Origin of the sequence: uncultured Psychrobacter sp. (assembly GCF_947500265.1) — a bacterium.
Taxonomy (GTDB): Bacteria; Pseudomonadota; Gammaproteobacteria; order Pseudomonadales; family Moraxellaceae; genus Psychrobacter.
Window position 1 is genome coordinate 115,343 of sequence record NZ_CANMRN010000007.1, and the last position, 43,284, is coordinate 158,626.

General features: G+C 43.7%; 34 protein-coding genes. 17 read left to right on the top strand and 17 right to left on the bottom strand.

The annotated features are described in order from the left end of the window. Positions 1-29: 29 nt before the first annotated feature. Complete coding sequence (locus tag Q0788_RS10990) at positions 30-392, bottom strand: hypothetical protein (protein WP_298810520.1); 363 nt, start codon at positions 390-392, stop codon at positions 30-32. A gap of 35 nt (positions 393-427) precedes the next feature. Here Q0788_RS10990 and Q0788_RS10995 point away from each other — a divergent pair, with 35 nt between their 5' ends. Continuing rightward, positions 428-1,228: an NAD-dependent deacylase gene (locus Q0788_RS10995; protein WP_298810522.1), complete on the top strand. Its 801-nt coding sequence runs from the start codon at positions 428-430 to the stop codon at positions 1,226-1,228. A gap of 102 nt (positions 1,229-1,330) precedes the next feature. On the opposite strand, the gene Q0788_RS11000 is transcribed toward Q0788_RS10995, so the two are convergent. The 4 genes from Q0788_RS11000 to Q0788_RS11015 all read right to left on the bottom strand — a co-directional run bounded on the left by Q0788_RS11000 (position 1,331) and on the right by Q0788_RS11015 (position 5,070). After that, entirely contained in the window at positions 1,331-2,329 is a 999-nt protein-coding gene (locus tag Q0788_RS11000) for an adenosine deaminase (protein WP_298810524.1), read from the bottom strand. Between the two features lie 204 nt (positions 2,330-2,533). Beyond that, complete coding sequence (locus Q0788_RS11005) at positions 2,534-3,058, bottom strand: TPM domain-containing protein (RefSeq protein WP_101204947.1); 525 nt, start codon at positions 3,056-3,058, stop codon at positions 2,534-2,536. Positions 3,059-3,129: 71 nt separating this feature from the next. Continuing rightward, positions 3,130-4,314, bottom strand: a complete 1,185-nt coding sequence (locus Q0788_RS11010; RefSeq protein WP_298810526.1) for a TPM domain-containing protein — start codon at positions 4,312-4,314, stop codon at positions 3,130-3,132. 123 nt (positions 4,315-4,437) lie between these two features. Further along, the gene (locus Q0788_RS11015; protein WP_101204949.1) at positions 4,438-5,070 is read right to left on the bottom strand and encodes a LemA family protein; all 633 of its coding nucleotides are present in this window, start codon (positions 5,068-5,070) and stop codon (positions 4,438-4,440) included. Positions 5,071-6,026: 956 nt separating this feature from the next. On the opposite strand from Q0788_RS11015, the gene Q0788_RS11020 reads away from it, so the two are divergent. Beyond that, on the top strand, positions 6,027-7,574 hold the full coding sequence (locus Q0788_RS11020; protein ID WP_201569401.1) for a sodium:alanine symporter family protein: 1,548 nt from the start codon (positions 6,027-6,029) through the stop codon (positions 7,572-7,574). 409 nt (positions 7,575-7,983) lie between these two features. Here Q0788_RS11020 and Q0788_RS11025 read toward each other — a convergent pair whose 3' ends face one another. Both Q0788_RS11025 and Q0788_RS11030 read right to left on the bottom strand, forming a co-directional pair. After that, positions 7,984-8,589: a fasciclin domain-containing protein gene (locus Q0788_RS11025; RefSeq protein WP_201580417.1), complete on the bottom strand. Its 606-nt coding sequence runs from the start codon at positions 8,587-8,589 to the stop codon at positions 7,984-7,986. A gap of 422 nt (positions 8,590-9,011) precedes the next feature. After that, positions 9,012-9,566: a fasciclin domain-containing protein gene (locus Q0788_RS11030; protein ID WP_298810534.1), complete on the bottom strand. Its 555-nt coding sequence runs from the start codon at positions 9,564-9,566 to the stop codon at positions 9,012-9,014. Positions 9,567-10,138: 572 nt separating this feature from the next. On the opposite strand from Q0788_RS11030, the gene metH reads away from it, so the two are divergent. Beyond that, entirely contained in the window at positions 10,139-13,942 is a 3,804-nt protein-coding gene (metH, locus tag Q0788_RS11035; protein ID WP_298810537.1) for a methionine synthase, read from the top strand. A 208-nt stretch (positions 13,943-14,150) separates the two neighbouring features. Next, the gene (locus Q0788_RS11040) at positions 14,151-15,080 is read left to right on the top strand and encodes a bile acid:sodium symporter family protein (protein WP_298810539.1); all 930 of its coding nucleotides are present in this window, start codon (positions 14,151-14,153) and stop codon (positions 15,078-15,080) included. Between the two features lie 117 nt (positions 15,081-15,197). Here the strand turns inward: Q0788_RS11040 and Q0788_RS11045 are convergent, their stop codons facing one another. The 6 genes from Q0788_RS11045 to Q0788_RS11070 form a co-directional block, all read right to left on the bottom strand. After that, a complete protein-coding gene (locus Q0788_RS11045) occupies positions 15,198-15,353 on the bottom strand; it encodes a DUF2256 domain-containing protein (protein ID WP_298810542.1) in 156 nt (51 codons plus the stop codon). 45 nt (positions 15,354-15,398) lie between these two features. Then, positions 15,399-15,560: a DUF2256 domain-containing protein gene (locus Q0788_RS11050; protein ID WP_082624551.1), complete on the bottom strand. Its 162-nt coding sequence runs from the start codon at positions 15,558-15,560 to the stop codon at positions 15,399-15,401. 68 nt (positions 15,561-15,628) lie between these two features. Next, positions 15,629-16,600, bottom strand: coding sequence for a Xaa-Pro aminopeptidase (locus Q0788_RS11055; RefSeq protein ID WP_298810545.1), 972 nt, complete (start codon positions 16,598-16,600; stop codon positions 15,629-15,631). A gap of 318 nt (positions 16,601-16,918) precedes the next feature. Further along, positions 16,919-17,404: an META domain-containing protein gene (locus Q0788_RS11060; protein ID WP_298810548.1), complete on the bottom strand. Its 486-nt coding sequence runs from the start codon at positions 17,402-17,404 to the stop codon at positions 16,919-16,921. Between the two features lie 370 nt (positions 17,405-17,774). Beyond that, positions 17,775-18,881 (bottom strand): lipase secretion chaperone, encoded by a 1,107-nt coding sequence (locus tag Q0788_RS11065; RefSeq protein WP_298810551.1) that lies wholly within the window; start codon positions 18,879-18,881, stop codon positions 17,775-17,777. A gap of 46 nt (positions 18,882-18,927) precedes the next feature. Next, positions 18,928-20,004: a triacylglycerol lipase gene (locus Q0788_RS11070; RefSeq protein ID WP_298810554.1), complete on the bottom strand. Its 1,077-nt coding sequence runs from the start codon at positions 20,002-20,004 to the stop codon at positions 18,928-18,930. A gap of 295 nt (positions 20,005-20,299) precedes the next feature. Here Q0788_RS11070 and map point away from each other — a divergent pair, with 295 nt between their 5' ends. Together map and glnD are read left to right on the top strand one after the other, a co-directional pair. Continuing rightward, positions 20,300-21,094 carry a type I methionyl aminopeptidase gene (gene map / locus Q0788_RS11075; RefSeq protein ID WP_101204961.1) on the top strand — a complete coding sequence of 265 codons (795 nt, stop codon included), beginning with the start codon at positions 20,300-20,302 and terminating at the stop codon, positions 21,092-21,094. Positions 21,095-21,333: 239 nt separating this feature from the next. Beyond that, positions 21,334-24,090, top strand: a complete 2,757-nt coding sequence (gene glnD / locus Q0788_RS11080; RefSeq protein ID WP_298810557.1) for a [protein-PII] uridylyltransferase — start codon at positions 21,334-21,336, stop codon at positions 24,088-24,090. 81 nt (positions 24,091-24,171) lie between these two features. Here the strand turns inward: glnD and Q0788_RS11085 are convergent, their stop codons facing one another. Beyond that, positions 24,172-24,843, bottom strand: coding sequence for a hypothetical protein (locus tag Q0788_RS11085; RefSeq protein WP_298810560.1), 672 nt, complete (start codon positions 24,841-24,843; stop codon positions 24,172-24,174). 261 nt (positions 24,844-25,104) lie between these two features. Here Q0788_RS11085 and dapC point away from each other — a divergent pair, with 261 nt between their 5' ends. The 8 genes from dapC to Q0788_RS11125 all read left to right on the top strand — a co-directional run bounded on the left by dapC (position 25,105) and on the right by Q0788_RS11125 (position 34,422). Next, positions 25,105-26,334 carry a succinyldiaminopimelate transaminase gene (gene dapC / locus Q0788_RS11090; RefSeq protein WP_298810563.1) on the top strand — a complete coding sequence of 410 codons (1,230 nt, stop codon included), beginning with the start codon at positions 25,105-25,107 and terminating at the stop codon, positions 26,332-26,334. A 153-nt stretch (positions 26,335-26,487) separates the two neighbouring features. Continuing rightward, positions 26,488-28,479 carry a DUF294 nucleotidyltransferase-like domain-containing protein gene (locus Q0788_RS11095; RefSeq protein WP_298810566.1) on the top strand — a complete coding sequence of 664 codons (1,992 nt, stop codon included), beginning with the start codon at positions 26,488-26,490 and terminating at the stop codon, positions 28,477-28,479. Between the two features lie 82 nt (positions 28,480-28,561). Continuing rightward, on the top strand, positions 28,562-29,167 hold the full coding sequence (locus Q0788_RS11100; protein WP_298810569.1) for a 3'-5' exonuclease: 606 nt from the start codon (positions 28,562-28,564) through the stop codon (positions 29,165-29,167). A 322-nt stretch (positions 29,168-29,489) separates the two neighbouring features. Further along, on the top strand, positions 29,490-31,589 hold the full coding sequence (locus Q0788_RS11105; protein ID WP_298810572.1) for a D-alanyl-D-alanine carboxypeptidase: 2,100 nt from the start codon (positions 29,490-29,492) through the stop codon (positions 31,587-31,589). Between the two features lie 64 nt (positions 31,590-31,653). Next, on the top strand, positions 31,654-32,139 hold the full coding sequence (locus Q0788_RS11110; RefSeq protein ID WP_057758504.1) for an ABZJ_00895 family protein: 486 nt from the start codon (positions 31,654-31,656) through the stop codon (positions 32,137-32,139). 185 nt (positions 32,140-32,324) lie between these two features. Next, positions 32,325-32,873 carry a DUF421 domain-containing protein gene (locus tag Q0788_RS11115; RefSeq protein WP_298810576.1) on the top strand — a complete coding sequence of 183 codons (549 nt, stop codon included), beginning with the start codon at positions 32,325-32,327 and terminating at the stop codon, positions 32,871-32,873. A gap of 84 nt (positions 32,874-32,957) precedes the next feature. Further along, positions 32,958-33,446, top strand: a complete 489-nt coding sequence (gene rlmH, locus Q0788_RS11120; RefSeq protein ID WP_298810579.1) for a 23S rRNA (pseudouridine(1915)-N(3))-methyltransferase RlmH — start codon at positions 32,958-32,960, stop codon at positions 33,444-33,446. Between the two features lie 85 nt (positions 33,447-33,531). Continuing rightward, on the top strand, positions 33,532-34,422 hold the full coding sequence (locus tag Q0788_RS11125) for a class III extradiol ring-cleavage dioxygenase (RefSeq protein WP_298810582.1): 891 nt from the start codon (positions 33,532-33,534) through the stop codon (positions 34,420-34,422). A 29-nt stretch (positions 34,423-34,451) separates the two neighbouring features. Here Q0788_RS11125 and Q0788_RS11130 read toward each other — a convergent pair whose 3' ends face one another. Further along, on the bottom strand, positions 34,452-35,945 hold the full coding sequence (locus tag Q0788_RS11130) for an amidase (RefSeq protein ID WP_298810585.1): 1,494 nt from the start codon (positions 35,943-35,945) through the stop codon (positions 34,452-34,454). A gap of 324 nt (positions 35,946-36,269) precedes the next feature. Further along, positions 36,270-39,641, bottom strand: coding sequence for a DNA translocase FtsK (locus tag Q0788_RS11135; protein ID WP_298810588.1), 3,372 nt, complete (start codon positions 39,639-39,641; stop codon positions 36,270-36,272). 548 nt (positions 39,642-40,189) lie between these two features. Here Q0788_RS11135 and trxB point away from each other — a divergent pair. From trxB to Q0788_RS11150, 3 genes are read left to right on the top strand one after another with little or no spacing between them, the layout of a single operon-like run. Further along, positions 40,190-41,212, top strand: coding sequence for a thioredoxin-disulfide reductase (trxB, locus tag Q0788_RS11140; RefSeq protein ID WP_057758497.1), 1,023 nt, complete (start codon positions 40,190-40,192; stop codon positions 41,210-41,212). Then, on the top strand, positions 41,213-42,019 hold the full coding sequence (aat, locus tag Q0788_RS11145; RefSeq protein ID WP_298810593.1) for a leucyl/phenylalanyl-tRNA--protein transferase: 807 nt from the start codon (positions 41,213-41,215) through the stop codon (positions 42,017-42,019). A gap of 29 nt (positions 42,020-42,048) precedes the next feature. Beyond that, positions 42,049-42,483 (top strand): MerR family transcriptional regulator, encoded by a 435-nt coding sequence (locus Q0788_RS11150; RefSeq protein WP_057758493.1) that lies wholly within the window; start codon positions 42,049-42,051, stop codon positions 42,481-42,483. Positions 42,484-42,591: 108 nt separating this feature from the next. Here the strand turns inward: Q0788_RS11150 and rimI are convergent, their stop codons facing one another. After that, positions 42,592-43,086 carry a ribosomal protein S18-alanine N-acetyltransferase gene (gene rimI, locus Q0788_RS11155; RefSeq protein ID WP_298810596.1) on the bottom strand — a complete coding sequence of 165 codons (495 nt, stop codon included), beginning with the start codon at positions 43,084-43,086 and terminating at the stop codon, positions 42,592-42,594. Positions 43,087-43,284: the final 198 nt, after the last annotated feature.

The window sequence follows — 43,284 nt, forward strand, 5'->3', positions numbered from 1 at the left end:
ATTTATAGAGGGCTGACTATATAGCAAAATTACTCTGCGTCCTGTAGATTGGCAGTCAATTGAGCACGGCTAGGTATACGGTGATAATTAATCACTGGCACATCACCCAAACGGCGCTGACCCTCAGCAATCTTTTTATCAATCGTAATCATCGCAATTTTTTTATCTTGTTTGCTAACGAGCAAATGATTTGCCTTACGTGTGACTCGATAATCAGCAAAATGCTGTTCTAATATCGCTGATGTTTTTTGCAGCGCATCATTCGGTGTTGCATTTTTTGATTTTGCGCCATTATGCTTTTCGCCTACTTTTGCACCTCGTGATTTTGCCACGAACCATAAAACTGCGATGACAGCGAACAGTATGACAAGCCACCAAATTCCGTCTATCATAAGTAAAAATATCCATTATTAGCAAGGGTTGGCTCATGTTAGCAGAATTATCACCAGCGTTAATAGCAGAAGTAAAACTTGCAGCACAACTGCTGGCGTCGAAACAGCGTATTTGCATTTTGACTGGGGCTGGCATTTCAGCAGAAAGCGGCATCCCAACGTTTCGGGATAAGCAAACAGGACTGTGGGAAAACTACGGTGTCGAAGACTTGGCCACCCCTGAAGCATTCACTCGTGATCCAAGGCTAGTATGGTCATGGTATCAGTGGCGTCGGCAAATGGTCGCAGACAAAGCGCCAAACCCTGCCCATCATGCGTTGGCTCAGTGGCAGTATCATGCGCAAACCTCCGATCAGCAGGTGACACTCATCACCCAAAATGTCGATGATTTGCACGAGCAAGCTGGTAGCGCAGTGACTCACCTGCATGGTCATCTGTGGCGCAACCGCTGTGGTCAGTGTGAGATACCTTATCAAGATCAATCGAGAGCATCATACGATAATCAAGGCACCATGAGTTTGGATGAATCACTGCTTAGCTGTCCGCATTGCGATGGTTACATCAGACCAGATATTGTTTGGTTTGGCGAAGCCCTACCTGTACAGGCATGGCAGACTGCCGAAGAAGCTGCGGCTAATTGCGAGGTATTTATCAGTATCGGTACGTCAAGCTTGGTCTATCCTGCTGCTGGATTGGCACAATTAGCCAAACAGAATGGCGCGCAAGTTATTGAGATAAACCCTGACCCAACACCAAATACCGTTGTCGATATCACACTAGCAGAAAAAGCAGGAATCGTTTTGCCACTGCTTATAGCAGAGATTACTACTTTATAATTGCTACTACTTATAAACATTGCTGCATGACAGACAATAAAAAAGGCTTAACGATTTATATAAATCATTAAGCCTTTGCTACTAAAAACAAGCTCGTTAAAATTATTTCAATGCAAGATCAACTCTCGCCAAGTAAGCTTCTTTTAACTCATCACTGATAAATGCTGATTTAAAAGAGTTCTTTACTAATGTAATAACATCGTCTTCCGTAATCGGCAGATTCTCATATAGATTGATAAAGTTTTGATTCACGTAGCCTTTGAAATACGCAGGGTCGTCCGAGTTAACGCTAATATTCAGACCATAGTCTAAAAGCTCTTTAATATTGTGCTCTTTATAAGTCTCAAAGACTTTTAGCTCGATATTTGAGTTCGGGCAAACGGTCAATGGCATTTGCTCATCTTTGAGTCTTTGCATCAACTCTGGGCTTTTTATAGACTGCACACCATGATCGATTCTATTAATATTCAGTAAGTCTAGCGCTTCGTAGATGTACGAGAAGTCTGCTTCCTCGCCTGCATGAGCGACCAACTTAAAGCCTTCTTCTTTGGCCTTTTGGAAGACTTCTTGAAATTTCGACGGCGGGTTACCCAACTCTGATGAATCCAGACCAACACCGATGATGTCGTCTTTATACTCTAGTGCTTGCTCTAATGTTTCAAACGCTTCTTCTTGCGATAAATGACGCAAGAAACACATGATGATACATGACGTGATACCGTATTTTGCTTTGGCATCTGCAAGTGCTTCTTTGATACCTGTGATGACCGCTTCAAAAGGCACGCCGCGTTCGGTATGCGTCTGCGGATCAAAGAATATCTCTGTGTGAATAACATTATCTTCGACACATTTAAGAATATATTCCCACGTCAAATCATAAAAATCATCTTTGGTGAGCAGGACATTTGCACCCGCATAGTAGATATCTAAAAAAGTCTGTAGATTGGTGAAGTTATAAGCACTGCGTACATCTTCGATATCTTTATAAGGTATCTCTACGTTGTTCTTTTTGGCCAGTCTAAACATCAGCTCAGGCTCTAGCGAACCTTCAATATGTAGATGAAGTTCAGCTTTCGGTAGTTTCTTTATTAATTCAATCATAGTATTCCAATAATGGTGTTATCGAGACGAGCCCTAGTAGATATTGCACAGTAGGATAATTAAACCATGCATATATGAGGCGTTATTTGTCTCAGAAAAATTATTTTAACACTAAAAGCATATCGCCTAAAACAAAACCCTTTGACCGTATAGATAAGCTACTTATAAAAGTAGCCTTCTTAATAAGACCATACAAGGCGCAAACTACTTTAAAAATACCACTGTATCAGACAGCTCATTACCTTCTGGATCGTGCTCTAAATGATAGTATTGACGTAATACCTGCCCCACTTCGTCTAGCAGTTCAGCCAAGCTCTCTTCTGTCTTTTGAGTAGCAATACCAGATACCGCCTTTTCACACATTGCATTCCATACCGTTGGACTAACGTGAGCGCTGATACCTCGGTCTGCGACAATCTCTAGTTTGCGCTCGCATACATTGACATAGATCAAGACGCCCGTATTTTCTTCAGTATCCCAGACGCGATATTCGCTAAACAAATCAATCGCACGCTCACGGCAGTTCATGCGATAGGCTTCTTGGATAGGCAGATGGTTTTCTACAATTAAGAACACCTCACCACGATGCCCACGCTCGGCTCGTGTCACAGCATCTGTTAAACGCGCCTTAGATTCTGTTGTTAGCCACTTACTATGTAATAAAGGGACGAACAAAACTTGACGCCACCAGCGGGCAAAACTGGGGTTTGAAGCGTTGTCTTCTACCATTATATTATTTCCTCAAGTACGTCGTTTTCGATGGTTATGTAGAGTTTATTTTGTTTGCGTATGTGGAATACTTACCACGAGCCACCTGCACCGCCGCCGCCGAAACCACCGCCGCCACCGCCAAAGCCGCCGCCTCCGAAACCACCACCGCCAAAGCCGCCTCCACTACCGCCGCCCATACCGGGTAAGAAAATCATGCCGCCTCTGCGCCCACCTTTACCGCCGCCGCCTTTTCCACCGCCACCGCCGCGTGAGATCAAAAACATCCAGATAAATATCGCCATAATCAGCGTCATGAAGAAGCCGCCACCTAATGCCATTGAACCTGCAAAAAAGCCGCCAGCGGTAATAATAGAACCAAATACTCGGCCCAATATATTAGTAATAAAGCTACCAAAAATCATCGCCATGATAAATAAGAAAATAGGTGACGGCAACTCGTCTGAGCTTTGCTGGGCAGTACGTTCTGCGGCTTGCGCATCAGCACGAGCTAAGACTTCAGGGTCAGCAGTCAATCGTGTTTTGAGCGATTCAACGCCAGCGATTATCCCTGCACCATAGTTATTTTGCTTAAATAACGGCGTGATATCTTCTCGAATGACACGGTTAACCGCTGCATCTGGTAATACGCCTTCTAGTCCATAACCAGTTAGGATGTACATATCACGGTCATTGACAGCGACCACAATTAGCAGACCGTCATCGATAGCTTCATCACCCAACTCCCACTTCTCAGCAACTTGCAATGCATAATCAAATATTGGTACGCCATTGGTAGTTGATACGATGACCACTGCTGCTTGTGCTAGACCCTGCTGATAAATACTTCGAAGCTGAGCCTCTAGACGTAGCTTCTCTTGGGGATTTAAAATATTGGCCTGATCAACGACTGGTTCATTGAGTATCAACTTGTCAGCGTCAACACTCTCGGCACTGGAACGTACAGGTGGCTGAGCGGTTGTTTGAGCATTGGTTGTATCATTTGCTGTACTTTGTTTATCTGCATTTTGATTGATAGCGTCGTTGCCGAGCACCGCTTCATTGATAGCATCGTTATTTAATACAGCATCATTGATTGCTTCGTTAGACTCGCCTGCTTTAGCAACGGCTACCAACTCTTCGACACTACGGTTTTGCAGATTCGAGGTGTTATCTGTCGCCACCGCTGTATCATTGGGTGCAGCATGCAATGCAGGCACGCTGACGACACCTAACGTAAACAGTAATGCTGATAAGATTGCTTTTGAATTATTCATCTAATCTATACCACCTCAGATAACATCTTTACCAATTGATAGACTCTAACTAATCATTGTCGAACCATTAGCTAAATGAACAGAGCTGCCTATGCTGCTCTGTCGTCACGTTCATTTTAAATTTTATTCAGCAGACTTTTCTGCAGAGTCGCCGAAATCAACACTTGGTGCGGTTGAAATCGCTTCTTCATTGGCCACACTAAAGTTGGGCTTAGTATCCATACCAAATACTTTTGCAGTGATGTTGGTTGGGAACTGACGTACCGTTGTGTTGTATCCCTGCACTTCTTGGATATAGCGGTTACGAGCCACAGCAATACGGTTCTCAGTACCTTCTAACTGCGCTTGCAGGTCCTGAAACAGTGCATCTGACTTTAGATCTGGATAACGCTCAGATACTGCCATCAAACGTGACAATGCACCTGTCATCTGCTCTTGCGCTGCTGCATAACGCTCCATTGCTTCTGGGTCATTAAGCACTTCTGGCGTTACCGTGATACCGCCCGCACGTGAGCGAGCTTCTGCCACTTGGGTGAAGACCTCTTGCTCTTGCTCAGCATATTGCTGTACGACTTTGACTAAGTTTGGCACCAAATCAGAACGACGCTGATACTGGTTAACCACTTCTGACCATGAAGCAGTGACCTGCTCATCTTGTGCTTGCAGGTTGTTATAGCCACAGCCACTTAGACCAACCGTAGAAGTTGTCAATAAAGCGGCTAGCAACATCGGCTTCATAATAGATTTACGCGTCATTGTTGATTCTCCTAATAATGATAAATAACAAATATCCAGTACCACATTTTTAATATTTTTAAGTTTTCTTGGTATTCATACGGCAGTCATACGCTCTATATATTGTATATCTGCGCATCACTCTATCAGCATGATATCAAAAGAAGTTGTCCTAATGATGGCGTTATATACGGCTTTTTACAATTGACCGTTACCAAAACACAACCGCATAGTGTCAACGATAACGCGTTTTTATCATGATAGATATAGAGCAAAAATCTAGCAGTCTAACGCAATCAGACTAAATGTTATGAAAGTACAAACAATTATTTATATATTATCCAAATCTTGCTAATGTATCTGCTAAATAAAATACGAATATATCTACCGTCTACAAAGAAATTTCTAGTAATTAGTACAAAAATATGGCAAATTGCAGTTACGTAGCCGTACGGTTTGAATACATTTGGTAGTGGACTTATAGTTTGATTAGTATTAGCGAGTTGTTAATTTCTTAATAAAAACATCAATTAACTGTCAAATTATCGCTAAATACTGTCAATTCGCCATACCAGTCATGCATTCATTCAAGACAGCTCATAGTAAGTTGAATGCCATCATGGTGATGGATATTTAATTATATAACCGCCTGTTTTATCCGCCGGTCAACTTATGACTCATCTGATGTATAACATGATGATAGAAGACCGCAGTAGTTGAGGTTGTAGAATAATAGTAAACGCAGCTGATATTTATATTGTCAGTGATAAGCGCTATGCAAATAGTCCGTATTACTGACGAGATACGCGGGTAAATACAGACAACTACAGTCCATTCTTGGTGGCCAAGCACATGAGACTTAGACAACAAATAAGTCGATGCAGAGACTTTAACTGCTTAACTTAAATAAGTAAGTTAACCAGTTAGTTTACTCCTAGCAAACAGTGCCACCTTGAGACAGTACTAGGAACATAAATATGGAAGGTTTAGTTAACTTAGTAAATGGAATTATCTGGAGCCCAGCGCTGATTTATCTCTGCTTGGGTGCCGGTCTGTTCTATTCCATTATGACGCGCTTTGTACAAGTACGTCTATTCGGTGAGATGATCAAACTCCTATTCACTGGTAAATCTAGTGCACAGGGTATCTCATCATTTCAGGCACTTGCCGTCTCACTCGCCGGTCGTGTGGGTATGGGTAACATCGCTGGGGTAGCTGCTGCTATCGGCTTCGGTGGCCCAGGTGCCGTTTTCTGGATGTGGATCGTAGCCTTCCTAGGCGCATCTACAGCCTATGTCGAATCTACTCTTGCTCAGATTTACAAAGAAAAAGATGTGGTAACTGGCGAGTATCGCGGGGGCCCAGCTTATTACTTTGAACGTGCCCTTGGTCAAAAGTGGTACGGTATCCTCTTCGCAATCGCTTCTATTTTATCATGTGGTATGTTCTTACCTGGTGTACAGGCGAACGGTGTTATCAGTGCATTTGCACAGGTAATGGGCGAAGGTACGATCATGAACGTTGCAGGCCTAGAAGTTGGCTCTATGCGCTTGGTCGGCTTGGCTATCATCTTAGTCGTGCTAGGTATCATCATCTTCGGTGGTATTAAGCGTATTGCAACCTTTACTGAGTTTGCAGTACCTTTCATGGCATTAGGTTATATTGCCCTAGCGCTAATCATCATGTTCAGCAACTTCAGCTTGATTCCAGATGTATTTGGTATGATCGTTGGTGATGCATTCACTGCACAAGCAGGTTTTGGTGCTGCTATCGGTTGGGGTGTGAAACGTGGTATCTACTCTAACGAAGCCGGTCAGGGTACAGGTCCTCACGCTGCTGCTGCTGCTGAAGTTGAGCATCCATCACAGCAGGGTCTAGTTCAGGCATTCTCAGTATATGTTGATACATTACTAGTATGTTCTGCTACTGCATTCATGATCTTGTCTACTGGTATGTACAACATTCAAGGTACGCTACCAGATGGTCAGTTCATCGTACAGAACGTTGCTGCTACTACTGAAATCAATGCTCCTGCGTTCACGCAAATGGCAATGGAATCTGTATACGGTACGTTTGGTAATGCGTTTATCGCAATCGCTGTATTCTTCTTTGCCTTTACAACAATTCTGGCTTACTACTACATCGCTGAAGTAAACGTCGCTTACTTAACACGTTTCCTTGGTCGTAGTGCGAACAGAACTGGTCTATTCCTAGTGAAAGTTCTTATCATGGCGATGGTTGCTTATGGTGGTCTAAACTCAGCTGGTTATATCTGGGCAATTGGTGATATCGGTGTTGGTCTTATGGCTTGGCTTAACATTGTTGGTATTCTTGTCATCTTCATCGTGGCTCGTCCAACTCTTACTATGCTTAAAGACTATGAAGCTCAGCGCAAAGCTGGCGTCACTCGCTATAGCTTTGACCCTGCTAAATTCGGTATTAAAAACGCACCGTATTGGGAAGAGCGTCATCTAGCACAGCAAAAAAGCATGAACGCTGATCCATTACGTAAAGATAAAGTATAAGTCGATTTAATAGGATTGCTATTTAATCTTATTGAATAAAAAAAAGCCCGAGACCATGTTCTCGGGCTTTTTTGTTTGGATGTTTTTCTACACCGCTACAGAATAGCTTACCGAAAAAACATCAAAACCTACGTTCATACGAGCTGATTTAATGCTTTAAAACTGCCCTTTTATTCTCAAAATTAATCTGTATTCGAAATAACATATAACTGGCATTTTATATTTTGCTTATCTTCTTTATAGAGCTCGCTTTAGCACTAGACTACTTTATATTAATTAAGTCGTCGTACCAGTATAGGTAAGCCACAGTTCCCCTATTTTTAATTCATAGACGTAAAAAAACCTAGCGCGATGGCTAGGCTTCCTTTAACTAACTTGTAGATTCAAAACCTACAAACTAAGAAATAGCTTATTCAGGCATTAACACTGCATCGATAGTATGAACCACACCATTGGTTGCCATAATATCTGTACCAGTGATGTTTGCTGTGTTACCAGTAGCATCAGTAATCACATTGTCTTCACTGATAGTAATGGTTTTACCGTTCGCTGTTTCGATCTCAGTACCGTATGGGATATCAGCCGCTTTAACTTCCATTGCTAGTACATGGTAAGGAAGGACAGTTTTTAGCAAATCTGTATTGGCCAACAACTCTTCTTTAGTCACGCCTAGTTTTTCTAGTACTGGAGCAAACGCATCATCAGTTGGGGCAAATACAGTATGCTTGGTTTCTTCCATTAACATAGTATCAAGACCAGCAGCCTGTAGCGCAGCGGTTAAAATAGTTAGATTTTCGTTCTCTGCTGCGATTTCAGCGATAGTTTGAGTCGCTTCCATGTCCATTTCGGCCATTGGCTCTGCTTCAACAGCTTCTGTCTCAGCAACTGGCTCAACTGCCATTTCTTCGGTCGCTTCTGGTTCAGTTGGCTCTGTAACAGTTTCAGTGTCGTTACACGCTGCTAGTGACATGGCTGCGGTTACAACTGCGATAGATAACAAATTCTTCTTTAACATAGGTAATTCCTTTTTGGATAAATAATTGATTAAGGGATTTATTTAAATTAATAACTTTCGATAAATATAATGGCGACCAATGATTAATAAATGTATCAATTACTTAGTCATACTATTTGGTCCGTTATATTGATAGTTCTCAGTCTAACTGTTTAATTTTTAAATGGTATTTACTTAAGTAGCAACACTGTATCAATCACGTATATAGCATTGTTTGCTTGTATATCAGTTATTGCGATATTTGAGACGAAATGATGGTGATTAACTATTTCCGGATTTTTACTTTAAAAATCTAACCTAAATAGAAACTTATATAGATAAAGCTCTACAGTCTAAAACAGCCATTGTCTGATAATGAAATCATCACAAACAATGGCTGCTTAGTCTTGCAATAAATACAGTTGGTATGCCTCAGTTAATACTTATTTAGGCAACAATACTCTGTCGATTACATGGACGACACCATTGTTGGCAGCGATGTCAGTCTTCACAATGTTCGTTGTGCGACCATTTTCATCCATCAATTTGCCTTCTCTAGTTACCATCAACGTGTCTTTGCTAGCAGTCATTACGTTACCAGGCTTCACGTCTTTGGCATACTTAGCCATATCGCCAGCGACTACGTGATAACCCAATACTTTGGTTAATAATGGCTTGTTGGCAAATAACTGTGCTTTAGTCATACCTGTTTCTTGCAATGCTTGCATAAAGGCGGCATTGGTCGGTGCAAATACCGTATAGTGAGCATTAGGATCAGACAACATATCGACTAAGCCTGCTGCTTGTACCGCTTCTACCAATACTGAAAAATCAGGATTGCTTTGCGCAATTTGTACGACATTCATCTTAGCCATACTCTGACTGTGCATTGGTGCTTTCATATCGCCTGTCTTCGCTGGCATCATATTATTACAAGCACTTAAACCTGCGATTGAGATAGCCAATGTACCGATGGTGGCAATTTTAGTAAGTTTCATAACATTTTCCTTAATGATTTGAATTTCTTTGACGTTGGTATTGTTTCAACTATGATATTACTGTCTTACAGATCATCCTGCCTGCTAATGCCATTTGCTCACCATACTATACTGCTAACATTGATACTCTTAATACCAGTTATTGTTAATAAATGAGCCTATATTTATAAGTAGGACTTACTAAGACCTTGTATTTCTGAAATTAAATTAACATGTAAGCAATCTTTATCAACCTGCCTTTGCGCAATTTTTTGTGGTATGGGTGTAAATTCTGTCTGACTTCTGAGCGTTCCCGTTGGCTTTCATTTGCAAAAGAAAAGCTTTATGTAAGCCCTTAGCGAAATGATATTCATTTGTGCGTATCTGCTTTATGAAATAGACTCTATCATCTTACTCTGTTACTTAGCTCTCCTCTTATTTATCTATTGCCAAAGAGGAATATGCAGTATCCATATGTAGCAAACTTTTCATGCTAAAATAATGCAAATTTGCGGTCCTCTTCGTGAGACTCTGCACGCTACTGGTTTGTTATTCCTTCTTTTTTTAATAATTACGATATAAGCAGCACACCTATGATTCCAACGACGACCTCACCAACCGATTCTCATACCGATACCGCCTCTAGTTCCTCATCCACTAATGACTTTATATTAACGCCACCTGCTGTATTTCCGTTTAAAGAGCAGCAGCTAACCGCCCGTGCCCGTATCACTGAGCAGATGGCATCACGCATTTTGATGTTAGACGGTGCCATGGGTACGCAGATTCAGACCTATAAGCTAGAAGAAGCGGATTATCGTGGTGAGCGTTTTGCTGATATTGACCAAGATGTACGCGGCAACAACGACCTACTGGTACTGACTCAGCCGCACATGATCAAAGACATTCATCACGATCATCTGCTGGCGGGCGCTGATATCATCGAGACCAATACCTTTAACGGTACGCGTCTGTCGATGGCTGACTATGACATGCAGTACCTAGTGCCAGAACTAAATAGGACAGCGGCCAAGATTGCTAGAGCAGCGGCGGATGAATTTACCGCAAAAACGCCTGAGAAACCGCGCTTCGTTGCAGGTGTTGTGGGTCCGACTTCACGTACGTGCTCGCTATCGCCTGATGTCAATGATCCTGCGTTTCGTAATATTACCTTTGATGAATTGGTACTCAACTACCGTGAAGCGACCTTATGCCTGATAGAAGGCGGCGTCGATATCATTTTGATTGAGACAATCTTTGATACGCTAAATGCCAAAGCGGCGATATTTGCCATCACTGGTGTGTTCGACGATATTGGCTTTGAGTTGCCAATTATGATTTCGGGTACGATTACCGATGCGTCAGGTCGCACGCTATCGGGTCAAACGGCTGAGGCGTTTTATAACTCTATCCGCCATGCCAAGCCTTTATCTGTTGGCTTTAACTGTGCGCTAGGTGCTGATGCGCTGCGCCCACATATTCAGACATTGTCAAACATCGCTGATACTTATGTCTCTGCGCATCCTAACGCTGGTCTACCCAATGAGTTTGGTGAGTATGATGAAACCGCTGAAGAAACGGCTGCCCTACTCGAAGGTTTTGCCAAAGCGGGTATCTTAAATATCGTCGGCGGCTGCTGTGGTACGACACCTGAGCATATCCGTCAAATCGCTAAAGTCGTGGCTAACTATCCACCGCGTGTTATTCCTGAGATAGCCCCTGCCTGCCGACTATCAGGTCTTGAACCATTTACCATCAATTCTGATAGCTTGTTTGTCAATGTCGGTGAGCGTACCAACGTCACAGGCTCTAAAAAATTCCTCCGTTTGATTAAAACCGAAGCCTATACCGAAGCACTCGATGTCGCGCGTGATCAGGTCGAAGGCGGTGCGCAGATCGTCGATATCAATATGGACGAAGGCATGCTCGACTCCAAGCAGGCGATGATTCACTTCGTCAACTTGGTTTCAGGCGAACCAGATATCAGCCGTGTGCCACTGATGATCGACTCATCTAAATGGGACATTATCGAAGAAGGTCTTAAACGTACGCAGGGCAAATCTGTCGTCAACTCTATCTCATTAAAAGAAGGTCATGCTGAGTTCGTTGAACGTGCCAAATTATGCATGCGTTATGGTGCTGCGATTATCGTTATGGCATTCGATGAAGACGGACAGGCTGACACTTACAAGCGCAAAATTGAAATATCTAAACGCAGCTATGACGTACTGGTTAACGAAGTGGGCTTCCCATCAGAAGACATTATCTTTGACCCAAATATCTTTGCCGTCGCCACAGGTATCACCGAGCATAATAACTACGGTGCTGATTTCATCAATGCCACACGTTGGATTACGGAAAATCTACCGAACGCGATGGTCTCGGGCGGCGTATCCAACGTGTCGTTTAGTTTCCGTGGTAACCCAATCCGTGAAGCGATCAACTCCGTATTCTTATACCACGCGATCAAAAACGGCCTGACCATGGGTATCGTTAACCCAGCCATGCTTGAGCTGTACGATGATATTCCAAAGGAAGCCCGTGATGCTATCGAAGACGTCATGCTCAACCGCAATCAAGGTGAAACTGGTCAAGATGCGACTGAACGTCTAATGACCGTCGCTGAAAACTACCAAGATGGCGGCAAGAAAAAAGACAGTACCGTCGATATGAGCTGGCGCGAAGGTACAGTAGAAGAACGTATCGCCCACGCACTGGTCAAAGGCGTGACGACCTTTATCGAAGCGGATACCAAAGAAGCATGGGAGAAGTATCCTAAACCGCTAGAAGTCATCGAAGGGCCACTCATGGACGGTATGAATATCGTCGGTGACCTATTCGGTGCAGGTAAGATGTTCCTACCACAAGTCGTAAAATCTGCTCGTGTAATGAAGCAATCTGTCGCGTGGTTAAACCCGTATATCGAAGCGGAAAAAGTCGAAGGCGAGGTCAAAGGTAAAATCCTAATGGCAACCGTCAAAGGCGACGTGCATGATATCGGCAAAAACATCGTCGGCGTGGTGCTTGGTTGTAACGGCTATGACATTGTCGATCTGGGCGTGATGGTGCCATGTGAAAAAATCCTCGATACTGCCATCGCAGAAAAAGTCGATATCATTGGTCTGTCTGGTCTGATTACCCCAAGTCTCGATGAGATGGTCTATGTCGCCAAGCAAATGCAAGAGCGCGGCATGACATTACCATTGATGATCGGCGGTGCAACGACGTCGAAAGCGCATACTGCCGTCAAGGTCGAGCCGCAATATCAAAATGATGGCATCATCTATGTATCGGATGCGTCGCGGTCAGTCGGCGTGGTGACCAAATTACTATCAAAAGAACACCGTCAAGCGCTCATCGATGAAACCCGCGAGGAATATGTTAAGGTGCGTGAGCGTCTGGCTAAGCGTCAACCAAAAGCCGCCAAAGTCACCTATGCTGAATCGGTCAAGATTGGCTTTCAGTACGATTGGGAAAACTATGTGCCACCAGTGCCTAATAAGTTAGGCCAAGTGATATTGGATGATTACCCTATCACCAACCTACTGCCATATATCGATTGGACGCCGTTCTTTATCTCTTGGGGACTGGTCGGTAAGTATCCGAAAATATTGCAAGACGATGTGGTTGGCGAAGCGGCACGTGATCTGTTTGAAAATGCCAATGAGCTGATGCAAAAGATGATCGATGAGAAATCACTCGTTGCGAAAGGTGTGTTTAAACTCATGCCAGCGCGCCGTACTGGTGCCGATACGGTCACGGTCTATGACAATGCGCCTGCTGATGGCGGCAAACCGACCTATCAGTTTGAGCACTTACGTCAGCAAAGCGACAAAGCCAGTGGCAAGCCGAACTTTAGCTTGGCAGACTTCATCTCGCCATCAGAGACGCATACCGATCACTTGGGCGGCTTTACCGTCTCAATCGTCGGTACAGAAGCACTTGCTGAGCAATATAAAGCAGCAGGCGATGACTATAATGCCATCATGGTACAAGCACTGTCTGACCGCTTAGCCGAAGCATTCGCCGAGCATCTACATGAGCTCATTCGTAAAGAGTATTGGGGCTATCAGCCGACTGAATCACTTACCAATGATGAGATGATTAAAGAAAAATACGTCGGTATCCGCCCTGCACCTGGCTACCCTGCCTGTCCTGAGCATACGGAAAAAGGCAAATTGTTTGACTGGCTTGGTACAGTAGATGCGATCGGTACGACCTTGACCGAAAGCTATGCGATGTGGCCTGCGTCATCGGTCAGCGGATTCTATTACTCGCATCCTGATAGTGAGTACTTCAATGTCGGAAAAATTAGCCGTGATCAGTTAGAGAGTTATGCTGAGCGTAAAGGTTGGGATATGAAAACGGCTGAGAAGTGGTTAAATCCGAACTTGTAGTCGATTGGCTAATCAAGTTATAGAAACCTGATAGTTCTTTTTTGGCTTACTTATTTAATATAAGTAAGCCATTTTTTATGGCATTTCATTTTGCTTACCCTCAGCAAACTTATCGCTACGTTCATAGCAAAATACTTTCATCATTTACTGACAACAACCATGCTAGATTATTGTCTATTCTATTATTATTATCTTTGTGAGACAGGCTATGAATCAGATTGCATTACTTTCTAGTTGGATTGGCAAAACTTTTGCAATTTGGGCATTGGTCAGTGCTGTTTTGGGATTTATTTTTCCTGAATTTTTTGCTTCGTTGGCTTTTTTGATCGTTCCTATACTTGGCATCATTATGTTTGGGATGGGCATGACGCTCAAAACGGAAGATTTCCTAGAGATTGTCAAACGTCCTAAACCTGTACTGGTTGGCCTATTGGCACAGTTCACGCTCATGCCACTCATTGCTTACCTATTAACGGTCATTTTCAACCTCGATCCTTTAATAGCAGTCGGTGTTATTTTGGTTGGTTGTTGTCCTGGCGGCACGTCGAGTAACGTGATTACGTTCTTAGCCAAAGGTGATGTCGCATTGAGTGTGGCGATTACCTCTATCTCTACCCTGCTTGCACCTTTTCTGACCCCTATTCTGCTCAGTGTTTTTGCGGGGCAGCTGATTGATATCGACCTAGCCAGTATGATGATGACCATTACCAAAATTGTCATCTTACCTATCTTACTCGGTGTTATTTTTCATAAGTTTTTGGGTAAAAAGATAGAGTTCGTCACTGAGGTATTGCCGATGGTGTCGGTATTCGGCATTTCCATCATTATAGCGGCGGTGGTTGCCATGTCTAAAGCGACTATCTTAGATAGTGGTGCTATCGTCTTTATCGTGGTTGCCTTACATAATATGACGGGTTATACCTTGGGATATGTAATCGCTCGATTGTCTGGATTTACGGAGAGACAGCGCCGCGCCATTATGGTGGAAGTGGGCATGCAAAACTCTGGTCTGGGCGCTGCCCTTGCCGCGACTTATTTCAATCCTGTCGCTGCCTTACCGAGTGCGATATTTAGTGTATGGCATAACTTTAGTGGGGCGCTGGTTGCGAATATTTTTGCTAAGAGAGATGCTAGGTAGGTTTTAATAGGGATATTTAAACTATTATTGGCTAAGGGTATACGATGAATAATCGTATACCCCTTTTATTAAAACTTGATATATCTAATTACTAACGTAATTTATTGCCATATTACTTTAATCTATTGTATGGTTTTTATCCTTGCTCCGCCGACACTTTTCAGAACAATAAATCACCTGCTCCCAGTCCTTTTCCCACTTCTTACGCCACGTAAATGGGCGCTGGCAGACGGGGCAGGTTTTTTGCGGTAGATTTACTTTTTTATGTGCCATTATTTGCTCCCATCCACTTCTAGCTATTTGTGTTGTGGTGACATCTTACTTTTGATGATCTAGCCCTTCGTACTTTTTAACACGGCGGCATTGGTCTGAGCAATAGACCATGCTCTCCCAGTTTTTATCAAGCTTCTTAGTCCAGCTAAACTCGCGCTCGCAGACAGGGCAGAGTTTTTTGCGGACGTTCTTTTTTTTGTGCGCCATACTTTTTTATCCTCAGATTTATCTTATTTTTGAATTAAATATTAGAATTTCAATATGCGTTTAATACATTAGCGACCCCATATCGGTGAGCGCACGACTCCACCATTTTTTCCGCTAATGGCATAGCTGGTATTGCCTGACAGCGAATGGATAACTAGACTACCACTAGATTGTCCTGCTGCTTGCCCGCCCACATTCAAACGGCGAGTTGGATAGATGGCATAATTGCCAGAGGGAGATAGACGTGCAGGCTCATCAAGCCCTGTTTCTGCCAATTTGACCACTTGCCCAGTCGTCAAGGTCATGACAGCCGCTTTGCGACCATTTAAGTAGGCCATACGCTGACCATCTAAGCTAAGTTGAGGACTGGCCACATACCCATTTGTTGATACAGGTGTCGCATTACCCGTAGCGAAGTCATAACGATAAATTCGCGGTCGTCCAGCACGGACTTTATCACTGGTATAGACAAAGCTCTTGCCATCAGCAGCATAACTGGGCTGTACCTCTGTACTCGGCAGGGTCGTTAACTGATGGGTATTGCCATCACTCAGACGCATCTTATAGATATCAGCATTACCACCGACAGTAGAGCTATAAAGCAAATCTTGACCATCGGGTGAAAATGACGCTGACATATTGCTGCCTTTAGCATTCACCACTAGGTTGCGCGTATTGCTACTACGATCATAAATATAAATTTTGGGATGCTCACGCGGGGCTTGTTTGCTATAGGCAAGCAGTTGTCCGTCTGCCGACCATGCTGGCGCATAGATATAGCCATTAAGCTGATCGATGAGCTGACGATCGCTACCGTCAGGACGGATACTATAAAGTGACGATACTTTTGCCGTACCTATGCCTTGCTCTTCTACATAGGCAATATATCCTTGGCGATCAATCACTGGCATACGTGCAGTCAGCGGACTGGTCTCAACTGTACTGATTGGCTTTTTTATTGAGCTATTAGGTAATGTCTGACAGCCAGTGAGGACGGTAACTATAGCTATCGTAGTAATGACTTTTATGGTTTCAAACATAGCGTGGTATCCAATAGATCCTAATGATAAAAGTATTGTGAATAATTAAAAAACTATCGTCACTGTTGCCGACTCAACGCCATAGCTAGTATCTTACGATATCAAAGGTATTATAGGGTTATTGCTCTAGTGTAGCCTAAACTGAGTCAAACTTTGGATAAAAAAATGCCCCACTTGATAGCGAGGCATTTTGCGTTTCAAGAAGAGTAGCTTTAAATGAGCAATTTTAAATGAGTAGTTTTAAATGAGTAGTTTTGGACAAATAATTTCAATTGTTTAAACTCACTAACCAGTCAAACTATTTACTCAATCATTAAGCTATTTTGTAACGGCTTTAAAATAAGCGACTTGATCATCATTTTTAATGGTCAAAATAGGCACATTGTTGGCATTCTTACTAAGGCTATACTTACCTTTTACAGTGGCTAATGCAGCAGTATCAAAGCTGGCTTGCGGTTCAGGGCATGCCATCATAGTACTGATGCCGTTTTTAATCTCTACTTCACCATTTGCGACACTATATCCAGCGCCCATGCTATTACAGGTATTCATAAATGCCACGTAATCCCTACCGTTATCATTCATAAAATTTAACGTTAACGGCTTGGCTGGGTCAAAAAATAGCTGAGTCACTTTATCACCATTGCTGCGTTTGGCATCAACGAGCTGCCAGTTGTGTGCTTGTAAGACATCTGCAGTGATTGGTTGGTTAACTGGCGCAGGCAAATTCGTCGTCTGACAACCCGCAGCAAGTGTACCAACTGCCAATGTCGCGACCATCATTACTTTAGTCATGTTCTTCATATCAACTCCTCGCTTTATTACATCCGATACCTTTACTAGACACCCTATCTACATAAGCCATCAGCTCTAATAGACAAGCGGTAAGCTCTGATAAACATAGTAAAAGCTCAGATTTATTATTATTCATTTATTGTTTTATTTAATGCTCTAAACAATGGCAATATTGTGCATGACTCACAGGGAGGTGTCATCATAAACTGGGTAGTTATTCGGAATGCATTTTGTACTACTTTGCAAATATCTGACTACTTGCTCTTGCCAGTACCTAAATGAGCTGCTAACTATAATCTTGCTTACTTTATCTATCCGTATCAACGATGGTTATTGATGGTTATTGACGATAGCTAGTGACGATAACTATTGACGGTAATTAGGGATTATTGACAGCTTGCTGTCGTTGCAATGCCGCATAACCATCCAAACGCTTACGCTCAGTGTCATTAAATAGTTGCTGTTCAAGCTGATTTATTTGAATTTGCGCTTGGGCGGCATCGACACCTTGGCTTAATAAGCGATTCTTTTGAGTTTCATACTGGGTGAAGCGTTGGTCAAAATTAGCGTCTTCTTGATCTACTTGTGCCAGTCTTTCTGCTACTGGTGCGCCTACCAGCTCTCGGCGCATATTATATAATTCCTCGGGCGTTGCACCGCGAGCTTTCATCTGTTCAGTTCGAGTCATCAATTCGCTAATATTGGCTTGTTGCATGATATTGGCTTTAGTAGCATTCTCTGGCAATCGACTAATATAGTCCTGACGGGCAGCTTGTTTCTGTGCGTCAGACATCTGCTTATTTTGGTCAATTCTGACCATCTCTATACTATAGTTATCGTAGTTATCCTCTGCACCAAAAAATGCTGTGATGGTTGGCTTGTCAAAGTACTGCTGACGTAAATTCGCGATATCTTGTTTTTGTTGGGCAACTGCGTTCAAGTCCAGCTCACCACTTTTGGTCGCCTGTAATTGCAGATTACCGTAGCGCTTCTCTATCTCAGGAAGTGCTTTAAGATAAGCAACATATTGATTAAAAATAGTGACCGCTTGGCTAGCGGCAGGCTCTGGTGTGTGATGGCGAATATAACTCTCCACACGGGCAAATATAGTCGCTTCTTCTTCCTCACCTAGGGCAGATAAAAAATAATCAAACAAACGCCGCAGACCTTCAGTGACGACCAACTGTTTATTTTCATCGATGATAATTTCACCATCAATCTGGGTACCCTTTAATGAGCGTGGTAAATTTTCTAATCCTGTAACAAATTGAGACTGGCTGGGTGGCGTTGTCGCTTTTACGACTTGTCCCGCAGCCAGCTCAGTTGTCACTGACTCGTTAGTCTCATTATCGGAGACGGACGGTTTGATTGAAGCTGAATTTACATCGTTACTAGGCTTGAACCACAAAATAACCGCCGCTGTGGCAATGATAACCACGGCGATGATAGCAATTGTGACATAGGCTGGACGGCGGCTATTTGACATAAACGATATTTCTCAATCAATGAATATTCTTATTTTGTAGTTCAGCTTATAGGTTGGCGTTTTTCAGACGGTTTACCTGAGTACGATAGATAGATTTTGGCTCAGACTCTCCCCATGCCGTCAGACCCAAGACTTGATCAGCGGAATCTAAATGGTTCATTCTATAATTATCACGAACCACATAGCCAAGACGACTTGAGCAAGCAGATACCAATCCATCATTCGACTCACCTGCAAACGGTACGCCCGTTGCGGCCAATAGATAATCGCTAGGATCAAGTGCGCTCGTTATTTGCCCAACGCCGCTAAACGAATAATACTTGATGCCATTGACCGCAGTACTAGTCGGTTGACCACAATAGTTTTTGGGCATTGCTGCAGGAAATTTGGCATTGAACTTAGCAGCACCATCGGTCGATAGAGCCACGAGCGCTTGCCAACCATCTTGTTGTTGAATTTGATTGAAACTGATACCTGACCCAATATCTGTAAAGCCACCAATCAGATTAAACACACCTGATACTAGCTGGGTGGTGACATTAGATGGCTGTCCAGAAGTATTATTTGGCTCAAGGACATTTTTAACAAAATCAGCGGTTTTTGATCCTTGCTCTGGGCTTGATACCGCAGTTACTGAAGCCACGTACTTTGGCGCGACGCCAGCGACATAACGGATATCTATACCGCCCTGACTGTGTCCAAACAAATTAACTTTAGACTCACCTGAAATCGCGGCAATGGTCTTGACCTGTTGTAGCAGTTGCTCACCTCGAACTTCGCTGTTATTGACCGCTGACGTTTTGGTGGTATATACCTCTGAGCCACCTTTCATCAAGTCTTCTGGAATCCCATTAAAATAATCAATGACTCCAAATAACGTCGTGAAGCCGCCAAGCCCGTGTGCTAAGACGACTGGATATTGAGTTTTAGTGTAACTAGAAGTGAAGTATTTACTGTCCACCAACTTGCAACCGTTAGCATTGGCACAATTATAGTATTGTCCTGCAGCTTGAGCAGAAGTGGTTTGTATGGTCATTAGAAGCACACCAGCACTAATTGAACCCAGTATTGGTAAAAATGTCTTTGGTGTGAGAGCTGCACGAATGTACAAAGAAAGCGTCATAACAACATCCTTGTTATCATTGATTTGGTTATTTTTACTGCACAACTACAGTAAAAAGTGCTGCTAATTCCGTTAGCAGGCAAAATTACATTACTTATATATCTTGCAACATTCAACTAATTTGTCAATATATGAATATATTGGTCTGACTAATGAGTCATATAAGCCCTCACCATGCTGTAAAGCAATTATTATCAATGATAATGATAGGTACACTATCACTTAACGTAAAAGTGTCACTAGTACGTTTATGGTATAATCTATCCACAATGAACCCATAATTATAAGATATACGATGATGACTAAAAAATCCCTTATCCAGTCTCCAGAAGCCATAGAAAAAATGCGTGTGGCCGGTAAACTCGCTAGTGATGTGCTTGTCATGCTCGACGAGCATGTCAAAGTGGGCGTCAGTACCGAAGCGCTCAATCAGATTGCCCATGACTATATTGTTAATGTGCAGCAGGCTATCCCTGCCCCACTTAACTATAATGGTTTTCCAAAATCTATCTGTACCTCAGTCAACCATGTTGTTTGTCACGGTATCCCAACTGAAAGCAAGCTGCTGAAAGATGGTGATATTATCAACATAGATGTGACTGTTATCAAAGATGGTTACTATGGTGATACTTCAAAAATGTGGATCGTCGGCAACGGCTCTATCATGGCACAGCGTATTTGCAAAGTGGCACAAGATGCCCTTTATGCGGGTATGAGCGTGGTCAAGAACGGTGCTCGTCTTGGTGATGTCGGCGCTGCTATTCAAGCCGTTGTCGAGCCTGAGCGCTTTAGTATCGTTCGCGAGTTCTGTGGTCATGGTATCAGTGATGAATTCCACCATGAGCCACAAGTCATGCACTATGGCAAAAAAGGCACTGGCTTTGAGTTAAAAACAGGTATGACGTTTACCATCGAACCTATGATTAACCAAGGTACGTGGCAAACTAAGATTTTGCCTGATGAGTGGACGGCGATTACTAAAGACCGTAAATTGTCTGCTCAATGGGAGCACACCATGGTCGTAACAGATAATGGTTGTGAGGTATTTACTACTCGCCCCGAAGAAGATTTAAGTTTTTTGACGCAGTAGTACAATCAAAGATCGCTTAGGCGGTCTTTTTTTTGGTCTTTAATTAGGGCATATTGAGTATTGTGCTTATAGGCGCTTTGTCTTTATACTCAGATGACCTGATAACTTCTATTGATATATTTATCAGCACTTTTATTGATAATTGCTATTCGTGACTTTTATTAGCCATCAGCACATTAGATGCCCAATAGCGCTCAGCTCGAACGTTCTATTTCTAAACTCTTAACTGGATAACACTCATGTTTAATTGTGATATCGCCTCTGTTGATTTGACGCCTTTACCGATACTACCAAGTGAGGTGGCGACAGACTCATCCCCACTGTCAGCCAAAAATGTGACAGACAAGAATCTACTTGGCATTCCTGAATGGTTGGCCCAGATCAACGACGATATCAGCCGCTCACTAGAACGTGGCACTAACATTCGCCAACTGGTTGCAGCACGTGCTTGCGCTATCGATAGCCTATTGATTGCGTTGTTCAAATGGTTTGAGTTAGATAAGACTGATTTGGCGTTTTTTGCGACTGGTGGTTACGGGCGCGGTGAGCTATCGCTCTATTCAGACATCGATATTTTACTCCTGTCTCCTGGTGAAATAGGTGCTGATGCCAGTAGTAAAATCGACAAACTGGTTGCTCTACTATGGGATATAGGACTAGAGCCCGCACTCTCTGTACGTAGTGTCAATGATGCGCTAGAGGCTGCGCTTGACCATACGATTGCTAGTGCTCAGCTAGAGGCTCGACTCCTAATCGGTAACGAAGCATTGCAAGACATGCCCGCTCAAATCGTCAATAAACAGTGGTCTCCACGCGCATTTTTTGATGTAAAAATGGAAGAATCTAAAGCGCGTTATTTGCAGCACAATGCCACCGAGTACAACCTTGAACCCAATATCAAAACAGCACCGGGTGGGCTACGTGATATTCATATCATCGGCTGGGTCACTAAGCGTTATTTTCGCGTGAGCAAGCTATATGATTTAGTGCAACAGAACTTTTTGACTGAAAAAGAATTTGATGAGTTGAGCTTTGCCGAAGGGTATTTATGGCAAATTCGTCATTACTTACATGTACTGACGGGCCGTAATGAAAACAAGTTGTTATTCGATTATCAGCGCGAGATTGCTCAGTTAATGGGCTACGAGACCCAACCTGACGACCAGCCTAACGCTGCGGTCGAACGGTTTATGCGCGACTACTATCGCTGTGCGATGCAGATATCAACGCTGTCTGAGATGCTGACCAATCATTATTATGAAACGATCATAGAGCCGCAGCTGCCTGACGATGAACGTCCAAAAAAACAGCCCATAAATGCGCGATTCAACCGTATTGGTAACCAGATTGCCATTGCGCATCATCGAGTTTTTGCACAGCACCCTGACTCTATCTTAGAGATGTTTTTATTGATGGGTCAGCATGGCATCGATAAAGTTCGCACCCATACTTTGCGCGCACTTAAAATTGCCGCACGCGGCATCGATCAAATATATAGAGACAATCCTACTCACAAAGCGTTGTTTTTATCGAATCTAAAAGAACAAAACTACCTATTCCATCGTCTACGTACCATGAATCGTTACGGGGTATTGGGTAACTATATTCCTGCTTTTGCGCAAGTTACTGGCCTCATGCAATATGACTTGTTCCATCGTTATACAGTAGATGCGCATACCTTGTTTTTGATTAGAATCTTGCATCGATTTACAGATCCAACCTTTCACGAAGAGTTTCCACTGGTCAGCTCTATCTTTCAGCGTATCGAACGTAAAGAGATTTTGGTACTGGCAGCCATGTTCCATGATATTGCTAAAGGCCGTGGCGGTGACCATAGTGAGCTTGGTCAAACAGAATCGATTGAGTTTTGCTTATCGCATGGTATGAGCTTGGCTGATGCAAATTTAGTAGGCTGGCTCACGCGCTATCACCTTCTTATGTCGATTACTGCACAGAAAAAAGATATCTCAGACCCTGAAGTGGTGACTATTTTCTCTGATCTCATCGGTAACGTGACTCATCTGAACCATCTGTATGTACTGACGGTGGCTGATATGAATGCGACCAACCCACAGCTATGGAACAGCTGGCGGGCAACCCTCATGAAACAGCTATACTCACAAACTCGCCGCATCTTGCGCGCTGATATCGACGCGCCTACCAATCGTCAAGATATGATTAGTGCTACACGCAAGCAAGCGTTGACGATGCTAGATAATGTCAATAACCAACATATGAACCGCGATGAAGTATTGCGTCTGTGGGATGACTTGGGCGATGAGTATTTCTTGCGAGAGATTGCAGAAGATATCTTATGGCATACTGAAGCTATTTTGAATCACCCACCGATTGGATTGGCATCTAATGCTGACAGTCCGCCGTTGGTCGTTTTGCGTGAGCATCGCGAATTAGCACTTGATGCGGTGCAGGTCTTTGTCTATACCCAAGATCAGATGAACCTATTTGCCGTTACCATGGCAGTATTTGATCAGATGAATCTTGATGTTTTAGATGCACGTATTATTACAGCGACCCGTGATTTTGCTTTGGATTCTTATGTATTGCTAGATCCTAGTGGCACATTGTTGGTTGATGAGGAGAGCCAACAAGAGCTAAAACAACGCTTAATTGACTCGTTCAAAGACCCTACTGTACTTAAGCTGACGAACAAGCGTATGCCGCGTCAGTTGAAACACTTTGAAGTAAAAACGGTGATTAACTTCGAATTCAATGAAGCATCAGATCAGCACATCTTGAGCTTAGAAACGCTTGATCAGCCAGGGCTACTGGCGCGAGTTGGGCAAGTGTTTTTGCAAGAGCAAATCGAAGTACATGCTGCGCGTATTACTACTCTAGGTGAGCGTGCTGAGGATATGTTTTATATCAGTGATCAAAACGATAAGCCACTCTCACCTGATAGACTGGAAGCATTAAAGGCAGCTCTGTTAGCCAGTCTTACCGTTCAGAAAGAGCATAATAGCGTAATATATTTTTGATACGGCTAGATAGTTTTGGTTAGCCATTATTTTGAATATTAACTAGCAAAAGTAGTCTGATAGTCATCATAGAAGTACGTTTTATAACGTACTTCTATAGGTTATCTCGCTGGCATGTTCGTTCAATTCATCGTCAGCAAGCTCTGGTGGCAAAACACCTACTTCAGGTGGCTGCTGCTCCATGATTAATCGTCCAGCATCGACTTCTTTTTGTAGCAAACACTGCAAGCTTGCTAGGTGAAACTGTCCATCTAGATAATCATCTAACGCTTCTAAAGAGATAGGCGATTTGGCATGTACATCAGGATACAGGCTATCCTCTGCCAAAATAATCATTTCATTGAGCGCCTCTTCGCGCATCAGCTCGTCGTTGTCTATTTTGCGCTGCAGTTTGTTTTCCAACTGGCCTTTAGCAGCAAGTGCGCTGACAAAAAATATGGTCTGTATTACAAACAAAGAGACGTATTGCCATAGCGGTAATGAGATACCAAATATATTATTGAGCAGCATCAAGGCCATTGCCACTACCACGTAGCCGACCAATTGCCACAACAGCCACATAATGAGGCTGTTTTCACCATACCAAAACATTTTCTTTTCTTGACGTTCGATCAGTTGCTGGCGCGCTTGCCACCAGCTCTGTTCACGCTCTTTGAGCAGTTTATACAGGCTAGAGCGCTGTAAATTGTTATCAAGTTTTTCATTATTGATATCCTTAGCGATGAGATCATCATTATTTAGCACACTAGACATATCAAACTATCCTTAAAACGATCTACTACGTTTGTGATGTAGTCATTTTTTATATTGTTATAGGTTATAAATTATGAAATTTTCAAAAGACTTTTGAGCGACTACCTATTTGGTAGTCATATAATGAATAGCTTACGCTTGGTAAATGCCTATTCACGATATAAGAAGAAAAGGACAAAAAATTAGAGAAGTGCTACACTGCTCTAATGTAAATTTTCTTTATAACTTTATTATTAATTGTCTATTATAGTTATCACACTTATGAATCACAACTTAAAGCATCTACATCCTTATCCATTCGCAAAGATGGCAACATTGCTTGCCGATCGCAAGCCTGCCAACGGTTACAGTGAAATAAAGCTCGGTATTGGTGAGCCAAAACATGAGCCCCCTGCATTTGTGCTGGACGTCCTACGCGAAAACTTGGACAAAATAAGTCGTTATCCAACCACAAACGGTATGTTTGAGCTACGTCAAACTATCGCCCACTGGTTAGAGAAGCGGTTTTTTCTTAATCACGTCGATGCCAATACTCAAGTATTACCAGTAATGGGCACACGAGAAGCGATTTTTAGCTTCGTACAAGCGGTCGTTGATCATGATGTAGCTGACACAGAGAGCAATTCTCTAGCGTCTAACACATTGCCTACAGTCGTCATGCCCAACCCGTTTTATCAGATATATGAAGGCGCAGCGATACTGGCACAGGCAACGCCTTACTTTGTCCCTTGTGCATCAGATAATGGCTATAAAGGTGACTATCGCGCGGTGCCAAAAGACGTTTGGACACGTACGCAGCTATTGTTTGTCTGTAGTCCAAACAATCCAACAGGCGCCGTCATGACGATGGATGATTGGGAATACCTTATTCGTCTATCAGATCAGTACGGTTTTATTATTGCCAGTGACGAGTGTTATAGCGAACTGTATTTTGATACAGCTCCGATTGGATTGCTTCAAGCCTGTGCGGCCCTTGGTCGCCGTGATTTTAAAAACTGTATCGTGTTCCACTCTTTATCTAAACGTTCAAACTTACCGGGTTTGCGCTCTGGATTTGTGGCTGGTGATGCCAAAATTTTGCAGGCTTATTTGCAATATCGTACTTACCAAGGTTGTGCGATGCCGATACCTCATCAGCTCGCCTCTATCGCTGCGTGGCAAGACGAAAAACACGTCGCTCATAATCGAGCGCTATATCAAGAAAAGTTTGCCCTATGGATGTCTGAGCTTGGTGAGTTGCTAGAGTTACGTATGCCTGATGCTGGGTTTTACTTTTGGGTCAAAGTACCTGAACAGTTCGGCGGTGATGATGAAATCTTTGTCACAGCGCTGTATGAGCAAGCCAATATTCATGCATTGGCAGGACGCTATTTATCACGTGAAGTTGATGGTCATAATCCTGGACAAGGTTATGTGCGTATCGCTCTGGTCGCGAGTGCCGATGAGAGCCTAGAAGCAATCAGTCGTATCCGCAAATTATTAGGTGCTTAAAGCTAATTAGAAAAATCTACTGTATCTAAAACAAATGTCACAATATTAAAAAGCCTCCAATAACCACAATATAAATAGGGTTATTGGAGGCTTTTTGTTTTATTAATGCTATAGTAAAGTCTCTACCGAAAATATGCCATCAAGGATGATGCCATGCCCCATCTTGATTTTAGCCAACCGCCCTTTGATGTATTGAGCTTAGCCGAGCGTCAAAGCATTAGAAAAAACACCCAGATACGCTACCTTGCCAAAAACGAGAGCTTGCCTGCAGAAGAGCTGCAATGTCTGTATGTGGTCATCAAAGGGCAAATCGAGCAATCATTAGATGGTGAGTTTGTCGCGTCCTATGTCGGTAGTAATCACGCTGACGGCCTGAACAATAATGATTGGTTTGATAGTCGCCGCCTGCCTGAATCACTTGCCAAGGATAATCAACTAGAGCCTGAAAGTACGCCTATACAGCCTTATCAATTCCGAGCTAATGAAGAGACGTTACTGCTCCAAGTCGCTGGCACCGCTATCGATAAAATCAGCGCGCAAAATCATCTGGTACGCCAAATGCTATCAGACAAGCTGCCTGAGCGATTAAAAGCATTGCGCCAGCGACGTCATAATAAAACGCTAGATCCTGCCAGCTATACCAACCAACAAGAAGTACAGCAAATCATGCTGCAGCCAGTGGTAGATGTTCATCTATTACCAGTCCATATTGTCGATGCCAATGATAGCTTGTACGAAGCGGCCCGCATCATGACAAAAGCTGGTTTAAAACATGTACTGGTCAGACCGCTACATGGCTTAGATAGTTTGGATGGCTTAGATGACTTACAACTAGATGATTTAGATGGCTCACAAACAGCGCGACATGAGACAAGGTTACTCTTAGGGATTTTGACCGATACTGATATTTGTCGTGCTGTAAGTGATAAACAAGATCCTGCCACTACTCCTTGCCAGCGCTATGCTAATTTTAATCTCCGTACGATCAAAGCCAGTGATGAGATTGGCGATGCGCTGCTGACCATGACTCGCTATCGTATTCATAGACTGCCAGTCATTGATAAGAGTGGCGATGTCGTTGGTGTGCTTGGGCAAAGCGATATGCTCGCTCATATTGGTCATCATTCGCAGCTGATTAGTATTCAAATCGAACAGGCACAAGACTTAGCGAGCCTAGATACCGCTGTTGAGCTAATCGGTCGCTATATTCGTGCACAGCATCACAATGGTGTCAAAATCGGCAATATCAGTCGTATGGTACAGACGCTAAATGCGCAGGTATTTACCAAACTATGGCAGTTAATCGTACCTGATGAAGTGATGGCCAATACCTGCCTTATCGTTATGGGTTCAGAAGGGCGTGGTGAGCAAATCATGCGTACCGATCAGGACAATGCGCTCATCATTCGTGATGGCTATACGCATCCCGACCTAGCACAGTTCACTGATACTTTTAATAGCCATTTAGCGACGCTTGGCTACCCACTGTGTGATGGCAATATCATGATGACCAATCCTATGTGGCGACAACCGCTCAAGCCATTCACTGCACAAATTAACCTATGGTTTAGAAATTCAAATCCGATGCATGGCATTTACTTGTCTGCGATACTAGATGGTGAATACGTCTGCGGCGATGAGTCACTGCTTACTCAAGTACGTCAGCATTTAAAGCTTGCTCATAGCCAGGCAGATCCTATGTTTGTCAGGCAATTTTCCCGGGCAGCGCTACAGTTTGGCGATGTTAATCAATGGTGGCAAAAGTTTGTACCTTTACTAGGTGGCAAATCAGCATCATCCGATATTGACCTAAAAAAAGGCGGTATATTTCCCTTAGTGCATGGTATCCGTACCTTAGCATTAGAAAACAATGTGCTCGATGTTCCTAGTACCAAGGCTCGTTTAAAGGCTCTGGTACAGGTTGATGCTATGACCCAAGAGCGCGCCGATACGCTGCTTGAAGCCTTAGAGTTTTTTATGGCGCAGCGCTTGTCCGTGGCACTCTCAACCGACGATAAGCATGCACGGCAAGTAGATCCAACGACTTTGACCGCACTTGAACGTGATCTACTCAAAGAGTGTCTGGCCGTGGTCAAAAGCTTTAAAAATCAGTTGCGTCAACACTATCAATTAGAAATCGCATAAATGTGGCAGTTTTAATACAGAGGCTCCATGGATAGAGAAAATTTATAAACACAAAAACAATATAGATGGATGAACGACTAATATGAGCTGGTTACAGCAGTTATCTTGCGCTTGGCAAAAGACGCAATTGCAGCGTCCAGAGCTTGCCTCAATGTTTACGACACCTTCGGCTGAGCAGTGGGTGGCGATTGACTGCGAAATGACAGGACTGAACCCCAAAAAGCATCACCTGCTGTCTGTAGCAGCGATACATATTAATGGCAATACGATCGACACGGGTAATGGTATGCATTTGGTTTGCAGACCTCCTGTGATGCCAGACCGCGACACTATTGTCATTCATGGCCTACGTACCGCCGACGTTGAACATGGCATGAGTTACGATGACATGTTAGCCCTGCTGCTACCATTCATAGGTAATCGACCAATCGTTGGATTCTGCATACAGCTAGACATGGCTTTTTTGAACCCTTTGGTTAAACGCTATATGGGAACCTCGCTACCAAATGAAACCATAGATTTGCGGCATTTGTACAGTCGGCGTATCAGTGGTCACACACAAGGGCTTTCTGGACAAGCCCAACATCTGAATCGCATATTAGCCCATTACAATATTCCTGAACTGGGCGCGCATGATGCTTATAACGATGCTGTTATGACGGCGATGGCTTTTTTGCATGTGCGTTAGCAGCAAGTCATGCTCGCAGTTCAATCTATAGTTAGAGTTAGTTATCTAAATAAGGGCGTCATTATCGCTAGGGCGTGCCCTCATTTTGAAAATGGTGATAAAAATGAGATAAACGGCAGCCAAACAAGCAAAGGAGTACAGATAATATCGGGATATCAGCCAGCTACTTAACGCAGTCTGGCAAAGATTTGGCCATTTTTAGCCCATTTAAATTTTATTGTTCAGATTGAGGACACGTCCTAAATTGTACTGCTGACATCGTGTGCGAAAACAGCAACTCATGTTACCATAGGCTGTTTTTGCCACCTGATGAAAGATGCTCATGCGATACCCTTCTAAACACCGTCATTACTCTACTGCTGCAACCCAAATCACCACGCTTTGTCGTCATTTGCGACCGCTAGACTGGCCTAATAAACGTCTATCTAGGTTAGCGTTATTGGCAGCAGTTATAGTCGCACCGATACATGCACAAGCCATGTTACCAGCAGCTATTCAAAGAGCCTTGGCACGTGCCGACTTGACAGAAGCGGATATCAGCATCGTTATTACACCTGTGGGTGACAAGACTGCCAGCCGTCTGCCTACTCCTATTCAAGTCATCAATAGTGATGAATCTGACAGCCAATCTGCATCTACTATAGTATCTGAGCACCCAACTACAGACACCTCGATGGATACAATTAGCAGCGTCCCGAGCCATCAGAGCGCGTTAGTTACCATAGAGCAGCGCACCATTGAGAAGCACGAGCAAAAAACACACGCTTATACCGATGACCCTTATACTTATCAGAGCGTAGAGAGCATTCCAACGGTTATTCCTGACGAACCTCAGCATACGCTTGATCAGAATGCCAAAGCCCAAGATACTGTGGGCAATAATAAAACCTCTATAAAGATTTCATTTTCGCCTTTGCTGGATCACCAGTCCGACATCCCTCGTACGCCTGCCAGCACCATGAAACTCGTGCCTAGCTTTATCGCTTTGGACACTTTAGGAGCGGATTTTGTGTGGCATACACGGGTTTATCACACAGGCATTGTCATCGGCAACCGTCTACAGGGTGACTTGATTATTCAAGGTAGTGGCGACCCAAAAATGACTCACGAGCGCTTAAAACAGTTGCTGTATAAAGTGCAAGCATCCGGTATTCGTCATATCGATGGTGACATCATCATCGACAGCACGGTTTTTAATAATGTTAGTAAAGATCCTGCCGCCTTTGATAACTCGCCTCTACGCCCTTATAACGCCAGCCCCGATGGGTTTTTGGTTAACTTTAGCACCATTGGTATCAAAACTTACCCTCAAGATAACGGCCAAGCAAGCGTGACCTATAAGCCGCGGTTAGCCAACTACCAGCTGCCTGCTACAATCAATACCCGTGCAGCCAGTTGTGGGCAAGCAAGCTATAGCCTAGCGCCGCAGTGGCAAAACACGCAGCTTGTGTTAAATACCAGTATGCCAGAGAGCTGCGGTGAGCATGTTTTTTACGTAGCGTATCCCAATGCCAAAGAGTTTGCGGCACACGTCATCGCTGCCAAATGGCAAGCGTTGGGGAATACTTTGAGTGGACAGGTCATCTCACAAGAAACCCCTTACGATATGACCAAGACGACGAAACGAGCGCACGGGCTTACGGCTATCGCGATGTCTCCTCTACCTATGGTCAGCTATCCGTCGTTGAATTTAACCGAGCAGATTCATGATATTAACCACTTCTCAAACAATGTCATGGCTGAACAAGTCGCACTATCTATAGGCGCTTATGATAAAGAAAGGCTGACTCAATCAATACCGTCTAACATAACTGCGACGACTAGTCCAAGCAGTCATGAAGTCAAAGCTAGTAATGAAGTCAAAGCTAGTAATGAAGTCAAAGCTAGTAATGAAGTCAAAGCTAGTAATGAGATGGATAATAAAGTAGCGGCTGATAAATCTAGTGGCAAAAAGGCTGATAGCTTATATCAGTTTGGCAAACCTGTTACAACAGATTACCCTGCAGCCTTACAAACCATCAATCAATGGTGGCAAACTAATCTCAGTACGCCGCCGCCCCATTTGACCAATGGCTCAGGACTTTGCCGTGAGTGTACAATCACTGCCGCTAACCTAAGCGAGCTACTGACTTATGCTTATAGTCGACCAAATTTTGAAGCCTATGTCGACTCATTAGGTGTCGCTGGGGTTAGTGGCACTATTGCCGCCCATAGTGATCGCTTACCTGAATCGACAGCCACTGGCCGCGCATGGATAAAAACTGGCACGTTAAATAACGTCACCTCAATGGCAGGTTATGTCAAAGGGCTATCAGGACAGGATTACGTTGTCGTCGGCATAATCAATACTGAGCAAGCATTAAATCCTTATGCAGCAAGACCTGTGTTAGATGCCATGCTCGACTGGACAGCACAGCGTTGATTGTTAACGCTTTAAGACGTTGTATTATCCATACTCTATTTTTTACCTTTATAAAGGTTAGCTTATGTCACGCCAGACAACCAGTCTCAACAAACCCCAGACGCTTGTACAAGTGCAGCCTAAACTGGCTCGATATGTCGGTTTTTTTGCGATTGGATACACGCTTGCCAGTACCATATTTATGATGATACAGACCAAGCTTGCGCTCAATCCACAATTGGTCATGGTGGTTTCTATTATCGTAGGGGCCTATATCGCTGTCAGTAAATTTATCAAACATCAGAAGCGAGCATTAGCGCGAGATGAGATTAATAAGTTGATGTTTGGCGGGGTTGTGATTGTCTGGATGCTGACGGTCATTTATTTTTCAGCCATCTGGTTTTGGCTGTTTGACACAATAAGCCGTGAGGTACTGTTTGAGATGGCGATGCAGCGTCCACTGCCCCTGCTTTCATCACTAATGCTGATGCTCGTTCTCACTCTAGTCAGTGCACGAATCAGTCTATGGTCTATCAATCGATTATTAGACCCTATACGCAAATCAACGTAAGTACAAACCATTATCTACAAGGTGCTACAAAGTTTTCCCCTGCTAATGTGTAAAATCCGTTAGGCTAAGTTTAAGGCGTGTCATTATTTTAAGAATAGTACTAAAAATGAGACAAAGTAAGACGCTCCCTAGTAAGTAGTATTTTAGCGATGACTTGTTTTACCTTTATAATAGGAGCGAACATTATGGACATGATCTTTTTTGACAACATAGACAAGCTTGGTCGTATTGTTTTGACGACTGTTATGGTTTACGTGTTGATCGTAACAGTTACCAAAGTCTCTGGCAAACGCTCAACGTCACAGCTCAACAACTTCGATTGGATCGTTACGGTCATGATCGGCTCGTTGGGAGCCAGTACAATTTTGCTCAAAGACATTCCCTTTGTTGAAGGGGTTTCGTCTATTTTAGTATTGTACCTATTGCAATTTGTGGTGACCAAATATGCGTCTGTTTCACCGCAATTTAGTAACTTTATTTTATCAGAGCCGCGTATCGTTTTTTATCAAGGGCAGTTTTTGCCAGATGCCATGCGTGATGAGCGCTTGACGCGTCAAGAAATCGAATGTGCCATGCGTTCTGAAGGGATTAATAGTTTTGATGATGTCGAAGCTATTGTCTTTGAGTCTGATGCAAAGCTGACTGTCATTCCAAAGCCAAGCCAAAGTGATAAGAGCGACGATGATCAAGGCGCAAGTAGCAACGTATCAGAGACGATTAACCCTCTGATGTAAATTGCAGACAATAAACAACGAACGATACAAATATTAAGAACACGCCCTAGTAAGCTTGAATTCAATTATCGAGATGTAAGCATTATGAAAGTAAGGATTTTGACCGTTGGCAATAAAATGCCTAGCTGGGTACAGACGGGTTTTGACGAATATTACAAACGCATTCAACCAATGCTAAGCACAGAAATTGTCGAAATTGCGGCAGCCAAGCGGGCGAAAAACCCTTCAGATGCCAATTTGGCGCAGTACCGTGAGCAGGAAGGTCAGGCTATATTAGCTGCTCATAATGCATCGAGCCGCGAGCAATTATGGGTACTAGATGTCAAAGGTAAGATGATTTCGACCGAAGGACTGGCTGATAACCTCGCAGATGGCATGCAGCAAGGCGATGATATTGCATTGGTCATCGGCGGTGCAGACGGCGTCTCGCCAGAAGTATTGGCAAAGGCCGATGCAAAATTATCACTATCAGCACTGACATTGCCGCATCCGCTAGTACGCGTCGTACTCATGGAACAATTGTATCGCGCAATGAGTATCAACAATAACCACCCTTATCACCGTGGTAATTAAATAAAGTACTAAGCTATTTTTTTTGATTTAGAACATCAGTCGCAGAATAGATTGAAAAACTGGCGCACGCCCTAATAAATGCAACATGAAATATCCAAAACGTGCGACACTCAACGCCTCTAAGTCCTCTCATCAACGTGATGATCATCATAGTGTGCAGACGCCTATCACAGCGGCTGCCGCATGGGAAAATACGTCTGATGTAGCGACGAATACATCTAAGCTACCAGCGCTCTTTATTTCGCATGGCGCGCCTACGCTTGCGATTGAGCAGTCTGCGACGACCAGTGCATTGGCACGTATTGGTCAAAACCTACCTAAGCCACGTGCCATTGTCATTATGTCAGCGCATTGGCAGTCAGCAAAGCTAGAGATTAGTAGTAATCCACAGCCAAAGACGTGGCATGATTTTTCAGGATTTTCGCCTGAACTTTACGACATTCAGTATCCTGCTACAGGTCAGCCAACACTGGCTGAGACACTTGCTCAGCAGCTGACCGCACGTGGTGTCACTTGTAGTGTCAATCCAGTACGTGCCTGTGATCATGGCGTTTGGGCGCCGCTCAGACATCTGTACCCAGAAGCCGATGTGCCTATCGTACAGATATCATTGCCGCAGCATTATGACAGTGTCGCTTGCTATCAGTTAGGCGCACAATTGGCACATCTGCGTGATGAGCAAATCCTCGTCATTGGCTCAGGTAACATTACGCATAATTTACAAGCATTGCGCTGGGAAGCTGACAGCATCGATCAAGCAGCTAAAGCCTTTAAGCAGTGGTTGTTACAGCAGCTTAAAATAGATATTCCCACGGCGCTCGATTGGCAGCAGTACCCAGACTACAAGGACATTCATCCAAGTGATGAGCACTTGCTACCGCTGTTTTTTGCATTAGGTACTGGTCAGCGCGTTTCTGTCGTTCATCAAAGTATGGCCCATCATAGTCTGGGTATGGATATCTATCGCTTTGATTGAGTGCTATCAATCCAAACTATAGCTTAACCCTACTTCTCAAAAGCGTGTTTGGTAAATAAACCTGCACGCTCCATCTCGCCCGCCACACTGAATAATGTTGCTTCATCATTCATGCGCCCGATTAACTGCATACCAATCGGTAGGCCTTTTTTGCTCATACCGACTGGTACTGACATCGCGGGTAACCCTGTAACATTACCCAATAACGTAAAGCCCATTTTACCTAATACAGGGGCACTGAGCTTTTCTATCATGCCTGAGCTAAAGGCGTATCTACCCATATTAAAGCCTTTATTCAGCACCTCGGCGCTACGCATCATCATCTCATCCATACGGCTAGGCGGTAGTACACCATGCTTTACCGCAGGTGTGGGCACAGTCGGGCATAAAATCATGTCGTAGTCTTCTAGTAATAGACCTGTCTGATACTGGCTATGATGCCAGCCATGTTTGGCATGTGCTAAATCAACCGCTGACAATGAGCGCCCAAGCAAGGCCATATTGTAGGTTTGTGGCTCTAGGTTTTTAATATGGTCAGCACCAAACTCACGCTCGATATTATCAATTGTGAAAGCCGTATGCGTACAGACCACAACGATAAAGTCATGCCAAAACTGCTCGATATTGATGTTTGGCTCGGCTGGTACTACTTCATGACCCATAGACTCTAATTGCTTAGCCGTTTGCTCAAGTACCGCCAGCACCTCTTTGTCCACTGTCGTATTGGCTATCAAAGGCTGCTGATGCAAAGCTATTTTTAGCTTTCGCGGTGCTCGCATTGCCGCTTGCAAAAAAGTGCCGTCTGGCGGAGCTATAACATAAGGCGCACCAATCTCCGCACCGCTAGTGGCATCTAGCATCGCTGCACTATCGCGCACTGAGCGCGTAATCACATGGTCAGCCACGGCCCCCTCCCAACCTTCACCAAGATTAGGGCCCATTGGATTACGTCCGCGGCTTGGCTTTAACCCAAACGTGCCGCACCAAGCTGAGGGAAAACGTATCGAGCCGCCACCATCACCGCCGCCTGCCATCGGTACAATACCGCTCGCAACTGCTGCTGCACTGCCCCCTGACGAGCCGCCAGAGCTATAGCCTTTCTTAAAAGGATTGTTAGTAGCGCCATGCGCTTTTGGCTCAGTGGTGATAATCAAACCAAACTCAGGCGTGTTAGTCTTACCAAAGGTATTAACGCCTGTCGCTTTCATCCGTTTGACGATTTCACTGTCTTTTTCTGAAATGATATTGACGCTGCGACTGCCCATCGTAATCGGCTCGTCGGCGAAGCTAAATGATAAATCTTTTAGCAAATATGGCACCCCAGTAAATACACCTGAAGGCAGACCTGCTTGCGCAGCATTGTAAGCGCGCTCATCAAAACGATGCACAATGGCATTTAGTTTAGGGTTGATTTGATTGGCTTGATGGACAGCAGCATCTAGCAATTCCTTCGCGCTTACCTCACCTGAGTTGACCAATGCTGCTAAGGCTAGCCCATCGTATTGCGTGTATTCTTTAAACATAACTAACCTTCCTTGGAGAGTAATTTCATTAAGACTATGTAGCACTCATATTTTCTAAAACTAAAGACTATTTTTTCATAAACTCCTGTCAGTTTAGTATAAAAAACCGTGCCTGATATTTGATAAACGGACTCGTTAGTCATCTGGTCGATTTCGCGAATTAATGAGCCAGTATGCGAATCTACTCTTCGCGCCCTAGAGTGTATTTAATAATGAAAGCTTACTTCTAGACCTGCAATTTATGAAAGCATTATTAAGTTTCTTCCATAAAAAAACGAGCCATTTTCATGACTCGCCTTTTTACTATCTACTTAGTTCTAAACTCTACATCAATAGTTCACGTTTGCCACTTTTGCCCATCGAGCTGACCAATCCAGCTTCTTCCATAGAGTCGACAATACGCGCAGCACGGTTATAGCCGATGCTGAATTTACGCTGAATACTTGAGGCAGAAACTTTACGTGTTTCCATGATAAAGGCCACGGCATCATTATATAAATCATCATCTTCACCAGAGGCATTGGCTGTACTACCACCGCCTGGGCTAGATAGTTCAAAATTGCCTGCCATATTGTCAATATAGTCAGGTGCGCCGCGCTCACGCCACGCATCACAGACACGGTTGACTTCTTCGTCACTGACGTAGGCACCATGCACACGATCTGGCTCGATTTGCCCTGGCCCCAAGAACAACATATCGCCGTTACCCAGCATATCCTCAGCACCGCCACTATCTAGAATCGTACGTGAATCGACTTTTGAGTTGACTCGTAGTGCCGCACGCACTGGGATGTTGGCTTTAATCAGACCCGTAATTACATCGACTGATGGACGCTGAGTCGCTAGCATTAAATGAATACCTGCAGCACGCGATTTTTGCGCCAAACGTGTGATGAGCTCTTCGGCTTGTTTACCGACCTGCATAATCATATCGGCAAACTCATCCGCAACAATGACAATCATGGGTAGTGTTTTTAGCTTGGGTGCTTGGCTAATACTTACGCTGTCATTTGGACGCCATAGAGGGTCGAGCATGGGATTGCCTGATTTCTCCGCCGCGATGACCTTCTTGTTGAACTCATTGAGCTTACGAACCTTTAGCAAGCTCATTAGCTGATAGCGACGTTCCATCTCGGCCACACACCATGACAAGCTACTGGCCGCTTCCGTCATATCGGTAACCACTGGCGTTAACAAATGCGGAATATCGTTATAGTTAGCAAGCTCTAACTGCTTTGGATCAATCAAGATAAGACGCAGCTCATTGGGTGTATATTTGAGTAGCATCGATAGTAGCATCGAGTTGACCAATACTGACTTACCAGAGCCTGTGGTACCAGCGACTAGCATATGCGGCGCACGCGCAAGGTCGGTAATGATTGGATTACCACCGATGTCTTTACCCATCGCCATGCTAATCTGCGCTTTAGGGTCTTTGAACGTTTCGGTGTTGAGCAATTCAATCAAGCGTACCATTTCACGTTTCTTGTTAGGCACTTCGATACCGATGTACGGTTTACCCGGAATCACTTCGACCACACGCAAAGAGGCCATCGATAGTGAACGCGCCAAATCACGCGAGATACCTGTGACTTTACTAGCCTTCACCCCAGCAGCCAGCTCTACTTCGAAACGGGTGACAACAGGCCCTGGAATAGCATTAACCACAGAGGCCTTTACGTTAAATTCTTGTAGTTTAATTTCTAACAACTCAGACAACTTTTCAAGCTCAGCCACAGTATAGCTAGGCTTGCGGTCAGGATCCGGCTTATCCAATATAGACACTTCTGGAATAGGCGTTAGACTGCTGCGATAAGCTGCCGTTTGCATCGAGCGCGACTTTTGACTGAAGGCTGCGTCATCACTAATGTGCGGCATGACCGGTACATTGGTGTCGTCATCACTGTCGTCCTCTGGCATCATATCGGTGATATGGTTGCTGCTATCGCCTTCTGGGACAGCAAAACTAACAGATGGCTGGGTAGGCGTTTTAGGCTCAGGCTGTACATTTGAGACTGGGCTAGTGACTTCCACCGTTGGCGCTGCTTTTGGATTGGCAGGAGGCGTATTGGTTGGTGTCATGTCTGAAACGTCTGACAAATCTGACAATGCAGGCTCAGTCTCTACTGTTACCGGAGCAACTTCAGGCTCAGAGACTACTGCTGTCTTTTCAGTATGTGGCAACTCTACAGGCGTATCAGACGATTGATTGGCAGATTCCTGCGCAAAGCTGATAGGCTCTTCTACGATAGGTTCTGGAGTCTTCTCTGGTAATATTGGCTCAGCTGCTACGGTTTCCTGAACAGGCTTAGAGTCTTCAGACGTTTCTACAATAGACTCTGTAGGTTCTGATATGTCAGCATGCTCTGCCAACCATGCTTCTGCCAACTTATCTACTTCTGCAGTCTCATGTGTCGTAGAGATTTTAGGCTCAGCAGGTTCAATGACTGGCTGACTGGCTAAATTACTACTTACTGACTCATCAACTGATGACTGAGCTAATGATTCTTTATCATATATATCTGGTTGATCAACCGCTTCCGTCACTGTAGTTGCTGTAGTGGCAGGCACTGCTTTCTCTAATGATGCTGTGGTACTAGTACCCGTTTGGGAATAGTTAGGTACAGGCATAGCCGAACTGTCCATGCCATTGGCACTGTAAGCCATTTGCTCACTTGCGAGCAAATCATCGACAGTATTGGCATCATTCCACGCAAAGCTTGGCTCAACTTTGCGAGTAACAGGTGCAGTCAAGTTTAAGGCTAACGGCTGGACTGTACTATTAACCGTATTATCAGCAGAGTTATTAAGCAAGCCTGTATCGGTATCTGCCTGCCCACCTTTTGAGCTATTAGGTGTCGCCGCTGCTTTTGCTGCGATGACGGAGGCTTTGACACTATCTGCCAGCCCTGAGGTTGCCAAAAAGTCTGACAATACACTACCGAAACGCCCACTACTGCTGACGTCTTGAGTACCGCTATTATTTTCCGCAGACTGCAACTCAAGTGGCAGTTGCTCATGCTCTAATTTTTTATCTACCGACTCATCTAAGTTTTGGCTATCACCTTGTAATGCAATACTCGGTTCAGTAGCGTCGATAGTATCCTGACTTTTTACACCTGAGCCAAGCCATGATAGTGCACGAACCTTTTGATATATCGTCATCCAATGAATATTAAAGGCAAACGTAGCGGTAATCACAACAAATACTGCTAAGAAAACCACACTCCCCCACTGCGATAGCAGCTGTGCCAAACGCGCCTGTAACTCTAGCCCAATGATACCACCAGCGACACCTTCGAGGCCGATTGCGTCAGGGTTCGTGACTTGCTGAACTAGAGAAACCAATTGTGCGAATAATGCGCTAGCACTTAATAGCAAAAACACATAAGCGACCAATCGCATGAGCCAAAACGTTGGCTTGTTTTCCCACCAAATTAGAGTAGATTCGTAAACCACAAACGCCAAAAACCACCAAGCACCAAACCCAAAAAAGCTATAAAGCAAATCGGATAACCATGCGCCTGCCTCGCCGCCCATGTTATTAATCGTGGTCATATCACTACTGATGTGCGACCAGCTAGGATCGTTGCCTGTATAAGTCATCAAAATGACAAACAGATAAACGGCCAGTATTAACCCAAGGAGGGTAAACATTCCCTTTTTTAAATACTCAATAAGCGGTGCTGATATCACGTAAGATCTGCCTTGTTATTAATACTAAATGGTCGCCAATGCATGACTAAGCCTAATCATGCTGACATAAAGTGTTGACATAAATGTACCGAGCGAAGTGTTTGTTTGGCATGTGCCGATCATAGAGCCTTGAAACAACCGTTATCGCCTGGCCCCTACTACACTTGGCATAACTTCTTATAATAACAAATACATAGGTGCAGTGGCGACAGTCTTATCAAGAAAGCGGGTAAGAAAGTAAATCAGTGGACACTTTGCGTAAGAAAACAGCTGGTTAGCGAAACGATATTGACATAATATTGCCAACTATATTACGTGAACGCTATAAAATACCCTTTGTTTTTCGCACTAATATTTCAATGCTGTTTATGCTTTGATTCTAATGATACCTGTGTTTGCTTTAGCAAACTTGCACTTTGTGCGCTGTGCCCTTATGTTATTATCACACAGCAATTAGAAGAAGCATATTCGTAGTCATTTTTGATATTCGTCTTTTATTATATTTATACCTTACACTTTTAATTCGTATATTTAGCAAGGAACAACTCATGGCAACTGACACTACTGCTCCACGTCACGAAAAGCTCATTATTTTAGGCTCAGGTCCTGCTGGCTACTCTGCAGCAGTTTATGCAGCACGCGCTAACCTTAAGCCGGTTATGGTTACTGGTATGGAAGTCGGTGGACAATTAACCACCACTACTGAAGTCGACAACTGGCCAGGTGATGCGCATGATTTGACAGGTCCTGCATTGATGGAACGGATGAAAGCGCACGCTGAACGTTTCGGTACTGAATTGGTCTACGATCATATCAACGAAGTAAACCTAAACGAGCGTCCTTTTCAATTGACAGGTAACAACGGTAGCTATACTTGTGACGCGCTCATTATCTCAACTGGTGCCTCTGCACAGTACTTGGGACTAGAATCAGAGACTAAGTTCAGAGGGCTTGGTGTATCAGCCTGCGCCACTTGTGATGGTTTCTTTTATAAAAACCAAAAAGTTGCGGTGATTGGTGGTGGTAATACAGCGGTTGAAGAAGCTTTGTACTTATCTAATATTGCGTCTGAAGTGACCTTAGTACATCGCCGTGACAGCCTACGCTCTGAAAAAATCCTACAGGATAAGCTATTTGAAAAAGCCAAAAATGGTAATGTCAAAATCGAATGGAATCATCAAGTAAAAGAAGTGGTCGGTGATGATATGGGCGTCAATGGCGTCGTTATCGAATCGATGATTGATGGCAGCACTAAGCAACTAGATACAATGGGTATGTTTGTCGCTATTGGTCATAAGCCAAATACTGACCTGTTCAAAGGTCAATTGGATATGAAAGATGGCTATCTGATCGTTAATAGTGGCTTAAATGGTAATGCCACTCAGACTAGTATCGAAGGTGTGTTTGCTGCAGGTGACGTAGCCGATCACGTTTATCGTCAAGCTATCACTTCTGCTGGTACAGGCTGTATGGCTGCGCTGGATGCTGAAAAGTACTTGGATGCACTGGGCGAAACCGTCGCTCGTGATCACACTTACGATTCAACCCTAACTGCAGATAAAGAAGCCTAAATGGGCAACTTTACTCAACAGCACGCTAAACACATTACGCCTGAGACTTTAAAAAGTCTTGGGCGTTATGACTTTCCTGATCCCATTTCTATCGATCCTGATGGTATTGGCATCGTCGCGATGGGCGGTGACCTAGCACCTGAAACGCTGATATCAGCCTATGCTCAAGGGCTGTTTCCTTGGTTTAACGAAGATGAGCCTATTGCTTGGTGGTGTCCCGAGCCGCGTTGTGTGATTGTTCCCTCTGCCTATCAACCGAGTAAGTCTCTACGTAAGCAAGCAAATCGCGAACGTTGGCAAGTGACGCTTAATCAAGCTTTTGACGATGTCATACATGCCTGTAGCTTACCGCGCAGTGATGGCCTTAATGACAATCATCCCGAAGGCGAGCATACTTGGATTCATGATGAGATGATCGAAGCTTATACTAAATTGCATGCACAAGGCTTTGCTCATAGCATTGAAGTTTGGGACGAAGCAGGTCAACTGATTGGCGGATTATATGGGTTAAAAATAAACGGCATCTATTTTGGTGAATCAATGTTTCACCGAGCCTCTAATGCGTCAAAGCTAGCGTTTTGGGGTCTAATGGACCTGTGTGAGCAAAGTGATGTCGCACTCGTCGACTGTCAGCTACCGAATGATCATTTGATGAGCTTAGGTGCGACTACCTTACCGCGTGCTGACTTTCTAACTCAGTTAGACAACTTGATAGGCAGCCAGTCTGTGCCATGGCAAAAGCACTCTCATAAACCGTTAGCCGTATCGCTACTGGATAGCGAATCGCCGTGGCAACTAGAGTTATGATTATCATAGCGAAAAAATAAGAGGTTATTATGGCACTTGATACATCGTTTCTATTGATTGGAGAGCTAGCAGCAAAGGCCAATACGACCAAAGATACGGTTCGCCATTACGAGCAATTAGGCCTGCTAAAATCTCGCAAGCGTCAGGCAGGCTCACGTTTATATACCGAATTTCATCCAGAGTGTATCGAACGCATAGAGCTGATCAAAAGTGCGCAAGCTATTGGCTTCACCCTTACTGAAATCAAAAACAGCTTAAATGATTATTATGATGGTCACTTGGATATTGATTCGCAGCTTTTACTCACTCAGCAAAAATTAGAACAAGTTAAAAAACAACAAGCTAATATCAGCATAATGGTTGAGCTACTGAGCGAACGCTTGGATATTTTAGGTCGAATGAAAGCAGATAGTGATTATCAGCTTGATGTAGAAGTCTGTAAAAAGAAAATTCCTTTGCAATAAAGCTTAAATCTTAAATCTTAAATCTTAGTTAATTCTGTTTTTATATCGTAGCCGTTATAGCCACCTTAACTAGAATTACTTATTTTTTATTAAGATTTATTTTCTTCGTTAAATATAAGTATGCTGCATGATTAATGCATCGACTGCTGGTTTATGTGGCATTTTGTAATAGCCTTTGCGCTTATAAATAATATTGAATGCCTGTTGCTCGTATAACGCTATCGCCGCTGTATTGTCTGCACGTACTTCTAACAAAAGACTCTCTACCTGATTGAGCTGTAACAGTTCATGCAGCCTATTCAATACCTGCGAAGCAATGCCTTGTCGTTGGTGCTCTGGAGCAGTTCCGATACGCAACACCTCTGCTTGCTCAAAAGTCATTTGATATAAGCAATAGCCAACTATCTCACGGTAAGAAGTACTCTCTTCTTTGGCTTGATCGTAAGCAATCAGCAGACGAATACTGTCTTGTTCAAGCAATTCAGTCAATGCTCTCTGATTCCAAGCATCATCTGGTTGCACCATGGTTTCTATATTGGCAACAGTTTGAATGACATTTTCGAGTTCTACTGCATTCGTTGGTAATACTTCTATCGCAAACATGATGTTCCTTTTACGCTTATTGTTAGGCTGTTTTTATTATTATATTACGCTTAGATGATATATGTAGAGCTTGCCATACATTCATGTAGACCCGTAATTATACAATCAATATTTCTCAATAAAAAAAAGCCACCCTAAATAGGATGGCCTTTTTTATGACTAACTCATAAGCTCATTGCTGAGACTTAAGGATTAGTT

Coding starts and splice junctions, on each gene's coding strand:
- Q0788_RS10990 (WP_298810520.1), bottom strand. CDS start 392: ATGATAGACGGAATTTGGTGGCTTGTCATACTGTTCGCTGTCATCGCA.
- Q0788_RS10995 (WP_298810522.1), top strand. CDS start 428: ATGTTAGCAGAATTATCACCAGCGTTAATAGCAGAAGTAAAACTTGCA.
- Q0788_RS11000 (WP_298810524.1), bottom strand. CDS start 2,329: ATGATTGAATTAATAAAGAAACTACCGAAAGCTGAACTTCATCTACAT.
- Q0788_RS11005 (WP_101204947.1), bottom strand. CDS start 3,058: ATGGTAGAAGACAACGCTTCAAACCCCAGTTTTGCCCGCTGGTGGCGT.
- Q0788_RS11010 (WP_298810526.1), bottom strand. CDS start 4,314: ATGAATAATTCAAAAGCAATCTTATCAGCATTACTGTTTACGTTAGGT.
- Q0788_RS11015 (WP_101204949.1), bottom strand. CDS start 5,070: ATGACGCGTAAATCTATTATGAAGCCGATGTTGCTAGCCGCTTTATTG.
- Q0788_RS11020 (WP_201569401.1), top strand. CDS start 6,027: ATGGAAGGTTTAGTTAACTTAGTAAATGGAATTATCTGGAGCCCAGCG.
- Q0788_RS11025 (WP_201580417.1), bottom strand. CDS start 8,589: ATGTTAAAGAAGAATTTGTTATCTATCGCAGTTGTAACCGCAGCCATG.
- Q0788_RS11030 (WP_298810534.1), bottom strand. CDS start 9,566: ATGAAACTTACTAAAATTGCCACCATCGGTACATTGGCTATCTCAATC.
- metH (WP_298810537.1), top strand. CDS start 10,139: ATGATTCCAACGACGACCTCACCAACCGATTCTCATACCGATACCGCC.
- Q0788_RS11040 (WP_298810539.1), top strand. CDS start 14,151: ATGAATCAGATTGCATTACTTTCTAGTTGGATTGGCAAAACTTTTGCA.
- Q0788_RS11045 (WP_298810542.1), bottom strand. CDS start 15,353: ATGGCACATAAAAAAGTAAATCTACCGCAAAAAACCTGCCCCGTCTGC.
- Q0788_RS11050 (WP_082624551.1), bottom strand. CDS start 15,560: ATGGCGCACAAAAAAAAGAACGTCCGCAAAAAACTCTGCCCTGTCTGC.
- Q0788_RS11055 (WP_298810545.1), bottom strand. CDS start 16,600: ATGTTTGAAACCATAAAAGTCATTACTACGATAGCTATAGTTACCGTC.
- Q0788_RS11060 (WP_298810548.1), bottom strand. CDS start 17,404: ATGAAGAACATGACTAAAGTAATGATGGTCGCGACATTGGCAGTTGGT.
- Q0788_RS11065 (WP_298810551.1), bottom strand. CDS start 18,881: ATGTCAAATAGCCGCCGTCCAGCCTATGTCACAATTGCTATCATCGCC.
- Q0788_RS11070 (WP_298810554.1), bottom strand. CDS start 20,004: ATGACGCTTTCTTTGTACATTCGTGCAGCTCTCACACCAAAGACATTT.
- map (WP_101204961.1), top strand. CDS start 20,300: ATGATGACTAAAAAATCCCTTATCCAGTCTCCAGAAGCCATAGAAAAA.
- glnD (WP_298810557.1), top strand. CDS start 21,334: ATGTTTAATTGTGATATCGCCTCTGTTGATTTGACGCCTTTACCGATA.
- Q0788_RS11085 (WP_298810560.1), bottom strand. CDS start 24,843: ATGTCTAGTGTGCTAAATAATGATGATCTCATCGCTAAGGATATCAAT.
- dapC (WP_298810563.1), top strand. CDS start 25,105: ATGAATCACAACTTAAAGCATCTACATCCTTATCCATTCGCAAAGATG.
- Q0788_RS11095 (WP_298810566.1), top strand. CDS start 26,488: ATGCCCCATCTTGATTTTAGCCAACCGCCCTTTGATGTATTGAGCTTA.
- Q0788_RS11100 (WP_298810569.1), top strand. CDS start 28,562: ATGAGCTGGTTACAGCAGTTATCTTGCGCTTGGCAAAAGACGCAATTG.
- Q0788_RS11105 (WP_298810572.1), top strand. CDS start 29,490: ATGCGATACCCTTCTAAACACCGTCATTACTCTACTGCTGCAACCCAA.
- Q0788_RS11110 (WP_057758504.1), top strand. CDS start 31,654: ATGTCACGCCAGACAACCAGTCTCAACAAACCCCAGACGCTTGTACAA.
- Q0788_RS11115 (WP_298810576.1), top strand. CDS start 32,325: ATGGACATGATCTTTTTTGACAACATAGACAAGCTTGGTCGTATTGTT.
- rlmH (WP_298810579.1), top strand. CDS start 32,958: ATGAAAGTAAGGATTTTGACCGTTGGCAATAAAATGCCTAGCTGGGTA.
- Q0788_RS11125 (WP_298810582.1), top strand. CDS start 33,532: ATGAAATATCCAAAACGTGCGACACTCAACGCCTCTAAGTCCTCTCAT.
- Q0788_RS11130 (WP_298810585.1), bottom strand. CDS start 35,945: ATGTTTAAAGAATACACGCAATACGATGGGCTAGCCTTAGCAGCATTG.
- trxB (WP_057758497.1), top strand. CDS start 40,190: ATGGCAACTGACACTACTGCTCCACGTCACGAAAAGCTCATTATTTTA.
- aat (WP_298810593.1), top strand. CDS start 41,213: ATGGGCAACTTTACTCAACAGCACGCTAAACACATTACGCCTGAGACT.
- Q0788_RS11150 (WP_057758493.1), top strand. CDS start 42,049: ATGGCACTTGATACATCGTTTCTATTGATTGGAGAGCTAGCAGCAAAG.
- rimI (WP_298810596.1), bottom strand. CDS start 43,086: ATGTTTGCGATAGAAGTATTACCAACGAATGCAGTAGAACTCGAAAAT.